Origin of the sequence: Corynebacterium faecium, assembly GCF_027257105.1 — a bacterium.
Classification (GTDB): Bacteria; Actinomycetota; Actinomycetes; order Mycobacteriales; family Mycobacteriaceae; genus Corynebacterium; species Corynebacterium lehmanniae.
Genome location: NZ_JAPYJX010000002.1, coordinates 230687 through 279226 on the forward strand (window position 1 = coordinate 230687; position 48540 = coordinate 279226).

The following is a 48540-nucleotide window of genomic DNA, read 5'->3' on the forward strand; positions in this document are numbered from 1 at the left end:
GTCGGTTTCGTCGTCGGACCAGCCGCCCTTGAACGGCACGGTCTCCAGCGTGCCTAGCCCGTAGGACTGGTCTTCGGCGATGTGGTGCATCTCCATGATCACCGGGTCGTCCTCGTCCTGCTGGCTTAAGTAGTAGGCGTAGCGCGCCTGCCCGGGGAAGGACCAGCTCGTGGTGCCGAAGGCTCCTTCCACCTTCACCTGGGAGCCGGACTTGGCAATCTCCTCGCGGACCATTTCCCCGGCCTTTTCGTCGCTGCCCATGCAGTCCCACAGGGCGCGGGCGGAGTCGTTGTCGGACCACTCGATGGAGGCTTCGGTCAGCTCCTCGACGTAGTCCGCGCCGTAGTCGCAGTGCTCCACCGCCGCGCGGGCGATGGGGATCTTGATGGTGGACCAGGCCGGCAGCGCGTAGAGGGAGCCGGATTGCGTCATCTCGGAGCCGTCGAAAAGCGCGACGCCCACCTCAGTGCCCGTTTCCTCCTCGATGGCGGCCACCGCCTCGTCCAGACCCTCGAAGGGGTCGGGCGCGGGCTGGGTGGTCACCTCGGTGTGCAACGGCTCGGCCTCCTCCTGGGCGGCGCAACCGGCCAGGAGCAGCACACAAGCCCAAGCGGCGCGCTTCATCTACGACCCCGCCACCTGGAGAGGCTCGCGCAGCACGTGGTCCAGGGCCACGGCGCGGGCGATGTCGCGCACCACCTCGCGGTGGGTGGGGATCAGGCGCAGCTCCGGGCTGCAGTTCGCCTCCGAGCGCACGGTGCGGGCGAACGGGGCGGAGGCCAGCGGATCGTCGATGAACGCGCTGCCCGCCACCACCACCGTGGCTGGGGAGTAGTTACTGCACAGCCCCGCCACCAACGCACCCAAGCCGCGGGCGCGGCGGTCCAGCGCGTAGCGGGTGTCCTCACGCGAATCGGTCACCGCGTCCTTGAGCGTGCGGATATTCTCCACGCCGATGGCGTTGATCAGGCCCTGGGTGGTCAGCTCGCCCTGCTCCACCTCGATCGGCTCCACCCCGTCCGGGTGGGAGATGGCGCAGGCGATGGAGTCGTCGGCAAACAGCGCCATCACCGACGGGTTGTTCAGCGAGGCGGCGGACTGCATCTCCGAGCCCACGATCGCGCTGGAGATGGAGGAGACCTCCACCGGCACAGAGAACTGCTCGCGCAGCTGGTCGCCGATGTCCACGCCGTCCCACCCCAGGTTCGGCGCGAAGACTTTGCCGCCCTCGCGCACCGTGCCGGAGGTGGTCACACCCACGGTGCGGATGGGGCGCTCCAGCTTGGTGGTCATCTGGTTCAGCTCCGCCATCATGGACTGGATGAAGTCGTCCTCGCTGACCTTTTTCACGGTGATGTCCATGTCGCGGCACAGTAGCGTACGGCCCTTCAGGTCGAACAGCGCCACGTAGGTGGATTCGGTGCCCACCGCGACGCCCGCGTGCACGCCGGGCATGTCCGCCAGTTCTAGCGGGATGGTGGGCCGCCCGCGCCCCTTGGACTGCGTCAGGTCGTTGCGCTCTGTGACGTAGCCGGCGTCCACCAGCGCGGAAATGGCGCGGGTGACGGTGGGTTGGGACAGCCCGGTTGCCTTCACAAGATCGCTTCTCGACGTCGTTTCTTGCAGCCGTATCAGGTGCAGACACTTGGCTGCCGGTGTGCGTGGACGCGAGAAGATCATATGAATATATTTACCTGGCCCTTGATAGAATTGTCCATTTGGCCAGGTCGGATACAATCGTTCGGCATGACCAACGAACGCTGGCGCGAGCCGTCCCTTTTGGACGCTACCTGTGAGGATTTCGTCTACGACCTCGCGGAGATCAGCCCCACCCTGGCCACCCAAATCGGCATTGACGGCCACGACGGGGAGCTGCAGGACTTTTCCCCGGACTACTGGGGGCGCCTGGCGGACAGGATGCGCGACCTGGTCGCTGACGTGGACGCGCTCAACGACTCCACGGACGCCTCCGACGACGAGGACGACTTCGACGACGTGGACAACCTCACCGCCGCGATCCTGCGCGACCGCATGAGCGCGGAGCTGGAGTTCCACCACCGCGGCGAGCTTCTGTGCCGGCTGAACAACATCGATTCGCCGGTGCAGACCATCCGCGACTCCTTCGCCCTGATGCCGAAGGTGACCGAAGAGGACTTCGACAACATCGCCTCGCGCATGTCCCGCATCCCGAGTGCGTTGGCGGGCTACCGGGAGTCGCTGAGCGAGGCGGCGTCGACAGGCGATGTTGCTTCCCACCGCCAGATCGACGCGGTGATCAACCAGTGCGAGCTGTTGGGCGACACCGAATCCCAGCTGGACCACCTGGGGCTGTCGCCCGATTCGCACGTGGTGGGGCACGCCAAGGAGGCGTTTTTGCAGATGGCGGACTGGCTGTCCACCGAGCTGTCGCCGCAGGCCTCCCACAACGACGGCGTGGGCCGCGAGCGCTACCAGCTGTTCGCGGAGTTCTTCCACGGCCGCGAGGTGGACTTGGACGCCAGCTACGAGTGGGCGCAGGAGGAACTGGCCACGACCGTCGAGGAGCAGCGCGCCATCGCGCACGAGCTCTACGGCGACGTCTCCGTGGCGGGCGCCTACCGCAACCTGAACCAGGACGAGCGCTACATCCTCCACGGCACCGACGCGCTGATCGAGTGGATGTCCGGCATCAACGACAAGGCCGCCGACGCGTTCCACGTGCCGGACGGCCTGCACAAAGTGGAGTGCGACATCGACCGCGCCGGCTCCGGCGGCATCTTCTACACCCCGCCCAGCGACGACATGATCCGCCCCGGCACCATGTGGTGGTCCGTGCCGGAGGGCCAGGAGACGTTCCACACCTGGCAGGAGCTGTCCACCGTCTTCCACGAGGGCATCCCCGGCCACCACCTGCAGCACGGCTACGCCCTGCTCAACCGCAGCGAGCTGAACCTGTGGCGCCGATCCGTGTGCTGGAACTCCGCCCACGGCGAGGGCTGGGCGCTCTACGCCGAGCACCTCATGGAGGACCACGGCTTCTTCGAAGATCCCGGCTACCGTATGGGCCTGCTCGACTCACGACGTCTCCGCCTCGCCCGCGTGATGGTGGACATCGGCGTCCACCTGGGCAAGACCACCCCGGAGGGCACCGGCACCTGGGACGCCCAATACGCCAAGGCCTTCCTGCGCGACAACACCGCCATGCCAGAGGCGAACCTCGCCTTCGAGCTGGACCGCTACATGGGCTGGCCGGGCCAGGCGCCGTCGTACGCCCTGGGCTACAAGGACTGGGTCGACCTGCGCCGCCAGGCGCTCGCCCAGGGAATGAGCGAGCACGAGTTCCACGTCAAGGCGCTCAAGCTCGGCTCCATGCCTATGGACATGCTCACCAACGAGGTGCTGCACCACTAGAGGCGCTTGAGGATTCTGGGCAGCCACCCGGCGAACAGGATCACCATGATCAGCCGGATCACCTGCAGCGCCACCACGGCCGGGCTGGTAGCCAGCACCAGCACGGTCTCCAGCGCGCCGGGGCTGGTGGCCAGGTAGCCCTCGTAGAAGCTCAAGCCCAGCCATTTGGCCATGAGCCACCCCATGCCGGCGCACGCGAGCATCAGCCCGGCGATGTAGGCCAGCGTGGCGGGCAGCAGGCGGGAGAACCGTCGCAGCGCGGGCACATTCAGCCCGCCGCCGCACATCCACCCGATGGCCAAAAAGCCCACGGTGGACAGCAGCGGCGGCGGCACGATGGTCACGTCCACCAGCGCGCCCACCAGCACCGTCAGCGCCATCGGGCCAAAGACCGACGGGTTGGGGAACTTCAACAGCTTGCCCGCGAACACCCCGGCGACGATCAGCGCCGGGACCAGCAGCCACATCCACCAGTAGGGCTCCAACTCAGTGCGGGTCACTGAAGTAAACTGCGACGCCACCAGCGGCAACGTCAACGACACGATGAGCAGCCGCAGGTACTGGCTGAGGCTGACGTAGCGGATGTCCGCGCCCACGTCGCGCGCGATCGCCGGCATCAGCGACGCCCCGCCGGGCAACAGCGACAGCACGCCCGTTTCCCGTGAAACGCCGTGGTTGGCCAAAACCAAGCCGCCGACAAACCCCATGCCGATCACCACCGCGCCCGCCACCACACCCGGCAGCAGGTAGGGCAGTGGGTTCATCCCCACCAGCGGTAACGCCGCAAACACGCCGACGGTGCCGCGGGCGAAGGTGAACAGGTGCTCGTTGACGGGCAGGTCTTCCTCCGTCACCAGCGCCACCGACCCGGCCCCCAGAATCCCGGCCAGGATCCACGCCGCCGGAACCCCCAGAAAAGAAAACAACAGCCCGAGCGCCACCGAGAGAGGTGCAGCGACAAGCCAACGGTTCATGTGGGGCATAGTAGTCCCGTGATCGTTTTCCTCCTCGCCGCGTCCGCGTTCGCCGGCTGGATCGACGCGGTGATCGGCGGCGGCGGGCTCGTGCTCATCCCGGTGCTGATGTCGGCCACGTCGATGCCGGCGGCGTCCGTGCTGGCGACGAACAAGGTCGCGGCGATTTCGGGCACCGCGTCCGCCGCCGCCACCCTCGTGCGCCGCGTCGGGGTGCCGCGCATCACGTGGGTCTACGCGTTCATCGCGGGGGTCGCGGCAGCGCTCGGCGCCAGGGCGGTCTCGCTTATCGACGACTCCGTGGCCACCCCCATCATCCTCATCCTGCTCGTCGGAGTTGGCATCTTCGTGGCGCTGAACCCGAAGTTTGGGCAGGAAGGCGCCGGGGTGTTTTCCGGCAATCGCCTCGCGCTCGCCGCGCTTGTTGTTGCCCTGATCGGCGGCTACGACGGCGTGTTCGGCCCCGGCACCGGCATGTTCCTCATCATGGCGTTCACCGCAGTGTTCACCCAGGGGTTCGTGCGTTCGGCGGCGATGGCGAAGGTGGTCAACACCACCACGAACTTAGGCGCGCTGTTCGTGTTCGGGCTCGGCGGCTTCATCAACTGGAAGCTCGCGCTCGCGCTCGCAGTCGCCAACGTCGTAGGTGCGCAGTTGGGTGCGCGGACGGTGCTCAAGGGTGGGTCGACGCTGGTGCGCGTGGCGCTCCTTGGGCTCGTCGTCACGCTATGTGCGAAGTTGGGCTGGGAGTTACTCCAAAGTTAGAGACCCGTTGAGCAACCCAAAGATGGCAATCACCGCCGCGACCAGCACCACCGTCACCACGACCCACTCGAAGGCGTTGAAGAGCTTGTCGCCGTGCTTGCGGCGCGTCCAGATGTAGGGCACCAGGCCCGGCACCACGGCAAGGGCGCCGAGCAGCACGTACACCGGGTCCGCGGCGTAGATCAGCCACAGCGAGTACACGGAGGCGATCAGGCCCACGAAGAGGTGCTTTCGGTTGTCGCGGCGGGAAACTTTGGGCCCGGAGTCGTCGAAACGCGTGCCGGCGTGCGGGTGGGTCAGGCCCTTGCCCCTGATTGCCAGCAGCACCAGGTAGATGGAGGAGAAGATGTAGGGCAGCAGGTACATGATGGTGGCCAGCTGCACCATGGCGTTGTAGGACGCGGAGGAGAGGAAGAACACCACCACGAAGAACTGGATCGCCAGCGTCGATAGAAGCTGCGCGCGCACTGGGGAACCGTTTTCGTTGTGGCTGCCCATGGAGTGCGGCAGCAGCCCGTCCTGCGCCATCAGCACGATCGGCTCGGCGCACAGCATCTGCCACGAGACGTACGCACCCAAAACAGACAAGCACAGGCCGACGGAGATCAGCACGCCGCCCCACGGACCCACAACCTGCTCCAGCACCGCGCCCATGGAGTTGTCCGGCAGCGCCGCCAGCTCCTCCTGACTGAGCACGCCGTAGGACAGGGTGGACACCGCCACCAGCAGGCCCAAAACAGAAAGGAAGCCGATGATCGTGGCCTTGCCCACGTCGCTACGCACTCGCGCCTGCTTCGAGTACACCGAGGCGCCCTCGATGCCGATGAACACCCAGACGGTGTAGAGCATGATGCCCTTGAGCTGGTCCGTGAAGGGGATGTGCGAACCCCAGAAATCCATGGTGAAGCGGTCCCAGGAGAAGCCGAGGAACGCCACCAACACAATGAACGCGAGGATGGGCAGCAGTTTTGCCACGGTCGTGACCGCGTTCATCACCGCCGCCTGCCTCAGGCCCCGCGTCAGGCCGAAGAAGATCAGCCAGCTCATCGCGGACACAGCAATGGCTAGCACCCAGCGGTTGGAAAAGGCCGGGAAGTAGTAGCCGAGGGTGTTGAAGAACAGTGTGGCGTACCCCACCTGGGCCATCACCGAGCCGAGCCAGTAGCCCATGCCGGAGGTAAACCCGATGAAGTCGCCCAGCCCCGCCCGGACGTAGGAGTAGACGCCGGAATCAAGATGCGGTTTCCTCACCGCCAGGATTTGGAAGACGAAGGCGACGGAGAGCATTCCCACGCCCGCGATGGCCCAGCCGGTGAGCATGGCGCCCGGGCTGGCCACAGATCCGATGTTTTGGGGCAGCGCGAAAATGCCGGACCCGATGGTGGATCCGATAATGAGTGAGACCAAGGTCCACACGGAGACAGTGCGCTTTGACATGGCGAGTAACACTACATCAGGAGTTGTCTACTACAATCATTCATTATTCAAAGCCATATAAACATCTACAACTGAGGGAACCGTAGAAATGCGCACCAAACTTATTGCACTCACGAGCGCGATCGCGCTCGCCTGCGCGTCCGTTTCCCCAGCTCAGGCCGAGGATGGGTACGAGCCCACCATCGTGGTTCCGGGGCTGACCGCCACCGTCGAACCCCCGCTGCCGCGCGGCGCGGCGTGGTACGAGGCGGACTCCATGCCTGGCTGGGCGATGATCACACCAGACGGCACCATCCGCCTCGAACCGGGGGAGGACATTACCCCCGGTGTGTACGAGTGGCCGGTGACCGCGACGTTTTCGGACGAGACCACCCAGGTCTTCCCCGTCCACGTCACCGTGGGAACTGAGACCGAGGATGAGGCGTCCCAGGAAGGCGCCGTCATCGACGCGTTTGTCCAGTACGCCCCGGAGGTCTCCCACCGCTGCTCCGCCACCGCCCTCGGCGTTGGCCTGCCGCTGCTGGTGCTGCTGCCGCTCGGGTTCGCGTCCCAGATGAGCATCCCGTTCGTGGCGCGCCAGAACCACCTGCAGCTGCAGGTGGACAACATGCCGTTCCTGCTGGACGTGAAGCTGCGCGACCTCAACTCCAAGGACGTGGACATGGGCATCGCCGGCATCCTCGCCGCCGCGGGCCTCGCCGGTGCCGGCGCCATCATTTCCCAGTGCCAGTAGGGTCCTCGGGCCACGCGTGCTTGGGGTAGCGCCCCCGCATTTCCTTGCGCACCTGCTGGTACGGCCCCTCCCAAAAGCTGTCCAGGTCGTCCGTCACCGCCAGCGGCCTCCCCGCGGGGGAGAGCAGGTGGTACAGCACCTTCACGCCCGAGACCGTCTGCCCCTTTTTGCCAAACATGTGCTGCAGCTTCACGCGCTTCACTGGCCTGCCACTGTCGTACTGGTACTCCTTCGGCGCCGCCGCATCCAGCTCCGCCACCTGCCGCCAATCCAGTTGGCGCAGCATCGCCTGCCTCATGTCGCAACTGCCTATCGACGCACCTTCGGCCACCCCACGCACCTCCGGCGAATAATCGCCCTGGCTGACATCCGGCCAACCCAGAGTCTCGTGCAGGAAATCGATCCGCTCCTTCAAGTGCTGCTCCTCCTTGGTCAGCGGGAAGCTGGAAAAGTCCACGTCTGTCAGCGCCTCCGCCGCCTCGTCCGGCGTGAGCTTCACCGGCGTGGAGCTCAGCTCGATCGCGCCGATCCTGGCCACCTTCCTGCCCCTGACCTTGCCGTCCTCCAGGTAGGCCACCTTTTCCTCCACCACGCGGTGCTCCGGGAACGCGATCGGCTCCGCCTCGCGGATGACCGCCCCGTTGTGCATCCGTTGCACCTCCGCGGCCGCGATCCACTCGGCGTTCGAGTTGAACTTCGCCCTTGTTCCGGACGCCAGCTGGTATTCCTCGCCCACCTTCTTGGCTATCCACTGCGGGAAAGCAGACGCGATCACCTCGCCCGGGTCCACCGGGCCCTTGTCTTCCACCAGCCTGCGCAGCCTTTTGGCGTCAGCTTCGCCCGCAAGCCTCGCGACGATCGGCGCCGCCTGGGCTCCCCACTCCAAAAGCGCCGCGCCGAGTCTTGGGTCCAGGGGCAGGCTCGCCAGTTTCTTGCCGAAGTCCGTGATCGTGCCGTTCTCGGTGGCCCCGAGCTGTTCGAGGTTGGTTTCGGCTTCGGTGAGGTCCTTTGGTTCGTCGATAAGCGGTAAGTCCGGCGACCCCCACGCCTTCATGGTTAAAAGCGCGCCGGTGAGGTCCGCGGTGAGGATTTCCGGGGTGATGTCCGGCTGCATTTTCGCGTACTCGTCACGGGTGAAGACGCGCACGACCTCGCCGGGGCCCTCGCGGCCCGCGCGGCCCGCCCGCTGGTCGGCGCTGGTTTTCGCCTCCGAGACCGTGACCAGGCCCGTCATGCCCCTGTTGTCGCGCTTGGGCACCCTGGACAACCCGGCGTCCACCACCTTGCGCACACCCGGCACAGTTATCGACGACTCCGCCACCGACGTCGCCACCACCACCCGGTTGTCGCCCCTCAAGGCTTCGTCCTGCTCCTTGCTGGTCTGGCGGCCGTGGAGCGGTCTCGCGTCATCCAGGAACCCGCACACCAGATCCACCTCGCGCACCCCGGGCACGAACACGAGCGTCCGGTGCTCGCTTGTGGTCTGCGCCGCGACGTGACGATAAAACTCCCTCGTCCCCTGGATCCTTTCCGCGTGAGGCGCGTACTGGATGTCCAGCGGGTGCGTCACCGCCTCCGTCGACAGGATCTGCGCGCCCATGTGGTCCGCGAACTTCTTAGCGTCGAGGGTGGCAGACATGGCGGTGAGGTACAGGTCATCGCGCAACAGGGCGACCTCCATGCACATCGCCAGCACCAGGTCAGTGTCCAGCTGGCGCTCATGCACCTCGTCGATGACCACCGCGTTGACGCCCTCGAGTCCCGGGTCCTTGAGCAAGCGGTTCAGCAGCACACCCGGCGTGACAAATTCAACCAGTTCGCCGTCCTTGTGCTCGCCGCGGATGCTGTAGCCGACCTTGGCGCTGTCGCTGAGCTGCGCAAGCCTGTGCGCCGCCGACCGCACCGCCACCCTCCTGGGGGCCGTGACCAGCGTTTTTCCCACCTTGTTCGCGATCGCCGGCGGCACCAGCGTGGTCTTGCCCGTGCCGGGCGGCGCCTCCACCACCAGCGGGCCTTTGTCCGGCAACTGGTCGATGACGCGCGACACGGGCAAATCCCGTCCGATTTTCGCGAGGTCAAACATGGCAATTAAGGGTAGCGTGTGGGCCATGAGACGCCTCTTCGCAGCGATCGTCCCTCCGGCCGATGTTCGCGAACACCTCATCACCGCCCTGCGGCCCATCCGCGACTTCTCGGGCACAGAAGTGCGCTGGGCCGACCCCGACAACTGGCACATCACGGTCGCCTTCTACGGGTCGCAGCCCAACGACGCCGCCGCGGTCACCGACCACCTGGCCCAAGCCACCGCCTTCACCCGGCCCCTGAGGTTGCACCTCCGAGGAGCCGGGTGTTTTGATCGGCGCACCATGTGGATCGGCGTCGGCGGCGACAAGGCACCGCTGAAAGACCTGATGGCGGACTGCCAGCTTGACCCGGACATGCGCCGCCGCCAGCGCGCGCACCTGACCGTCGCGCGGACCGGAACAAGAACCAGGGATCCATGGCTTCTCGACGACCACGCCCACGCCCTCGCCATCTACACCGGCCCCGAGTTCGCGGCCGATGAAGTGCTGCTGCTGGAATCGCACCTGGGCAGGGGCCGAAGTGGCGGCCCGAAGTACGAGGTGGTGGATAGGTTCTACCTGCGGTAGTGCTCCTCCTCTTCCGGGTCGGGGAATGGGGCGTCAACCGGTTCTTCGGGCAAGGGTTCCACGTACGGCATCTCTGGGGTGAACCCGAATTTCATGCCGTATTCCTGTTCCAGGTCCTTGATCGCAGCGGTGGCCTGTTCGAGGTCCAAGTCCTGGTCGAAGTTGTCCAGGATTGTGTGGCCTTTGGCGAAAAACTCCGCTGCGCGCGCCCGGTTTTTGCGCACGGCGGACATGCTGGACTGCCACCGCGGGTTAAACGGTGTGATCTGGTCGCGCAACAGGCCCTCTTCGGCGGTGACGACATAGGTGCCGTCGGCGAACAGCCAGATGATGTCGCCGGAGTAGGGGTCGGGGATGTAGAAAATCCGGCGGTCGGTCTTCATGTTGTGGTGGTGCTGGCACAGGGGGAACAGGTTGTCCACCTCGGTGCGGCCGCCCTCCTCGTAGGGGATGCGGTGGTCCAGCTGGCACTGCTCGGCGGGACGGTTGCACTCCGGGTAGATGCAGGTGCGGTTGCGGGCGTACACGGCGTGGCGCATGCCCTCGCCGGGGCCGTAGCCCTGCAGCACCTTTTCGCCCTCTTTCTCCAGATCGCGCGTGACGGGGAACGTTTTTGCCAACCAGTCTTCGAACGCGGAGGTGGCCTCCGGCGTCGTCCAACCGCTGCCGGGGAGGTAGACTGGGCCGCTGATCGCGCGGTTCTTCGGGGCGTAGATGTTCAGCACCGGAGTCACCTCGATGCCGATCGCCTCGCCGGACAGCAGCTTGATTGCCGCGTCGGCCGTGCTGATGCCGAGCTCGCGCGCGACTTCGGCGACGTTCGCCTGGATCCTCCGGCCGTCCAGGGAATTGGTGTCCAGCTGCACGATCGCCCGGTCGCGGTACTCGTGGACGCCGAACGTCTCCGCGTCGTCCTGTTCGCGGTCTTCGCGCTTCCGCTTGTCGTAGGCGCGGCTTTTGTCCGTGCGCTTGATCGCGGCACGAATGCGGTCTGTGACGGTTTTGCGCTGGGGAACAGCCTGGTCGTGGCGGGTGGGGGTGAACGTGTTCACCAAGATGCCGTCGATAAGCATGAGTGCTTCCTCGTCCACATCCTCCCCGAGCTCCTCGATCGCGGTGTAGACCGCGGTCAGGTGCCCCACGTCCATCACGCGCGTTTCCTGCTGTAGCTCGCGCAGGCGCGGGAGGTCCTGCAGCGCGGCGTGCCCGAGGATCGCGTTCTTGACAAACCCCTTGTTCCAGCCGGTGGCGAGCTGCAGTTGGGTCACCGTGGCGTCGAAATCATCGACGTCGAAACCGGGGTACGAGTAGTGCCCAAACATGGTCCAATACGTGTCCCGGATGGCCTGGGCGCATTCGCTATCCGGGTCGTGTTCTCGCTGGTTACGGAATTTTTTCGGTGCTGTGGTGGCGGTTCTCACTGTCGCCCCTCTCGTCGTGGTACGCTCCACAATATAGAACACACGAACGACTGTCAAGGGGTGTGCCAGGAAAAAGAAAACAAAAAACACTCACCCATTCGAACGCGTCGCCCGGATGCGCTACATTATTCCCGTGCTCGTCATTCCGCGGCCGCCCGCCCGCATCATCCCTGGTGCGGTCCATTTGCCTGCCTTTTTCACGCCGGCCGAGCAGGAGGAACTGGTCAACCAAGCGCGCGAGCTGGTCAGGAAGGCGGCAGGGACGCCTGTTGCTATGCGACGACCAAAGGTCGGCCACGGCCAAATGGATGCCTGGCTGCTCTCGCTGGGCTGGTTCTGGGCAACGAACCCATACCGCATGGTCAGGGAGGTCGACGGCCACCCGGTGCCGCAGATCCCGGAGAACTTCCAGGTCATCGCGGATAACGTCATGGCGAAGGCGCGGGAAATAGACCCGCTTGTCGGTCCGACCCCGAGGATCGAGACGGCGCTGGTGAACTTCTACCCGCCGGGTAAGGGCATGGGGCAGCACGTGGACGCGGAGGAAGATTCCGAAAACGCGGTGGTCAGCCTGTCATTCGGCCAGGACACGATCTTCCGCATTGCAGGGCGCGATACGCTGCTGCTGTCCGGCGACGTGGTAGTCTTTGGCGGTCCAGCCAGGAGGGCGAAACACGGCGTGCTCGGCGCAAGAAGAGGCACGTCCGACCTGCTCGAAGGCCGGCTGAACATCACCATGCGGCAAATGGAGGCGACATGATTGCGCTACTCGGCGTGTGGCTGGCGGCGATCGCGAGCCCCGGCCCGGACCTCGTGCAGATCATCCGCGTGGGGTCAAAGGACCGTAGAGCCGGCGTGATGTGCGCGCTAGGCATCATGCTCGGCAACACCATCTGGATTGTGGCGTCCCTGGCGGGGTTAAGCGCGCTGATCCAGGCGTTTCCGCAGGTCCTGTCAGTGCTGCAGATCGTGGGCGGCGCCTACCTGCTGTGGATGGGCATCGGCGCCATCCGCGCCTCCGACCCGGAAATCCCCGCCACGCAACAGGTGCCAAGGCCGCTGCTCACGGGCCTGCTCACCAACCTGTCCAACCCGAAGGCGATCCTCTTCTTCGGCGCCATCTTCGCCCAGTTCGCGCACCTCGGGTGGGTCGCAGCACCGGTCATGGTCGTCACCGGCACCATCTGGTTCGTGGGCTTTGCGCTGGCAGTCCAAGCGATGTCGCAGCTGATCGCCAAGTACAGCAAGCTTATCGACGTCATCACGGGCAGCATCTTCATCGCATTAGCCATCTGGATGCTGTGGGAGGGCCTACACTTCGGCTCATGAGCGAGCAGAAGGTAGCAGTAGTCACTGGCGGATCGGCAGGCATCGGGGAGGCTACCTGCAGGGCGCTGGCCAAGGACGGCTGGAAGGTCGTGGTGGCGGCGCGGCGCCTGGAGAAGTGTCAGCAAATCGCGGACGAAATCGGTGGGGTGGCGATGGAGTTGGACGTGGTGGACCGGGAGAGCGTCGAGAAGCTTGCGGCTCTTGAACGCGTGGACCTGCTGGTCAACAACGCCGGCGGCGCGAAGGAGCTGGACTTTCTGCGCGACGCGGACGACGCGGACTGGGAATGGATGTTCCAGACCAACGTGATGGGCACGATGCGCGTCACCCGCGCGCTGTACACGCAGCTCAAGGCGTCGAAAGGCCTGGTGGTCAACATCGGTTCGGTCGCTGGCACGGACGCGTACAAGGGCGGCTCCGGCTACAACGCGGCAAAGCACGGGCTCCGCGGCGTGACCAGGGCGTTTCGGCGCGAGGAGGCGGAGAACAACATCCGCGTGTGCGAGATCGACCCGGGCCGGGTGAAGACGGACTTCTCACTGAACAGATTCAAAGGCGATGAGGAGCGCGCGAGCAAGGTCTACGAGGGCAAACAGAACCTCACCGCGGACGACATCGCCGAAGCGGTGCGGTGGGTGGCAAGCCTGCCGGCGCACGTGAACATCGACACGATGAGCATCATGCCGGTGGACCAGGCGGAACGCTAGAGGTAGTCCACGACCTCGACGTTGAGGCGTTCGCGCAGGTCCGCCATCCATTTATGAACATCCAGGTAGTCGGCGGCCTCCACGAGCGGGATGACGTGGTGGTCGTAGCTGATCGGCGGGCCGACGGTGTAGGTGGGCATGAACCGGGCGCCGCTAAACGTGAACTCGCCGATTCCGCCGACCTTGGTCGGCTCCTCCCACTGGCCGTGCAGGAAGTTGCCGTGGGAGTACCAGACGGGCCCGGCAAACGGCTCCACCACGTGCGGGTGCCCGCCGAGCACCAGGTCAGCGCCGGCGTCCAAAGCAGTCGCGGCAGTCTCCTCCTGGAACTCATTGGGCAGGGGCGCATATTCGTCGCCCATGTGCAGCATCACCACCGCGACGTCGACCTGTGAATCGAGGGCGGCGACTTGGGCGGCCAGGGTGTCGTCGATAAGCGATGCAAAATGCTCCTGCTCAACCGGCAGGCCGTTGGTGCCGTAAGTGAAGCCGAGGAAGCCGACGGTGATGCCGTTGGCCTCGATGATGCGGGGGACGGATTTGTCCTGCTCAGAGGCGTAACTGCCGGTATACAGCATGCCGCGCTCGCGCATGTTGCCTGTCGACGCCACCACGCCCCCGTCACCCCTGTCCATCGAGTGGTTCGTAGCGTTGTTGACGATGTCCACGCCTGCTCCGGCGAGTGCATCGATGATCTCGGGCGGGGCGTTGAATTGGGGATACCCGGACAGCCCGAACTCCTCGCCGGCGACCGGGACCTCCATGTTGGCGGTGGTGATGTCCGCGTCCTGCATGTATTCGCTGACCGGCTCGAACATGCGCGAGAAGTCGAAGCCGGTGTCCGTGCGCGCGGTGGTGTACACGTCGGAGTGGACCAGGATGTCGCCGATGGAGCGGATGGTCACGGTGGACTCTTCTTCAACGACCTCGACTTCCTGTACACAGCCAACAAGCAGGAGGGGCAGGGTAAACGCCCAGATTCTTCGCATGCCTTAGACTAACCGCTATGCATATCGACGTGCCCATTTCCGGCGACACGATCAAACTCGGACAATTTCTCAAACTGGCCAACCTCGCCGAATCCGGCGGCCACGCCAAGGAGGCCATCAGCTCCGGCGAGGTCACCGTCAACAACGCGGTGGTCACCTCGCGGGGGCACTCGCTTATCGACGGCGATACCGTCGGCCTTGGCGCAGATTCAGCCACGGTAGTAGTCGACGGCGACGACGGCGACTACTTCGACGAACGCACCGCCAACGACGACTTCGACCCCGAGAAGTGGAGGAACCTGTAATGCCCGCATTCGAAGGCAGGGAAGGCATGCCGTTCTGGCAGGACCTGGTCACCCAGAACCAGCTCAAGTCCACCCACTTCTACTCCCAGCTTCTGGGCTGGGAGATCGTGGACGGCACTGCCCGCAAGGAGGGCCTGCCGGTGGCCGGCATCGTGCCGGCGCAGATGGACATGTGGGTGACGTCGTTCATCGGCAGCCCGGAGAACGTGGAGAAGCTGGGCGGCAAGGTGCTCAGCTCGGACGAGACCGTGACCCTGTGCCAGGACCCGGCCGGCGGCCTGTTCGGGCTGAAGGATCCGGAGGAGCGCTTCCTCGCCGCAGGTGAGCCGGGTGTGCCGGTGTGGTACGAGTACTCCGCGCCGAGCATGGACGCCATCGACTTCTACGGAGAACTCTTCGACTGGGAGATCCGCGAGGAAGACGGCTACTTCATCGCGGTGGAGGACGGCGCGCCGTTTTTGGGCATGTACGTCGGCGAGCACGCCCAGTGGTTCAGCTACTTCGGCGTGCGCGACGTGGACGCGGCCTGCACACAGGTGGAAAACCTCGGCGGCGGGGTCGAGTTCGGGCCTGAAAATGGGACTGCCGGCGTGCACGACGCCAACGGCGCCCAGTTCTTCCTCTCCGAGGTTGACGACCCCACCTTCGACGAGGTCGACGAAGCCGACTCCGTGCTGGGCTAGAGGGCGTCGGCGGCGTCCTTGACCCGGCGGCGGATCTCCGCCGGCGTGGAGATGAACCCGTCGGCGTGGTACTCGGTGCCCTCGAGGCCGGAGCCGGCCCTGAACTGGATCAACCCGTCCACTGAGGGCTGAGTGGTGGGGAAGGTGACGATGTAGCGGGGAGCTGACGGCAGCGAAACATCCCCAAGCGCCCACACCACCTCGGCGCCGGTTTCTGTCACTGCCTGAGCAGCATCTGCCACTGAGTCCACGTCCAAGATCGTGGTGCCGGACAGCTCCGCGGCGGCGGCGACGTCCGGGCGCCAGAGCATCTCCTTGGCGTTTGCGGGGCCGTCCCAAAGCGAGACTGCCCACCTGCCGTTCGGCTCAGACGGGCGGAACACGACGCCCAGCTCGTGGGACTCCACCGTGACCCCGTCGGCCCACTTTGTGGCTGGCAGGGCGTGGTCGACGGCGGTGCCGAGCATGAGCATCGCGGCGTGCGTGATGCGGTCCGGCAGCAGGGCCAGGTAGTTCGGCCCGTCCTCGTACGTGGCGTGCATGTAGGACGCCAGCTGCTCCAGCTGCAGCTCCGGCGGCATGTCGCGTTTGACGCCGCCGACGTTGAAGTTCGGGTCGCCCTGCTCGTTGATGTGCTCTACCAAATCGTCACCCTGTCCTCGGGGTCGATCCACATCGTGGAGCCCTGCTCCACCTCGAACGCCTCGTAGAACTCGGCGATGTTCGCGGCGATGACGTTGCAGCGGAACTCGTTCGGCGCGTGCGGGTCGATGGCGAGCAGCTGCGAGGCCATCTCCGGGCGAGCCTTGGAGCGCCACACCCGCGCCCACGCCAGGAACAGGCGCTGGAAGCCGGTGTACTCACCATCCAGGTCGCCGAACTTCTGGGGCTGCTCGTCGTCGATGCCGTTGTCCTCCAGGTACTTCTTGTATGCCACCACGGCGATGCCCAGGCCGCCCAGGTCGCCGATGTTCTCGCCGAGGGTGAACTCGCCGTTGACACCCTTGGTCTTCGTGCCCTCCAGCACCGACGGCACCAGGCCGTTGAACTGGCCGACCAGCTTGGCGGTCAGCTGCTCAAAGTTGGCGCGGTCCTCGTCGGTCCACCAGGAGTTCAGGTTGCCCAGCCCGTCGTAACGCGAGCCCTGGTCGTCGAAGCCGTGGCCGATCTCGTGCCCGATCACCGCGCCGATTGCGCCGAAGTTCTCGGCGGCGTCAGCGTCCGGATCGAAGAACGGCGGCTGCAGGATCGCGGCGGGGAAGGTGATGTCGTTGACCACCGGGTTGTAAAACGCGTTGACGGTCTGCGGGGAGGACACCCATTCTTGCCGGTCAGAGGCCTTGCCAATCTTGGACAGCTGGTAGTCGTGCTCGAACGCGGCGCCACGGCGGACATTCTCCACCAGGTCCTCGCCGAACTCCAGACCGTCGTAGCTGCGCCACTTCTCCGGGTAGCCGATCTTGGCGTTGAACTGCGCGAGCTTCTCCAGCGCGCGCTCCTTCGTCGGCTCGCTCATCCACTCCAGCTGCTGGATGCGGGAGCGGTAAGCGGCAATCAGGTACTCCACCAGCTCCAGCATCTTCTCCTTGGATGAGGGCGGGAAATGCTTCTCGACGTAGCTCCGCCCAATATCCTCGCCAACCAGGCTCTCCGCGAGCCCCACCCCACGCTTCCAGCGGTCGCGCTGCTCGGTGGCGCCGGAGAGATGCTTTCCATAAAACTCGAAGTTGGCTTTGCCGATCTCCTCGGAGAGCACGCCGGCGCGGGAGCGCAGGATGTTCCACGCGGCCCACAGCTGCCAGTCCGCCAGTGTTTCCCGGCGCAGCATGCCGTCCAGGTCCTCAGTAAACGACGGCATCATGTTGACGACCTTTCCGGAAAGACCGGAGGCGTCGAGAAGCGTGCGCACCAAAGGCGGCAACTCCTCAAGGTCGGTGGGGTTATAGGTGGCCACCGCGTCGCGCGCCTTGACCACGTCCCAGTGGCTCGCCGCCAGCTGGGTCTCCAGGTTGACGATGCGCTCGGCGGCGATCTCAGGAGTCAGGCCCTGCAGGTACTTCGGCTCGAGGAAGCCGAGCATCTTCGCCACGTGCGCCTTGTAGGCGGCGAGGGTCTCCGCGTGGTCCTCGTCGCGGTAGTAGGCCTCGTCCGGCAGCCCCAGGCCGGACTGGAAGATGTAGGCGACGGAGTTCTCGCCCTGCGAGTCCTTCTCCACCCAGTAGCTCACCGGCCCGCCGACGCCGACGCGCTCCAGCTCGCCCAGGCCGCGCACGAACTCGTCGACGTCCGCGACCTCGATCTTGGCCAGGTCCGGGTCAAGGGAGCTGATGTCGCCGGGGTTGTCCATGAAGGACCTAAACAGGGCGCCGCCCAAACCGGCACCGTCTTCCAAGATCGCCCGGACATCTTCTTCGGATTTGTCGCGCAGCATGTAGAACGCGCCGTCGATACCGCGGTCAGCGGGGATGTCGTGGGTCTTCGCCCACGTGCCGTTTACAAGCTCAAAGAGGTCATTCATGCCCCAACTCTACCGCCGGAACGGGAATTTGGATGGGGGCTTGGGACTGCTCGATGATCCAGTTGGAGGCCTCGCGCTGCTGCGCCAGGGTGTAGCCGCCGTGGGAGCCGATGTCGGAGAAAATGCCCAGCGACTTCAAACCCATCGCGCGAAACAGCACGTTGAACTCGGCGAGCGGCACTCGGCCGCCCGCCAGGTTGGTGCGCATGGCGGGGGCGACCAGGCCGCGGTGGGATTCCTGCATGGAGCACACCAGGTCGTCGACGCGGCAGATCTCCAGCACGCGCGGGCCGAGCACGCCGTAGCCGCCCGGCAGCGAGCCCAGCGAGCCGCGCGAGTTCGGGGACGTACCGGCGGAGAGCACCGCGCCGTTGCCGCCCTGGTGCGGGTTGGCAAACAGCGCCACGCCGGAGACGCGCTCCGGCTCGATCGGGCCGCGGCCTGCGGCGATGTCGCTGGTGATGGTGGCGGCGATGTCCGCGCCCAGCGAGTAGCCGGTGAAGCTGAACTTCGCGTCCGGGCAGGCGTTGGCCAGCTTTCTGACGGTGGCGCGTGCGCGCTTGAGCCCGCCCGCCTTGGACTTCTCGTACTCCGTGGTGGCGAACGGGGTGGACGGGTAGGACACCCACAGCGGGTGGATCTCCCCGCCGGTGCCCAGTCGGGTGAGCATGCCGGTCATGAACACGTTGCCGCCGTGCGGCACATAGTCCGGGATGCCCTCTGCCGTGTTGGCGCCGCCCGGCACCGCGACCAGGTAATGCGCGGCGCAGCTCTGCTGAGCCTGGGCCTGGGCGGGGGTGGCTACCAGGGACAACAGCAGGGCAGCGGCGGCGGCGATTTTCGGCAGTTTCATAGCGAGGGGATTGTACCTTCTATTCCTCCGGGTCGCGCACCTTCATCGGGCCGGGGGTGTACAGGCCCCACCTGGTGGTTTCGGCCAGGTCCACCTGCGCCAGCGCCGGCGCCTCGCCGGCGGAGTTGGTGCGGCGGTGGTACTTGGCCACGGAGCCCCAGTCGCGCTGCCAGTCGCCCTTGAGGTAGCCCGGCACCTCGTAGGAGGTGTTCACGGCCTCCACCGGGGCGAGCGAGCCGCCGCCGAGGAAGTCCATGAAGCCGGACAGCTTCGCCTTGCCCGGGGCGTCCGGCATGATGCGGTACTCCGGGATCTCGTCCACGCCCGCGTGGTGGTAGAAGGGGCGCTGGCAGGGGTACTGGAACGCCACGGTCCAGTCCAACAACCCCGGGGTTTCGGAGTCGAACATGGTGTTCAGCTCCACCAGCTTCGGGTTGCGCAGCGGGGTCACCGCCACCCAGTCCTTCTCCGCCAGGGAGGTGTCCTTGGCCACCAGGCGCACAACGTCTGCGTCTTCGGGCAGGTCAGCGATGGGGTAGCGCAGGTTGCGCCACTGCGGGGTCGGGCCCTGGTCCAGCATCTCCACAGCACCGAGCTTCTGCACGCCGCCAGAAGTCTTGCGGCCGTACTGCAGCTCCAGCTCGCTGCCCTCCTGCTCGATGCCGTTGATGTCGTGGTGCTTGATGCGGCCGGCCACGGACGCCACCAGCAGCGGGCGCTCCTCGGAAACCTCAGGCAGGTCGAACCAGGAGGTCTCCAGCTCGGCGGACTGCGTCGGCTCGTCCTCGAAGGTGCCCAGTACTGGCACGCGGGTGTAGTCCAGGCCGAACGGCAGGCGCACCGTCGAGCCGTTCACGCCGCGCATGGAGCGCGGGCGGTTGCCCTGCGTGTTCACACGCGAGGTGGACTGCGCCTCGTCGGAGCCCGGGTCCACGTCGGCGGTGTCGTCGTCCTGCACCTGCTGGTTGCTCGAATCAGACGTGTCTGCGTTTTCAGACGCGATGAAGGCCGGCACGCCGTCCGGGTGGAACCCGTAGTTGTCGCCGGAATCTAGGGAGCGGCCGAGCGGGACGCCGTCGATAGGCGAAAGGAATGCGTCGTTGGTGTCCTCCTCCAGCAGCACGTCCGCGCCCTGGGCGCAACGCTCGCCCGCGAAGGTGCGCACGTTGCCCATGCCCACGGAGTAGTCCGGCGCCTGGGAGACGAAAGATTTCACAAACGTCAGGCAGGACAGCGCCACTATCAGCGCCGCCGCCACGGCGATGGGGGCGGACATGACGCCGGCCCAGCGTGAGGCGTCCACAGGCTTCGGCGGGCGCATGGACTGCACCACGCCCACCACGAACACCACGAGCGCGATGGCCAGGACGATGGTGTTGAACTCCACGGCCTTCAGCTGCGGGGTGCGGTCCCACCACGGCACCGCGTAGGAGGACACGTACCACCAGCCGTTCCAGCCCGCCAGCGTCAGGGCCAGCAGGAACAGCACCGCGGCCGTGGCAAAGGAGCGGTTGCGCTTGGACTGCAGCGCGATCCGCGAGAGCACCACCGAGCCGTAGGCCGCGATCGCCGCGCCGAGGCCCGCGTAGATGCCGAAGTGGTGCGTCCACTTCGTCGGCGTGAACATGAGGAAGAAGGTGGACAGGCCGATGATCAGCATCATGCGCTGCGCGGTCTTGGTCCTTTCGCCGCCGCGGGCGAACCACCACAGGGTCAGGCCGATGCATAGCAAGAGCACGAACATGGGGAAGCGGCGCGCCAGCGAGCCGTCCACGGTCTGCTCGAACAGCACGGAGTAGCGGCTCCACTCCTCGAACCAGTGCATCGCCGGGCCCACCTCGGAGCGCACCGCGGTCGCCTCCAGCACGCTCGCCAGCGTCTGGTCCTTGAACACCGGCGCCATCACAGCCATGCCGGCGCCCATAAACGGCGCGATGGAAGCGAGCTTTGCCTCTCGACGCCCAATGGTGCCCAACACCCAGGGCAAAGAAATCAGGAACACGCCCACAGCCGCGAGGCCGGTCGGGCCGCACGCCAGGGTCAGCGCCGCCACGACGGTGCCCCACGCGGCGGGGACCAGGCGGTCGGTTTCCATGGCGCGCTCGAACAGCGCCCACGTGGCCATCAGGCCGAACGCGATGATCGGCTCCGGGCGGGTGCCGTTGTTGTACGGCAGCCAGAACGCCAGGAACACCAGCGCGGCGGTCCAGTGGGCGACCCGCCTGTTAGCGATGGCGGGGCCGAGCTTCGGCAGGATCTCGCGCGAGAGCAGCCACCACGTGCCCAGACCCGCGAGCAGCGCGGGCAGGCGCATCCACATCGACGCCGTGGTCACCTGCGACAGCAGCGCGAGCAGGTCGTAGAACGGGGAGCCGAACGGGGCCTCCGGCACGCCGTACCAGCGGTAGTAGTTGGCCATGTAGTCCGTGTTGGCGGCCACGCGGGCCATGGTGAGCAGGTAGCCGTCGTCGGACGTGTTGGCGCCGAAGACGTGCCAGAAGCCGAGGACGGCGGCCACCAGGCCGTCGAGAGGCTTGAGCCCCTGGCGGCGCAGACGCGGGGCTGGTCTATCTAGCTTCCGCAGCGCGGCCAGGGAGATCAGGGCGCTGATCAGGCCGAGCACCATCGCCAGCGTCTTGATCAGTGTCGGCTGGGAAGTGAAGCGGGAGTTGATGTCGACGTGGGCGGACAGGCCTGCGTCGATAAGCTTTCGCTCATCCTTGAGCTCGGTATAGATGCCGGTGAGCTGCGGGCGGTAATCCTCCTCGTCGTCCTCCTCGGCGTAATCGGTGCCCGGGATCTCCACGGTGGTTAAGTCGTGCGCGAGGTGGGCCTCGAGCTTCGCGTCGTCGGGCAGCTTCTTCACCTGCGCCGGGGTGAGCTGCAGCAGCACCTCGTTCAGGGAGCTGACCACCAGGCCGCCGTCGGGGGAAGTGACAAAGAAGCCGCGGTCGCTGGCCTTCGGGGAGCCCTCAGGCAGCGTGCCAAGGAGCAACGACTGGTCCTCGCGGAGCTCGTCGATAGCCGAAAGCGGCACGGTGACATCGAGCTGCTGCGGCGCGAGCGAAATCAGCGGCGCGTTCACGGACGCCACCGACCCGTTCTGCGGCCACGACACGGAGGATTCCGTCTGCTTGACCGGCAGGAACGGCACGAGCAACAGCAGGACAAACGCGATCAAACCCGCGACAGTCGCGGTGGTCTGGACTCTTTTCACAGCGGACACCTTACTTCCTCACCGCCACAGCGAACGGGCCGAACTGCTCGAGGTCCCAGTCCTGCTCGAAGGCCTCCGGGTTGAAGAACAAGCCCTCGTAGCGCACGTTCGGCTGGCTCGGGTAAATGTCGTGCGCGATGTGGGTCTTCAGCCCGTCCTTGCCGTTGTCACGGAACACGAACGCGACCGGCGGCTCCCACTGCGAATTGTCCACCGCCTCGGTGAACTTCTCCGGGTCCTCGTAGGAGAGCTCCGCCCACTGCTTCAGCTCGTCGTTGCGGTGCTCGAACTCGCCCAGCGGGTTGGCGTAGTGGCTGGTGTAGGCGTTGAACGCGTAGAAGGGCTGGAAAGCCATGAAGTTGATCTCGTCGGTGTAAATCACCGCGTCGTTCTTCATGTGGCCGTGCTCCTCGATGAAGTCGGCCATCTCCTGGTAGTAGCGGCCCGCGTCCGGCGGGAAGCGGTCCGCGCGCTCGCCGTTGCCGTCGGTGTCGGCGTAGGCCTGGTCGATGTAGTCCTCGTTTTCCACCGGGATGTTCTGCACCATCTGCAGCGCGCCCACCGCCAGGACCGCGGCGACGGCAGTGGTGTACTTGTTCAGCCCGAACTCGGCGATCGCGATCACGCCGAGGGTGGCAAACAGCGCCACAATCAGCACCTCGAGGCGGAAGCCCAAAAGGGAGGTGCCCAGCAGGGTGACCGCCATCGAGGCCAGGGCCCACAGGTAGCACACGCCTATCGACGCCCCAAGGGCCGCCAACTCCGGCTCCTTGATCCTGTAAATCAGGTAGATCAAGCCGATCATGGACAACAGCCCGATCAGCGAGAACGACAGGAACGGCAGCGGGAAGTACGTGCCCTCGATGGGCAGGAAGTGGTTCGCGGTGGACTCCAGCGGCTCGTCGCCAGTGACCACGCGCCAGACGTACGGCCCCCAGGAGATCGCGGCGATGGCGAGCGATCCCAGGCCGGTGACCAGCAGGTGCACCAGCGGTTGGACCGAGCGCTTGGTGAAGGTGTGGATGACGGCCAGCACCACCATGGTCAGCGCGGCAATGGCGGTGAACAAGGTGTAGAAGCTGGCGGAAATGCCCAGGTAGACGGCCAGCGCGATGGTGGACGCCCACGAGCCGTTGACCGCCCGGTACGACATCACGGCCGCCGCCGGCACGAACATGGCCACCACTGCCGCATACGGCTCCTCCGGCACCTCCGTGAGCACAACCGCGGTGGTCACGGTGGCGATGGCGAGCGCGGTCGGCAGCGAGCCGGTGAGCCTGCGCCACACCGGGGTGAGCATCGCCGCTGCCGCCGCCAACGTGGCGATCGCGAACGGCTGGTACACCTCCCAGCCCGGCATGCCCAGCACGTTTGCGGTGCGCCCGCCCAACCAGAACCAACCCATGGGGTAGAAGGTGGGCAGGCCCTTGTACGCCATGTCGGCGTGGCCGAGGTTCTCCGTCATGCGCGACAGGAACTGGGTGCGGAAGCCCTGGTCCACCTGGATGCCGTCCAGGTAGAGCCGGGTCGCGCCCAGCGGGATGCCGATGGAGGACACCACCAGCCCCGCCGGCACCAACGTCATCACGGCCGCGGAGATCCAGGGCTTCTTGCCCTTGGTCCACAGCACGGCCAAAACGACGCCGACGCCGATGCAGACGAAGGACGCGGCGGTGGCCAAAGACCTGGTCACCATCGACGTGTTAAACGCCGGCAGCGAGATCTGGTGCAGCACGAACCAGGCGGCCAGGGCGATCACGCCGCCGGCGAGCCCGGCCGCGACAGTCCGGGCAGCGGTTTGCCCAACCGACTGCTCGTCGGGGTGGTAAGCGGTAGTCATAAGTAACAGTTTCGCATACGCTACCCAACTCCACGTTCTGCCAGGTACATCAGGATCGCGCGTACTCGACGGTTGTCCTCGTCGGGGGTGAGCCCCAGTTTGGAGAAGATGCTGGAAACGTGCTTCGCCACCGCAGCGCCGGAGAGGTAGAGCTTCTCGGCGATCTGCGCGTTGGACAGGCCCTCCGCCATGTGCTCGAGTACTTCCATCTCGCGCGGCGTGAGCGTGGTTAGCCAGCGCGAGCTCGCGGCCATGAGCGTGCTCGCCACGTCCGGGTCGATGACCACCCCGCCGGACGCCACGGTTTCGCACGCCTGGATGAAGTCTTTCACCTCGGCGACGCGGTCTTTCAGCAGGTAGCCGGTGCCGCCGTCGCCGCCGGAGAACAGTTCCCGCGCGTAGGCGGGCGCGACGTACTGCGACAACACCAGCACGTTGACCGGGCCCCGGTGGCGCAGCTCCAGTGCTGCTTGCAGGCCGTCGTCGCGCATGTTCGGCGGCATGCGCACGTCCGTGATCACCAGGTCGGGCGCATGCGTATCGACGACCCCCTGCACCCGATCCGCACTATCCACCTGCGCCACAACCTCGTGGCCGCGCCGGGTGAGTAGGCCGGCGACGCCTTCCCGCAGCAGTGCGGAGTCGTCCGCGATAACAATTCTCATGGCGCAATCCCACTTTCTCCCCGGAACAACAGCAACGGAATACGGGCGGTGACGGTGGTTGGCCCGCCGTCGGGCGAGTGGAGTTCCAGCTCGCCGCCGAACGCCGCGACTCGTTCCTGCATCCCGTCGAGCCCACCGCCGGGGGTGATGCGCGCGTTGCCGCCGCCCTGGTCGGTCACGGAGATGTTCAGGGTGTGGTCACAGGTCACGAGCACGCTGACAGGTTCTTGGGGTGCGTGCTTCGCGGCGTTGGTGAGCGCTTCGGCGGTGAAGAAGTAGGCGGCGGCGGTGACGGAGCCGTCGATACGCGGCAGCTCGTGCGGCGCACGGACCGTGACGTGCGGGCCGTACTGGGCGGCGGCCGTCTCGATTGCGGCGATGAGTCCGTGATCCGACAACTCCCGCGGGTGGATACCGCGCACGGTTCTCCTGAGTGCGTCGAGGCCGTTGTGGAGGTCGCGGGCGGCGTCGTCGAGAAGCGGCGAATCGACATCCAGCCTGGCCTCGCCAAGTTTCATCGCCGCGGCCACGAAGTACTGCTGCGCACCGTCGTGCAGGTCGCGCTCGATGCGCAGGCGTTCCACCTCGTAGGCCTCCGCAATCTTGCGCCGCGATGCGGTGAGCTGGTGAATTTTTGCCGCTGCCCGCTGCTCGTGGTTTATTCTTCGCCGCATGTCCGAAAGCGTAGCGGGGTAGAGCTAGCACTACCCATATTCGGGAGTCAGGACCATAGTGCTTAGCCGCGACCACCTGTGAAATAGAAACCATGCTTGAACTCAGAGACATCACAAAGTCATTCCCCCAGCAGCGGGTCCTTGAAGGCATCAGTCTGACGGTGAGCGACGGCGAATCCGTGGCCATCATGGGACCCTCGGGCTCCGGCAAATCGACGCTGCTGCACTGCATGTCCGGCGTGCTCGTACCCGACCAGGGCGAGGTGCTTTTCGACGGCCGCGATGTGGCCGCAATGAGCGACGCCGAACGCTCGCACCTGCGTCTCGAGCACTTCGGCTTCATCTTCCAAGACGGCCAGCTGCTGCCGGAACTGACCGCCACCGAAAACGTCGCGCTGCCGCAGATCATGCGCGGGGTGTCGCGATCTCAAGCGCACAAGGATGCGGTGGACATGCTCACACGTCTGGGTCTGGGTGCCTATGTGGACCGGTTCCCGGGGCAACTCTCCGGCGGTCAGGGGCAGCGCGTGGCTATCGCGCGTGCCTTGGCCGGGCCACCATCCGTCGTGTTTGCCGACGAACCGACCGCGGCACTGGACCAGGCCACCGGCCACGAAGTTATGCAGCAAATCGTGGCCGTGTGCCAGAAATTCGGAGTGGCACTCGTGGTGGTCACGCACGACCCGAAGATCGCCGACTGGTGCAGCCGCCGCGTTGAAATCCGCGACGGCCTGATCCACTCGGAGGTGGCGCTATGAGTTCGGTGACGTTGATGCGGTCGGCGGTGTCGCAGACAAGCGAAGGGCGCTCGCAGCGGCAGATCGGCGAGCGCTGGGTTCGTGCGCTGTCGCTGGTTGCGGTGACGGTGGCGAGCTGGATGATGTGCACCCTTATGGGCGGCACCTGGATGTTCGTGGCGCGCGACAGACACCCGCACGAGGCGCTCGTGGAAGTCTCGAAAGACCTGGGCGGGCCGATCTCCATCACGTATATCTTCCTCGCGCTATTCGCGTGCGTGCTGCTCGTGCCGAGCCTGTTGGGTCTGCTCACCCAGGCCGCGCGCGCGAACCTGGGCGGGCGCGAGGAGCACCTGGCGGTGCTTCGCCTCATCGGCGCGACCGCCGGCGAGGTACGCGGGATGATGATCCTGGAATCGCTGCGCCAGGCGCTTGTCGGGTTGGTGCTGGGCTCGGTGCTGTACATAGTTACGTGCCCGGCGTGGAGTTTGCTGACGTTCCAGGAAAAGCGCGTCGACACCTGGGAAATGCTCACCTGGTGGGTCATCCCCATCGCCTGGATCGTCGTGCTGGTGTTGGCTGCGTGCTCAGTGTGGCTTGCTTTGCGACGAGTCTCCGTCACCCCACTCGGCGTCACCAAGAAAATCCCACCAAAGGGACAGAACATGATCACGCTGGTGCTCTCACTGGTTGGTGCGGTGGTGCTGTACCGCTACCTAAGCTCGCTGAGCATCGCTCCGCAGGCAGACGCGTTGGAGTTCGTGGTGGTGCTGGTCGTAGCCGGCGGCATTCTCAACGTCAACGCACTGATCGCCGTCGGCGTGATCCAACTCCTCGCACGCCTGAGCTACCGGGTCCCCGGGGCCGCAAACTACGTTGCCACGCGTCGGGTCGGCCGAGGCGCGAAAACCACCTGGAAGCGAGTGACCGCCCTGTACTTCGTGGCGTTCATTGGCGGTATTGGCGCCTGGATCTCCGCAGTACCGGAAGTCGAGGAAGAGCCCGTCCTGAAGATGATCACGGGTGATACTCCCCCCGGTGTGGCTATCACCGCCGTCTTCGCGGCGGTCTTGCTGGTGTCATCCACCCTGCTCACTCAGGCACTGGCCGTGGTGGAGCAGAAGCAACTGACCAAATCGCTCTACTTCATTGGCGCGCCGGCCGCGTTCCACACCAAGGTGGCCGTGCGCGAGGTTGGGGTTCCAATGCTGGTGGTGGCCCTGCTGGGATTCGGCATGGGCAGCCTGATGGGCACCGCCATGGTCGTGGTCCACGTCAATGTGATGGACAAGTTGGTGCTGTTCGGCGGGCTTGTTGCGGTCGCGCTGGTTGGCTGTGTCCTGGCGGTGGTGGGGACCGGTCGGCTTCGCGAGCAGGTGCTGCTCGGGATGGGCCGGGCGAGCGACTAGGTGGTTCTGACACTTTCAGACAGAAAAGTCAGGGTCCTGGGGATATAGGGCCCGTCTGACAAATTCAGCCGCGATCCGTCAGCGGGGACGGATCGCGGCTGAATTATGCGGGCAGTACTAGAAGTTCAGCTTGCTCATGATCGGCGCCGGGATGGCCTTCAGCACCAGGGAGATGGGGCCGAAGAGCTTGTGCACGAACACGGAGGACTTGCCGGCCAGGGCGGCCTCGACGGCGGCCTCGGCGACATCTTCCTTGTTCACGGTGAGCGGGGCTTCATCCAAGCCGTCGGTCATCTTGGTGCGCACCTGGCCCGGGCGCACGACGGTGACGGTGACGCCGTCGTCCTTCAGGGCCTCGCCGAGCTGCAGGTAGAACCCGTCGATGCCGGCCTTGGAGGCGCCGTAGACGAAGTTGGAGCGGCGAACGCGCTGGCCCGCAACAGACGACAGGGCGATGATCTTGCCGTTGCCCTGGCGCTTCATGTGCTGGCCCAAAAGCACGCCGACGGACATCGGGGCGGTGAAGTTGGTCTGCGCGGACGTGACTGCCGCCGCCTGGTCCTGCCAGAGCTGCTCCTGGTCACCGAGAGTGCCGAACGCCACGACCGCGACATCGACCTCGCCGTCCTCAAACGCCGCGTCGATGACGGCCGGGTGGGCGGCGAAATCGAGCGCGTCGAAGTCGATCAGGCGCACGTGGCCTGCGCCGGCTTGTTGGACGGCCGAGATCGCGCCGTCGATACGCGGGGAGTCCTTGCGCGCACACAGGGTGACGGTGGGGTTGCCGCCGCGGGAGGCGAGCTCGGCGACGATGGCGAGGCCGATCTCGCTGGTGCCGCCAAGGAGCAGGATGTGCTGGGCTTGGCCTACTGCATTCAACATGGTCGGTTCTCCTTAGTTCAGCTCGAGTCGGCGGGACATGTCGGACGCGAACACGCCGGTCGGGTCGATGTCGCGGCGGGTCTTCAGCCAGCCGGGCAGCTCCGGGTACATCTTGTGGAACTTCTCGGCGGAGGTGCGGGACTCCTTAGCCAGGTAGAGGCGGCCGCCGAACTGCATGACCTGGTCGTCCAGGCGGTCCAGGAACTCGTTGAGGCCCGGGCGGATCGGGAAGTCCACGCACACGTTCCAGCCCTTCATCGGGTAGGACAGCGGCGCCTGGTTGCCCTCGCCGAACAGCTTGAACACGTTCAGGGCGGTGTAGTGGCCGGAAGACTGGATGTCGTAGATGATGTCCTTGAACGGCTCCACGGCGTCGGTGGGCACGACGAACTGGTACTGCAGGAAGCCGGCCTTGCCGTAGCCGCGGTTCCACTCGCCGATGAGATCCAGCGGCTGGTAGAACTGCGTGAGGTTTTTCACGTCGTTGCGGGAAGGCGAACCCATCAGGTAGTACGCCTCGCCGATGGCCATCAGCGACAGCTTGTTCATGGTCCAGGACGGGAAGATGTCCGGCACCGTCATCAGCTGCGGGGCCTTGAACTTCAGCGGGTCCTTGGCCAGCTTCGGCGCGTACTCCTTGAGCTGGTCCAGGGTGGCCAAAGAACCGCGGGAGATGGTGGAGCGGCCGGTCTTCGGCGGCGCGGAGATCGCGTCGAACCAGGCCGACGAGTAGGTGTAGTTCACCTCGGAGCCGTCGGAGTGGGCCGCGATCGTCTCGTCGAGCGTGTCGGTGCGGTCGGTGTCCGCGATGAAGTAGGCGGTTTCCGTGAACGTCATCTGGATGCGGGCGCGCAGGATGATGCCGGTTAGGCCCATGCCGCCGACGGTGGCCCAGAACAGCTCGGCTGTCTCGCCGGTCGGCTCCAGGTGCAGCACGCGGCCGTCCGCGACCAAAAGCTCCATAGAGAGCACGTGGTCGCCGAAGGAGCCTGCGGAGTGGTGGTTTTTGCCGTGGATGTCCGGGCCGATGGCGCCGCCGATGGTCACCTGGCGGGTGCCGGGCAGCACCGGGACCCACAGGCCGTAGGGCAGCGCGGCCTTCATCAGCTGGTCGAGGGTGACGCCGGCGTCCACGTCGACGATGCCGGTGTCCGGGTCGATGGAGTGGATGCGGTTCAGCGGGGTCATGTCGACGACGAGGCCGCCGCCGTTTTGGGCCGGGTCGCCGTAGGAACGGCCCATGCCGCGGGCGATGATGCCGCGGCGCTTGTGTTCTGGAAGCTCGGAGTTTTCGTCTGCCACCTGCTTGACAGCCTGGGCGATGGTGTCAACGTCGGCGGTGGAGAGGACCTGCGCGGTTGAGGGGGCGGTGCGGCCCCATCCGTAAAGGGATTGGGTTGTCAGTTCCATGCCCTCAACCATAGTCATACTAAAGGTCCATAATCGCGCGAATCTCCGCGGGCAACTCCTCCTGGCTGGAAATCACAGGTTTGCCGGCTGCCTTGTGCTCGCGCAGGATCTCGTAGATCCGGGTGCGGCCTTTGGAGTCCACGAAGGGCAGTTCCTCCGCCATGAGGCGGACCATGAAGTCGGACAACGGGGCGTCGATACGCTGTGCTGCCTCGTGGATCGCGTTGGGGTCGTCGCCTTTGTAATGCTTCCTCATGGAAAGAAAGCCTATATTGGGCGCCATGTCCAGCACCCTCTACCGCTCAGACCACCTCGCGCCGGTGATCCGCCTCACCGAGCGCCGGGCTGGTGCGACGCTGCTTGTGCGCGTCGGCCTGGTGTCGGATGAGGTTGTGTACCGGTGGGTGGGCATCGATGAGGACGCGACCATCGCGGACTGCTGCGAGATCGTGGGGGAGGTGTTCGGCGTCGAGGAGGTGGGTGCGGATGCGCCCCAGGAGCGTTTGCTTTGCGACGTCCTAAAGTCTCCCGGCGATTCCACCCACTTCTCACACGGTCTGTGGTCCTTCGAGATGCAGCTGGCCAACGTGTACCCGCGCGACGAGTCCACGCCGCCGTCCGTGTGCGTGGCGGGCTCCGGTTCGTTCGGGTCCCATTCCTTCGACATCGGCGCAGTCAACGCCCGGCTGATGGGGGAGGTCGAAGTGCCGGGGCTGCGCGCCGAGGTTCGCGAGTTCATGGCGCGGGCGCGCGGCCACGACTTCGCCCCGCTGCTGCAGGCCCTGGATGTGGGTGCGGGGGAGCGGATCGAGGCGTTGCCGGTGGAGACCGGGCGCGTGGAGAGGGACGCCTTTTGGTCCCTGGTGTTCGCCCTGACCTGCTGCGCGGGCGGGGAGACCGCGCACATCGCGGAGAGCATCTTCGCCTCCCTGGGGCACGGCGAGTTGCCGATCGGGGAGATCCGGGGGCTGTGCGCCAAGTCGCTCGCTGAGCTGGATGAAATCGGCGGCGAACGGAGCGCGGCGGCGATGCTGGATATCTACCGCCAGCTCATCCGCGGGTAGGGTATTCGCCCGTGGCCTCAAGTTCTACCCTGAAACAGCAGCTCATCCCGTTCCTTGTTATCGGCGTGAGCTGCGCAGTCATCGACTTCGGCATCACCCACAGCCTCATCGAGTTCATGGGGGTGCAGCGCGACCTGGCCAAGGCGGTGGGCTGGGTCTTCGGCACGCTCGCCGCGTACGTGCTCAACTCCAAGTTCTCCTTCGACGCCAAAATCAACGCGAAGAAGGCCGGCGCCGTGTTCGTTCTTTACGCCGTGACGTTTGCGGTGCAGATGGTGCTGTGGCGCATCACGGACTCGCCGCTGACCAACCTGGGGCTGGTCAACCCGTGGAAGAACCTGGTCTCGTTCGTGATTGCCCAGGGCGTGGCCACCGTGACCAACTTCGAGCTGCAGCGGCACCTGATCTTCCGCGAAGCCAAGAAGACTATGGCCGCCTAAAGTCCTCACGCGCGCCGCGGCGCAGCAGCTTCAGCCAATCGATGAACGCCTTCGGGTCTTTCTTCTCCAGCAGGAAGAACCAGCCGAAGCGCACCACCTCCTGCAGCTGCATCTTCTTCATGCCGCGCTGGTTAATGATGTAGCCGCGGTTCCGGTACGTGAAATACCGCTTGGTGGGGTTGTCCGGGAACTGGGCGTGGGCGCGTCCGCCCATGATCGGGTGGAACTCGCCCGAGCCGTCCGGGTGCAGGTAGAACGTGGTCAGCGCTGTGCCGTAGGGGAGTCCGGATTGTGCCAGACGACGGTGGTACTCCACCTCGTCGCCCCGGATAAACAGACGGTAATCCGGCACGCCGATGCGCTCCATCGCTTCCGCCGAGATCAGCGCGCCGTTGAACAGGCTGGCGTACTGGGGCAGGAAGTCGCCTTCGAGCTCATCGACGCGGCGGTGCCAGGTCGTGCCTTGTCTTAGTGGAAACGCGAGCTTCTCCGGGTCGTCGATGTTGGCCACCACCGGGGAAACCTCCGCCAGCTGGTGCTTTTGGGCGGTTCGGTACAGCTCTTTGAGGACGTGCTCATCCTTGGGGCGGCCGTCGTCGTCCGCGCACCAGATGGCGTCCGCGCCCAGGGCCAGGGCGTGCAGGAATCCGTAGGCGAACCCGCCCGCGCCGCCCAGGTTCGTTTTGGACGGGAGGTAGACGGCGCGGTCGGCCGCGAGGTCGTCGAGAAGCTCCTGCACCTCTTCTTGCGCCCCGTTGTCCACCACGATCACCCAATCCACCGGATGCGTCTGGTTGACCACCTGCTCCAACGAGTGTTTCAGCAGGTCAACGCGGCGGTGGGTGACAATCACGGCGGCGGTCGTGCCGTTCGGATTCAACGCAGTCATGCTTTTTATTGTGCCCGAGGGATCCAAACGCGCATTCTTCACGTCTAAGTAGGCATGGTGAATTTGTATGACGGGATGAATGTCGGTCCAGAGAACAGTCTGCTCCCCGCCGGGAACCTGCCTCAGGGGATGCAAACGATGCAGGTGAGCGCGCGATTCCACATGCTCGCGCGGGAGCAGAGATCCTACGAGTTAGCCAGGGCGGACTCGCTAAACCACCCGCGGGGAGTGATCTACCAAGTCCCTGCCGCGTATCGTGCCGTCGCCTTCGGCATAGAGAACCCCTCCACCGTGGTCCTCGCCCATGGCGCGCTCGCGCTGTACGGGCTCAGGTACCGGGTGGAGGGCAAGGACACTGTGCTCATGGACCCATCCGCGGAACGCAACTCACACGGCAACATCTACAAGCCGTCGATTGTGCGCCGGGGGTGCAAACCCGAGCACGTTTGGCAGGTCAGCCATTGTGGCTACGCGCTGCAGGTGGCCAGCCCTGCGGCGGCGACGGCGCAGGCGTTGAGGGAGATCCGGAGGACGTCGCAAGGCAATGACCGCACCTTCGCAGGCCACAGCCTGGACCTGGTGGAAGCGATCACGCTCCTCGACTGCGTGCGGCGCCACCTGGACATCGACCCAACGGACATCATGCAAGCGAGCTCAGGGACCGTGTGCCAGCGGTGGCTCACCCGCGCGCTTGCGAAGTCGAGCAAGCTGGCGGACTCGCCGAAGGAGACCGAAATGCGCCTGCTCGCCCAGATGGTGTGCGACAAGTTCGGATTGCGGCTGGAGGAACAGGTTGTCGTCCGGGACGGCGGTAAGATCGTGACCACGTTTGACCTGGCCATCCCAGAACTCGGGATCGGGATCATGTACGACGGTGCCCACCACGGTGAGGCGAAGCAGTGGCACAAAGACGCCGAGATCAACACCGATCTCACCATTTGCGGGTGGCGGGTGCTGCGCTTCACCTCGGCGTCGTTGCACAAGTTAGTGGAGAAGCTCGAGGCGCTGATCCGCAAGCTCCAGTCCTGACAGATTACGGCAGCGGTTTGTGCCGACCTGGGGGTTTAGGGCCGGTCTGACAGATTCGGCCGTGAAGTGTCAAGAGGGGTGGGGCAGTCCTGACAGATTACGCCGGCGGTTTGCGGCGACCTGGGGGTTTAGGGGCCGTCTGACAGATTCGGCCGCGAAGTGTCATCGCCGTGGAAGCGCTCGACCAGCTCCGCGACGTACTCGCCGGTCTCGGGGCCCTCGTACGCGCCCACGACATCGGCGACCAGGCCGGCTTCGCGGATCTCGCCTTTGTCCACCCACAGGGCGGTGTTGCACAGCTGGGCCAGGAAGTCGTTGGAGTGGGAGGCGAAGACCAGGATGCCGGACTTTTTCACCATCTCGGCGAGCCGGACGCGGGCTTTGGCCATGAAGGCGGCGTCGACGGCGCCGATGCCCTCGTCCAGCAGCAGGATCTCGGGCTCGATGGAGGTGACCACGCCCAGCGCCAGGCGGACGCGCATGCCGGTGGAGTAGGTGCGAAGGGGCATGTTGAGGTAGTCGCCGAGCTCGGAAAACTCGGCGATTTCGTCCATCTTCGCCTTCATCTGCTTGCGCGTCTGGCCCAGGAACAACCCGCGGATGATGATGTTTTCGTAGCCGGAGATCTCCGGGTCCATGCCCACGCCCAGGTCGAAGACGGGAGCGACGCGGCCGCGCACGTCGGCGACGCCGCGCGTCGGCTCGTAGATGCCCGAGAGCAGGCGCAGCAGGGTGGACTTGCCGGCGCCGTTGTGGCCGACCAGGCCGACGCGGTCGCCTTCCCTCAAATGCAGGTTGATGTCGCGCAGCGCCTCCACGACCACGGTGTTGGAGGCGTTCTGGCCGATCTTGCCGCCGGCGGAAGACATCACGGCCTTCTTCAGGGAGCGGGACTTGGCGTCGAAGATGGGGAAGTCGACGCAGGCGTTGTAGGTGTCGATGGAAACCATTTCCGAATCCTTTCTGTGGCGCGGCGGAGCCGTGTCACACCCAGTACGGCACGCGGAAGCGCCAGCGCTTCATGGCAAGCAGGGTGATCAGGACGCCGGCGACGGTGCAGGCAAGGACGATGCCCCAGTGGTAGGCGGCCAACGGTTCGTCGATAAGCGGGGCCCTCACGATCTCAAGATAGTGGTAGAGGGGGTTGACCTCGGCGAGCATGGCGCGTTGGGCGACTTCGCCGCTCTGGTCTTTGAGGGTGCGGGTGGTCCAGACGATCGGGGTGACGTAGAAGAGCAGCTGCACCAGGGCTTCCAGCAGCGGGGCGACGTCGCGGAAGCGGGTGGCCACCATGCCGAAGAACATGGCCACCCACACGCCGTTGACCACGAGCAGGGCCAGGCCAGGGATGAACAGCAGGGTGTGCAGGGTCAGCGGGATGCGGAAAATCAGTACCAAAAGCAGCCAGATCACCATGTTGTGGGCCAAAAACAGCAGCTGGCGCCACACCAGGCGGTACACGTGCACCGACAGGGCCGATGGGAGCTGCTTGATCAGGCCCTCGTTTTCGATGAAGACGTTCGCGCCGTCTTTGATGCAGCCGGAGATGAAGCCCCAGACGATGAATCCGACGGTGACGTGCGGGAGGAACTCCGCGACGTCGATTTGGAACAGCATGGAGTAGAGCAGACCCAGCGCCAGCGACATCACGCCGGTGGCGATGGTGATCCACAGCGGGCCGAGGGTGGACCTTTTATACCGCTGCTTGATGTCCTGCCATCCCAGTTGCAGCCAGAGCTCGTGTTGGCCCCAGCCGCGGATGAGGTCGTCGAACGCGCGCCGGAAGGTCTTGGACTTCGACGGCGGCGTGTCTTCGCCCGGAGGGCTGGTCATGCGGGCGACGTCTTGGCGCAGCTGTTCTTGGTTGTGCACGCAGATCACCCTAGTGCACTGTATTTGCGCACCCGAGCTGGCGGTGTGCGCCGTGTCGGACGGGCGTGCATAATTGGGACATTCTTGCCTGAAGGGAGGTCGGCCGTGGCGTATGACGTGTGGGGAGTGCGTGGACTCTACACATCGCTCGGTAGCGGCTGGACGTACCTGAACGCCCACACGCAGCCGCAGGTGCCGGAGAAGGTGGCCACGGCGGTTTCGCGAAGCTTCCGCAGCGCGGCGCTGGTGCCGCCGCCGGAGCCGGTGCTGGGATCGCACTCCAAGGAGGCACTGGGACAGCCGGAGGGCGTGCAGTACCCGGAGGCGGCGCGGGTGGCCATTGCGGACCTGACCGGCGTGATGGCGGATCAGGTGGTGCTCGGCCCGAGCGTGTCTGCGCTGTACTCGGCGCTGGTCAACGCGATGAAGCCGATGCTGCGCCGCAACTCCTCTGTGGTGCTGAACCCGCTGGACCGCCCGCACCTGACCAAGCGCCTGCAGCGCGCCGGGCTGGACGAGGTCTGGGCGCAGGCGGACCTGGCCACCGGCGACCTGCCGGCGTGGCAGTACAGCGAGATCGCGGACGGTTCCACCCGCCTGGTGTCCGTGCCGGCGGCGCACGCGGAGCTGGGCAACGTGGTGCGGGTGGCGGACATCGCGGAGGCTGTGCGCGCGAAGTCGAGGGCGTGGGTGCTTGTGGACGCCACCGCGTACGCCCCCTACCGCCCCCTCGACCTCGAGGCCTGGGGCGCGGACGTGGCCGCGGTGGACATCGCCCAGCTGGGCGGGCCGGATATCGCCGCGCTGATTTTCCGCGACTCCGCCATGTTCAAGCGCCTGGACATGGAGGCGCTGGACCTGGAGGTTTCCCAGGGGCTGGCCGGTGCGGTGCCGGCGGTGGTGGACCACTACGCCTCCCTGGTGGAGGGGTTCTCCGGCCGTGCGACCCGCCGCAACCGCCTGAAGCACTCCCTGGACGCGACCACCGCCTACCTCAACGGCCTGCGGGATGACCTGCACACGTTCTTGGGAACCCTGCCCGCCGTGCACATCGTTGGTGTGAGCGGCGAGGCGGCCGCGGACGCGCGCGTGGAGCGCATCCCGCGCCTGGCGTTCGGCGTGACGGGCGTGCCCAGCGAAACTGTGCTGCAGCGGCTGCTTGCCAACGGCATCGTGGCCACGAAGACGTGCGCCACACCGCTTCTCGACGACATGGGCGTCGCCGACATGGGCGGCGCCGTGACCATTGCCATGTCCCCGTTTAACACCCAGAACGACATCGAGCAGCTGGTGCGGACGGTGGCGTCCCTGGCCTAAACCGTCAGGATGATCTTCCCGGTGTTGTCGCCGGAATCCAGGTGCTGGTGGGCCAGCTTGGCGTCTGCGAGCGGGAAGCGCGCGGAGATGTTCGGGGAGATCTTGCCGGACTCGATCAGCGGCCACACATTTTCCACCGTGGAGGCGACAATCGCCGCTTTCATCGGGCGCGGCCGCGCGCGAAGGGTGGTCGCGGTGACGGACAGGCGGCGCGGCATCATCCGCCCCAGCGACAGCGTGCCCTTCGGCCCGCCCTGCACCGCGATGACGATGAGGTGCCCGTCCGTGTTCAGCGTCTTGATGTTCTGCTCCAGGTACGGCCCGCCGACCACGTCCAGGATCGCGTCGGCCCAGCCGGGCAGCTCCTCGGCGAAGTCCTGCTCCTTGTAGTTGATCAGGATGTCGGCGCCGAGTTCGCGGCAGTACTCGAGCTTCTCTTGGCTTCCGGCGGTCACCGCGACCTCGCAGCCGAGCGCCTTGCACATCTGGATGGCGAAGGAGCCGATGCCGCCCGCGCCGCCGTGGATGAGCACGCGGTCGCCCTCGGAGATCCCGGCGATCATGCCCAGGTTCGACCACACCGTGCACGCCACCTCGACCACGCCGGCGGTCTCCTCCACGGTCAGGCCCGAAGGGGTCGGCGTGAGCTGGCCTTCCGGCACCGCCACGTACTCCGCGTAGCCGCCGCCAGCGAGCAGGCAGCCGACCTCCTCGCCCTCCTTGCGGCCAGTCGTGCCCGGATCCACGATCACACCAGCGCACTCCAGCCCCATAATCTCGGACTCGCCCTTCGGTGGCGGGTACTTCCCGGCGGCCTGCATCAGGTCGCCGCGGTTCACGCCGGCGGCGACGACCTTGACCAGGACTTCGCCTTCGCGGAGGTCGGGCGTAGCGACGTCGATAAGCTTCAGTTCCTCATTGATTGCTTTCATGCGGCCAGGGTAGCTGGGCGGAGGGAGCTCCATGTGTGTGATGAAAAAATTTCTACGAACAGTCAGCGTACAGGTAACGGTTGGAATAAGCTAAGGGTGTTCCCTAACGTAAAGGAATTTTCATGATCACCACGATCCTCAGCCTCATGTCCTCCGCCGCTTTCATCTGGTCCATCCTCGAGGTGTTCACCGTCACTCAGCAGCGCCCGGGCATCTCCATTCCGGATGCAGCTCGAGTTGCAGCGGCTAAGCACGGTATCCACTTCTAACGAAGCCGTGCGTCAGCGGGTCTCGCCAGAAGGTGGGGCCCGTTTTCTCATGCTGTAAGGTAAACCCGTCGCTTTTCAGCGGCTTGGAGACGTGGCAGAGTGGCCGAATGCACCGGTCTTGAAAACCGGCGAGGTTAATCCCTCCAGGGGTTCAAATCCCCTCGTCTCCGCCAACTTCTTTTTGGGGGCATTTGCTTAACGACGCCTTCGGTTTCCCTCCCTTCCTTAAATCCCGGTGAATTTATTGGGGTTGCCTAGGAATTGCGTCGGATACAGGTGTAACCTCCAACACACGTCCGTCTCTGAGTTGTACGCCAATTGGTGTGATCAGAGCGGGGAAATGGACACAGTTGGAACGCTCACTGATGTGGAGGACAGGGATGAGCGAGAAGCAAAGGAAGAACCGATGGTGGCGTAGCGTCGCCGCGGTAGTAAGCACGGTGGTGCTGGGCATCGGTGGCGTGGCGGTGCCGGGGGGTGGGCTGGTGCCTAGCGCAACAGCTCAGAGTGGAGAAACCGGTCAAAACTGGGACTCCGTAGACGCGCCCACGTGGAACTTTGCGGTTGAAATCACGCCAGATAACGACGAGCCGACCGGTGACTTTAACTACCGGCTAACTTTTGACGCGCGACCACCTCAAACACCGGCGAGCGATACTCCAGGTTCTTCTAATCTGCAGAATTTTTATGCTTTCATTCGGTCGGAGGACGGAAAAACGGAGATTTCTCAGCCTTCGGCAGAAAATTTCAATTGGGCTTCGGGCACGACCCATGCCGTTACTGAAGCAACGCAGGTTGATGGTGGGTGGATCGTCCGGTTTGGGAATGAAATACCTAATGGAGATTATCCAATCTCTGCTGAAATCCCCGCGCGAGTTGTGCCTGGTCAAACGGGACCCTTTGAAGCATTCGCAGATGCTGGTGCCGAGCTCTCCCCCAAAGTCGGATGGGAAAAGATCGATGGAAAGCTAGAGTCTCTGCCCTCTAATGATCTGCATTTCCACTACACAGACAATGGTTGCGTCGGTGAGCAACACTCAACTCTTAAGTTGAACGGTGGCGGATACGGGGAACAGCTGGTTCAGCTCTTCTTGGGGACGGATGATTCCGATTTCTACTGGGCCCAAGGCAGCCCCAATCCCAACCGCTTGGAAGAGTGGAAACAAAAAGGCTTCATCTTTGGGGATGGCTATTCGCTCCGAATTACCGACCCAGATGGTAACGCCATCACACAAGAGGTTTTTGAAAAACGTCTGGACGACGTGGGTGCACCGCGCAAGCCCTATCAGTTCCCGGATGGCACTGCCCCACGGTGGCTAAATGCTTTTGAATGGCCAGCTAAGGATCCTGCAAACGTTGTAGAAAGCGACGAGGTTTGGCTGAGGGATGGAACCACTATTGAGTATCACCAACTTGTTGGAGATAACCAGTGTCGCTTCACTGCAGGTAAGCCCTTTGGACACGTGCACACACACTTGGTGACGGGGCGTGGTCCTGTGTCAGCTTATGACGACGCGAGCGTAACCTTTGCTGAGGTTGAACCTACGACGGTGACCACCGAGTCAGTAACTGCGACGACCACAGTTGCTACCACATCAGTGACGGCCAGGGTGACTCCGACGACGGTAACGACGACGCCGACCACAATCCCCACTACTGTGACTACGACGCCGACGGTGGGTGCAACGACAACGGTAACTACCACGCCCGTGGCTACCGCGTCGACGACTACGTTTACTCCTGTAAAAACAGCACCGGCCACCACCACGACACCTGTGGAAATCGCCGGTACGACCACGACTACTCCGACGTCGACGGCACCCACATTTGTGACTACGCCGACATCGACGGCGGGCACGGTGACCACGACGGTCGGGACGAAGAGTGTCACTGCAACCACGACCCCGACGACGGTTACCACCACTCCGACCGAGACTGCTTCGACTGTGACGGTCACTCCCACCTCCACCGAGGACTGCGGTTGCGAGCCGACGACCACCACCAAGACTGAGAAGGTCCCGGTACCCGTGCCAACGACGGTTCACACCACAACGACTGCTGAAGCTCCGAAGCGCGGCACCATTGGTGACCGGGTGTGGGAGGACACCAACGGTGATGGTGTTGAGGATCCGGGCGAGAAGACTGGTATTCCGAATGTGCCGGTGGTGATCGTCGATAAGGATGGCAACGAGGTCACCCGCACGGTTACCGATAAGGACGGTAACTGGAAGGTTGATGTTGAGCCGGGTGAGTACACCGTGCGTTACGAGCCGGGTGATCGCACTCCGAGTGATAAGGAGCAGGTCGAGCGCACCATCGTTATCGAGCCGGGCGAGGAAAACTTCGATGTGGACCTGGGCATCCTGCCGTCTGGTTCTGTCGGTGACCGTGTCTGGAATGATGCGAACGGCGACGGTAAGCAGGGCGAGGATGAGCAGGGCCTCGAGAATGTTGTGGTCCTGGTGTCGCGTGAGGGTGAGCCGACCCGTTCTGCAGTGACCGATGAGAACGGTGATTGGAAGATTGAGGGCCTGAACCCGGATGCTGAGTACGAGGTTCGCTTTATCAAGCCTGAGGGCTGGGAGGCCACCGGGAAGGTGCCGGGCTCGGATGAGTCTGGTCTGATCTCGAAGGTGACGGTGAAGCCGAACGAGTACAACGACTCCTACGATCTCGGTCTGAAGAAGATCGATCCGGACTGCGGCTGTGAGCCGGAGGAGCCGGGAACGATCGGCGACCGCGTGTGGATCGACGAGAACGGTGACGGCAAGGAAGACCCGAATGAGAAGACGGGTGTTCCGGGTGTGACCGTGATTGTGAAGGATCCGGATGGCAACGAGGTCACTCGTACCGTCACCGACGAGGACGGTAACTGGAAGGTTGATGTTGAGCCGGGTGAGTACACCGTTCGCTACGAGCCGGGTGATCGCACTCCGAGCGACAAGGAGCAGGTCGAGCGCACCATCACGATTAAGCCGGGCGAGGAAAACTTCGATGTGGACCTGGGCATCCTGCCGTCTGGTTCCGTCGGCGACCGTGTCTGGAATGACGAGGACGGCGACGGCGAGCAGAGCGAGGATGAGAAGGGCCTCGAGAACGTTGTGGTCCTGGTGTCGCGTGAGGGTGAGCCGACCCGCTCCGCAGTCACCGATGAGAACGGTGATTGGAAGATCGAGGGCCTGAATCCGGACGCTGAGTACGAGGTTCGCTTTATTAAGCCTGAGGGCTGGGAGGTCACCGGGAAGGTTCCGGGCTCTGACGAGTCTGGTTTGGTCTCCAAGGTGACGGTGAAGCCGAATGAGTACAACGACTCCTACGACCTGGGTCTGAAGAAGATTGATCCGGATTGCGACTGCGAGCCGGTGAAGCCGGGCACGATCGGTGATCGTGTGTGGATCGACCTCAATGGCAACGGCAAGCAGGACCCGAACGAGACTGAGGGCGTGCCTGACGTCACCGTGATCGTCCGTGACAAGGATGGCAATGAGGTCACCCGCACTGTCACCGACGAGGACGGCAACTGGAAGGTCAACGTCGAGCCGGGCGACTACGAGATTGAGTACCGTCCGCGCGACTGGAAGCCGACCGACCCGCAGCGCGTGACCCAGAAGGTCACTGTTGAGGAGGGCAAGGAGTACCTGGACCTCGACCTCGGCGTGCAGAAGCCGAAGCCGGGTGAGCCGACCCCGCCGACGGATACGCCGGATCCGGAGCAGGGCTCGTCGACTGAGAAGCTGGATCGTTGTGTGGCTAACGCGGTGCGCTCGCCGCTGCTGTACTTGGTGCCGGTGGCGCTGCTGGGTGCGTTCGGCGGCGAGATCGCCCGTCCGTACATGGGCGCGATCAACGAGCAGGTCAACCAGATCAACGCACAGTTCCAGGAGGCTATGCGCCGCAACACCCCGGACTGGGGTCAGGGCGGCCGTGGTGGTCGCGACAACGACCAGTTCGCTGAGCTGCGCGGCCAGATCGACGCGGCAAACCGCCGCATCGCGGAGCTCGGCCAGGACCCGAACGTCCAGCGCTTCGGCACCGTCGCCGCTGGCATCATCGGCCTGATCGCCGCGGGCGGCGTGCTCTACGACTGGTGCTCCAACGAGGAGGGCGAGGCGTTCACCGCCGTCGGCGGCTCGTCCAGCAAGGACGCGGCGTAACCGCTAGCTAATCGACGAAAACCGGCCAGGCTACCAACCTGGCCGGTTTTTCTATTGCTGGTGCTGTTTAAACGAGCTCGTCCGGGAACAGCTCAGGCATGGTGTGGAATTGGCGGGTGCCGGGGAAGTCCGAAGGTACGTCGATAAGCAAATCCTTTGCTCGCTTCGTATCCGGACGATTCTGGCCGGCGACGACCTGCACCTTCTCAATCGGGAACTCGCCGCGCAGCTGCACCACCGCGGCACCGTCGTTGCGGTACGCGAAATTCTCGCCGAGCAGACCGGCGACCTCCGAAATGGACTCGGCGGAGCTGCCGAGGTTGTCCGCGCGCCACGAACCCTCAAGATCGCCGAGAGGGACGCCAAGGAGGACAATGCCGTCCGCGGTCTCGGCCAGCGCAGAAGTCTTCGGGGTGAAATAGAACGGCACGGACGCGCTCTCGCCGATCAGCGGGCCAACAGAGAGCGAATCCAGCTTGGCTGGGAACCAAACTAGGTAATCAGACGGGTCATTTGAAGTATCGCGGGCGGCGAGGCCGGAGGTGAGCCAAGTGTGGATTTTCATGCGCCCGAGTATACGGATTTCGCGCAGGGCGATCCGGGGTGTATTTGGACGCGCGGGGCCGACAGAGTAATGTGGAGCAAGGTCTGGAGATGTGCCAGAGTGGCCGAATGGGGCTCCCTGCTAAGGAGTTGCCCCCTTGACGGGGGCCGCAGGTTCAAATCCTGTCATCTCCGCCACCGCGCCCGTAGCTCAACGGATAGAGCATCTGACTACGGATCAGAAGGTTGGGGGTTCGAATCCCTCCGGGCGCACTCGTGTCATGAGTCGCGTCATGCTTGACGCATGAGTCGCGACATGCTGGACGGACCGGCATCCCAGTTGTTTTTATTCTGGGGTGCCGGTTTTGTTCATTTGGGGCGAAGTGGTGGGTCACCGTGTTTCCAGTAGGCCTGTTGGTAGTCGTGGGTGTGAGGGGCACGCGATTTCGGTGCGATTGCCTCGGCGCCGCCTGCGTCGTAGGCGTTGAGGATCTGATGGACGCGTTGCCGTGAGATGCCAAAGCGCTTGGCGACGTTGGTGGGTGTGCCGCCTTGGTCTCTGACGGCTCTGTCGATGGCGAGGTTGCGGTTGGGACTGTTCATGGTGTCAAACATGTCCCGACTCATCAGTCAAGCGTCACCGACACGGCTGAGGTAACCCTAAGTGTCAACAATGACGCGACTCACCTGTCAAGGATCACAACGCCTTCCGCAGGCACACCCCGTCAAATATGTCGTGACCTCAGGCACCTCCGGGCGCACTCGTGTTTTTCGTGCGGAAACCCCTGCTTGGCGGGGGCTTTCGGCGTTTGTGGGTGTGTTTGGGGGCGAGTCCTGACAGATTACGGCGGGCGTTTGCGGCGACCTGGGGCGATGGGGGCGCTCTGACAGATTCCGCCGCGATGTGTCGGGGGATATAGCGAAAAAGCCCCGCCGGTGGGCGGGGCCGGGGTGCGACCGTGTTAGCTCTGGCGGGTCTCCACCACCGGGGCGGCGACGGTCTCTGCCGGCTTGTTGTTGCTGCTGCCGCCGATGGTGACATCGACGCCGTTGACGCTCGGGATGCAGGTGCGGACGGCTGCGGTCACGAGCAGGGCAGCGACGACGCCAACAGCAGCGCCACCAACGGCGGTGAGCTGCGCGGGTTCGACGTTGAACTGACGGGCAGCGTCGTTGAATGCGCGCTCAGCCCGCTTGGCAGCCTCGTCGAGGCCCGGGACGTTAACCTGGCCAGCCAGCGCGAGCGGGATCAGCGCGACCAGCGGAAGACCCAGGCCCACCAGGGACGCGATGCAGCGCGGGTCGGATGAGCCGCCGTCGATGCCGACGTTGGCGTCGATGAGGTGGTCGCCGTTCTCTTCCTGACCGTTGCGCTTGCGGGAGGAGCCGACGCCCACCAAGCCCCCGTTGGCATTGCCAGTGACGAGCACCTCCGGATTTGCGTTGCCGGTTGCGACCACGCTGTTGTTCGACCCGTTGTTGTTGCCGATGTTCGACGGGTTCGCATTGTCAGTGATGACCACGGTCGGGTTGGCGTTGTTGGTTGCGACCACGTTGTTGTTCGACCCGTTGTTGTTGCCGATGTTCGACGGGTTCGCATTGTTAGTGATGACCACGGACGGGTTGGCGTTGTTGGTCACCACTGCGGAGTTGTTCGAGCCAGCATCGCGCAGGTTGTCGTTTGCATTGCCCGTGATGACCGGGTTGGCATTGCCCGTGACCACTGCAGAGTTGTTCGAACCAGCGTCGCGCAGGTTGTCGTTTGCATTGCCGGTAATGACCGGGTTGGCGTTGTCGGTGATGACCACGGACGGGTTGGCGTTGTTGGTCACCACTGCAGAGTTGTTCGAACCAGCGTCGCGCAGGTTGTCGTTGGCGTTGCCCGTAATGACCGGGTTGGCGTTGCCCGTGACGACGGCGCTGTTATTGGATCCGTTGTCGTTTGCATTGCCGGTGATCACGGGGTTGGCATTGCCGGTAATGACCACGGTCGGGTTCGCGTTGCCCGTGATTACCGGATTGGCATTACCCGTGATTACGGGGTTCGCATTGCCGGTAATGACCGGGTTCGCATTGCCGGTGACCACCGGGTTCGCGTTGTCAGTCACTACAACGGAGTTGTTGGAACCGTTGTCGCGCAGGTTGTCGTTCACGTTGCCGGTGATGACCGGGTTGACGTTGTCGGTGATGACCACCGACGGGTTGCCGTTGTTGGACAGGTTGTCCTTGATTTCGACAGTCGGGTTCGCATTGTTCGTGATCACCACGGACGGGTTGCCGTTGTTGGACAGGTTGTCCCGCGGGTTGACGTTGTCGGTGATGATCACATTCGGGTTGGCATTGTCAGTGATGATCACGTTTGGGCTGCCGTTGTTGTTGCCGATGTTCGACGGGTTCGCGTTGTTGGTGATCACAACGTTGATCAAGCGGCCAGCACCGCCGCCGTTTCCACCCTCACCGCCGCCGCTTCCGCCCTCGCTACCGCCAGTGAGGCCGCCGATGATGTCGCCCAGGCCGCCGAGTAGGGCGCCACCGGTACCGGCACCGATCAGGCTGCCCAGGATCGGCCCGAGGATGCTAGCGACGGTGCCCGCCGTTTCTGCGGGTGTCTTTGACGGGTTCTTGGCCGCGATCTTCAGGGTGGTCTTGAACGTGTCAGTGCCGTCGTTCACCTCGATGGGAAGGTCGAAGTCGCCTTCCTTGAACGTGGTTGGTGGGGTGACGCGGATGGTGGCGCCGTCGTTGGAGACGGTCCAGCCAGTCGGCAGAGCGGCGCCGCTCTTAGACACGCTGACGCCCTCCGGCAGTGTGATTCCCTCGACGGACTGCGCGGACGTGGACTTCTCAAAGTCCAGCGAATGGCGGGAATCCAGCTGCTTTTCCCATTCGGCGCCCGGGCGCTCGTCGATGATGTTGACGCGCAGCGTCGTGTCAAAGGTTTCGCCGGCGGCGGTGGTCACACGCACCGGGATGTCCTTCTCACCTGCACCAAAGGCGGCGGTGGACTTCGGACGGATCAGGGTCAGCGTGCCGTCGTCGTTCTTGAAGCCCCAGTTGAAGATGGTGTTCGCGCGCGGGGCGACGGTGTCGCCGGGCTGAAGCTGCAGCCCTTCGACTACAGCTTCATCGGTGTTCCAAAAGTTCGCGGTGTCGAAGCGCGGCTCGAAGGTAGTGGCAGTGGTGCCTTCGCTTGTCGACGGCTGCTCCGCCGGTGCCGGTTCCGCGTCACTCGTCGGCGTGGTCGGGACCGCCTCAGTGGTGGTCGGCTCGGCAGTAGCCTCAGCAGTGGCCTCGGTGGTGGTCGGCGCAGTGGTGGCCTCAGTGGTCTCCTGGGCCTGGACCGGGGAGACGAACGGTGCCACGAGGGCGATCGACAGGGCACCCGCCGCGATGACGGTGCGGCGGGAACGAACGGACTTTGCCATGGTGGCTCCTCAACGACTACTCAGGGGAACGTCAGCGATACATGACACATATCGCAGATCACGCGTAGATTTTTACATACTCCAGTCCAGAATGGCCCTTTCGCGCGCAAAAAGTTTCAGACTGGGTACCCTCGCCGTGTGACTACGGCCAACGCGGCGGCGATCGCGCACCTGGAAAAACAACTGAACCGGCACCGGTTGGACTCCGGCGACCTAGACGGGCTCCACGAGGGGCTGGCGGAAATCCCGTTGCACGATGTGGTGCATGTGGTGGAGCGTCAGCCGTCGAAACGCGGTGCTGTGCTCATCCGCCTGCTGCCGCCGGAGCGTGCCGCGGCGGCCTTCGACGCGCTGGATCCCGCCCACCAGGCGGGGATTGTGGAGGCGCTCGGGCGCGAGGACGTCGCCGGGCTGTTCAGCTCGCTCGGCGCGGAGGACCGCGTGCGCATGCTGGACAACCTGCCCGCGGAGATCGCGGAGCGGTTCCTGGGGGATCTGGACGAGGAAGCCCGCGCGGACACCGACCTGATTCTGGGCTACGAGAAGGGCTCGGTCGGCCGCGCGATGAGCCCCAATGTGGCGGCGGTTGGTCCGGGTGAGGGGGTGCGGGAGGTCGTCGAGAAGCTGAGGGCGAACGCCGACGACCTGGAGACCGTCTACACCATTGCAGTGGTGGACCCGGAGCGCACGTTGTGCGGCGTGGTGGGGCTTCGCGACCTGTTCAAGGCGACGCCGGACGCGCGCGTGGTTGACGTGATGCGGGAGCTGCCCTCGGTGCAGGTCAGCGACGACGCTGAGGACGCCGCACGACGCCTGCTGTCCTCGGGGCTGCTCGCGTTTCCGGTTGTCGACGACGGCAACCGTGTGGTGGGCATCTTCACCCACGACGAAGCCGCCGACATTGTCGAGCACGCCGACAGCGAGGACACCGCGCGCCAGGGCGGCGCCGAGTCCCTGAAGCAGCCGTACCTGTCCACCCCGGTGCTGAAGCTGGTGCGCTCGCGAATCGTGTGGCTGCTCGTGCTGGCGCTCTCCGCGATCCTGACCGTGCAGGTCCTGGGCGTTTTCGAGGACACGCTCGCGCAGGTGACGGTGCTGTCGCTGTTCATCCCGCTGCTCACCGGCACCGGCGGCAACACCGGCAATCAGGCGGCAACCACGGTGACAAGGGCGCTCGCGCTTCACGACGTCACCAAAGGCGACATCCTCAAAGTCATGTGGCGCGAACTGCGCGTCGGCGCGACTCTCGGAGCAGTGCTCGGGGTGCTCGGATTGGCCATCGCGTGGGCCGTTTTCGGGCAGGATATCGGAATAGTGATAGGAAGCACACTATTTTGTGTCTGCGCCATGTCCGCGACCGTCGGCGGCATGATGCCGATCGTGGCGAAGACCGTCGGCGCGGACCCGGCGGTGTTTTCCAACCCGTTCATCTCCACCTTCTGCGACGCGACCGGTCTGGTGATCTACTTCGCCATTGCGAAGTCGGTGCTCGGCTTGTAGGTGGGGTGTTGTTTGCCCGTTTGGCCTGCGGTTTTGGCGGTGAGTTCACCTGGGTGTAATGTTCTTTTTCGTTGTCCGCACGGCAACGAACTGAATACGCGCCCGTAGCTCAACGGATAGAGCATCTGACTACGGATCAGAAGGTTGGGGGTTCGAATCCCTCCGGGCGCACCAAGTTTTTAACGCCCCGAGCGTACCGCTCGGGGCGTTTTGTGTTTCTCTCAGGATTAGGTGGCGCCTGAGCGCTCATTGTTAGGAACTTTAGAAAACCTTTTAAAACTGAAAAAGCCCTGATTAAAGGCGTTTTCAAAGTTTGCACTTGCTTGAAAGCAGCTGTCCAAATTGGTAGGTTTTACGGCAGTTCCGCGGGAGAAGTGTGTTCTATGTACTTCTTCCTCGAATTTCTCCCATTTGCAAAACAACCATTGGAGCCATCTTGAAGAACGCTTCCTCCCCGTTCGAGTTCAACTCGGACGCTGCCGCCCAGGGACCCTTGAACCCTGGGCGTTACAACGCAATGTCCTCCGCGGGCCGTTCAGTACGCCGCGGCTTCTCCGGCAAGCGCACCGCAGTGGCGGGCATGACCGCTGTGTCGCTGGCGCTGGGTGGTTTGACCGTGCCGAGCGTTGTTGGTGGGGGTGGATCCGGGTTTGCTGAAGCCCAAACGGCGGATCAATGCGCCCAAAAGCCCTTGCGACTAAGTCTCACTAAGGGCACTTACATCAACCCTGACAATTCAAAAGATCGAACTGCCGACAGCTGGCAGGCGGTTATTAACCCGCCCAACAATGACCGATGTAAGCACCCGCTAAGCCGAGTAGTGCTCTATATCGGGGAGTCGCAGAGTAATCAGGGGTCAATCCCGGCGACCGACGAATATATTGTGCATGCAACCCCAGGTACAGGAGCAAATCCCAAGGATTACTACGTCGGAACTGCTACTGGTAACGCCGGCACCGCAGAATACAATGGTAAGACATATCGCACCATTACGTTGGATCTCCCGGAACGGATGGTTCTCCTAGGCGACCAAGCTCAAAAACAGGAGTCAGACGTACGCCGTATTTCGATTTGGAAGCGTGGCGCCGCGGACTCTATGCCTTATTCGGGTGCTCAAGTCGGTCGAGACGATTTTGTTTTGCAGCAATCCTCAACTGCGTCGGTGTCGGGCAAGATTGAGGGTTTGCCGAAGGACAAGTCTGTCACGGTGACCATTGGTGATAAGTCGACGACGGTTGATGCCAATGGTGAGTACACGATTGAGGGTGTGCCGGCTGGTGAGCAGCAGGTTGTGGTTTCTGATCTGCCGGGGTATTCGATTGAGTACCCGGGCACGGTGACTGTCAGCCCGGAGGGCACGCCGTCGGTTGATGTGACGGTGTCGCCGAACCCGTCGTCGGTGTCGGGCAAGATTGAGGGTTTGCCGAAGGACAAGTCTGTCACGGTGACCATTGGTGATAAGTCGACGACGGTTGATGCCAATGGTGAGTACACGATTGAGGGTGTGCCGGCTGGTG

Annotated in this window: 43 protein-coding genes, 4 tRNA genes and 1 pseudogene (1 of these 48 running past the window's edge); 23 read left to right on the forward strand and 25 right to left on the reverse strand. The window is 64.6% G+C overall.

Translation table 11 applies throughout. From position 1 onward, the window contains the following. Nucleotides 1–624: the 5' portion of a serine hydrolase gene (locus O5O53_RS03025; RefSeq protein WP_269508916.1), read on the reverse strand. 165 nt of this gene lie to the left of the window's left edge; 624 of the gene's 789 nt are visible here — the first part of the coding sequence; its start codon is at nucleotides 622–624; its stop codon lies off the left edge, out of view. Beyond that, nucleotides 625–1680, reverse strand: a complete 1056-nt coding sequence (locus O5O53_RS03030; RefSeq protein ID WP_181889479.1) for an ROK family protein — start codon at nucleotides 1678–1680, stop codon at nucleotides 625–627. It lies immediately after the preceding gene. 66 nt (nucleotides 1681–1746) lie between these two features. Here O5O53_RS03030 and O5O53_RS03035 point away from each other — a divergent pair, with 66 nt between their 5' ends. Continuing rightward, complete coding sequence (locus O5O53_RS03035; protein ID WP_181889480.1) at nucleotides 1747–3390, forward strand: DUF885 domain-containing protein; 1644 nt, start codon at nucleotides 1747–1749, stop codon at nucleotides 3388–3390. On the opposite strand, the gene O5O53_RS03040 is transcribed toward O5O53_RS03035, so the two are convergent. Beyond that, a complete protein-coding gene (locus tag O5O53_RS03040; RefSeq protein ID WP_269508918.1) occupies nucleotides 3387–4364 on the reverse strand; it encodes an AbrB family transcriptional regulator in 978 nt (325 codons plus the stop codon). The genes O5O53_RS03035 and O5O53_RS03040 overlap by 4 nt on opposite strands. 18 nt (nucleotides 4365–4382) lie before the next feature. On the opposite strand from O5O53_RS03040, the gene O5O53_RS03045 reads away from it, so the two are divergent. Next, nucleotides 4383–5129 carry a TSUP family transporter gene (locus tag O5O53_RS03045; RefSeq protein ID WP_269508920.1) on the forward strand — a complete coding sequence of 249 codons (747 nt, stop codon included), beginning with the start codon at nucleotides 4383–4385 and terminating at the stop codon, nucleotides 5127–5129. On the opposite strand, the gene O5O53_RS03050 is transcribed toward O5O53_RS03045, so the two are convergent. Beyond that, complete coding sequence (locus tag O5O53_RS03050) at nucleotides 5115–6566, reverse strand: amino acid permease (protein WP_269508922.1); 1452 nt, start codon at nucleotides 6564–6566, stop codon at nucleotides 5115–5117. The genes O5O53_RS03045 and O5O53_RS03050 overlap by 15 nt on opposite strands. Nucleotides 6567–6654: 88 nt before the next feature. Between O5O53_RS03050 and O5O53_RS03055 the strand changes: the two genes are divergently transcribed. Next, the gene (locus O5O53_RS03055; RefSeq protein WP_269508924.1) at nucleotides 6655–7299 is read left to right on the forward strand and encodes a Rib/alpha-like domain-containing protein; all 645 of its coding nucleotides are present in this window, start codon (nucleotides 6655–6657) and stop codon (nucleotides 7297–7299) included. On the opposite strand, the gene O5O53_RS03060 is transcribed toward O5O53_RS03055, so the two are convergent. After that, nucleotides 7280–9382, reverse strand: coding sequence for an ATP-dependent RNA helicase (locus O5O53_RS03060; protein ID WP_269508926.1), 2103 nt, complete (start codon nucleotides 9380–9382; stop codon nucleotides 7280–7282). The genes O5O53_RS03055 and O5O53_RS03060 overlap by 20 nt on opposite strands. 25 nt (nucleotides 9383–9407) lie before the next feature. Here O5O53_RS03060 and thpR point away from each other — a divergent pair, with 25 nt between their 5' ends. Continuing rightward, nucleotides 9408–9950, forward strand: a complete 543-nt coding sequence (gene thpR, locus O5O53_RS03065; RefSeq protein ID WP_034996817.1) for an RNA 2',3'-cyclic phosphodiesterase — start codon at nucleotides 9408–9410, stop codon at nucleotides 9948–9950. On the opposite strand, the gene O5O53_RS03070 is transcribed toward thpR, so the two are convergent. Then, complete coding sequence (locus O5O53_RS03070; protein WP_269508928.1) at nucleotides 9938–11272, reverse strand: HNH endonuclease signature motif containing protein; 1335 nt, start codon at nucleotides 11270–11272, stop codon at nucleotides 9938–9940. The two genes, thpR and O5O53_RS03070, sit on opposite strands and share 13 nt — an antisense overlap. 214 nt (nucleotides 11273–11486) lie before the next feature. Between O5O53_RS03070 and O5O53_RS03075 the strand changes: the two genes are divergently transcribed. From O5O53_RS03075 to O5O53_RS03085, 3 genes are read left to right on the forward strand one after another with little or no spacing between them, the layout of a single operon-like run. Continuing rightward, nucleotides 11487–12131, forward strand: a complete 645-nt coding sequence (locus O5O53_RS03075; RefSeq protein WP_269508930.1) for an alpha-ketoglutarate-dependent dioxygenase AlkB — start codon at nucleotides 11487–11489, stop codon at nucleotides 12129–12131. Further along, nucleotides 12128–12700: a LysE family translocator gene (locus O5O53_RS03080; RefSeq protein WP_269508932.1), complete on the forward strand. Its 573-nt coding sequence runs from the start codon at nucleotides 12128–12130 to the stop codon at nucleotides 12698–12700. Before O5O53_RS03075 ends, O5O53_RS03080 begins: the two co-directional genes overlap by 4 nt. Continuing rightward, nucleotides 12697–13407: an SDR family oxidoreductase gene (locus tag O5O53_RS03085; RefSeq protein ID WP_269508934.1), complete on the forward strand. Its 711-nt coding sequence runs from the start codon at nucleotides 12697–12699 to the stop codon at nucleotides 13405–13407. Before O5O53_RS03080 ends, O5O53_RS03085 begins: the two co-directional genes overlap by 4 nt. Here the strand turns inward: O5O53_RS03085 and O5O53_RS03090 are convergent. Beyond that, nucleotides 13404–14396 carry a CapA family protein gene (locus O5O53_RS03090; RefSeq protein ID WP_239306475.1) on the reverse strand — a complete coding sequence of 331 codons (993 nt, stop codon included), beginning with the start codon at nucleotides 14394–14396 and terminating at the stop codon, nucleotides 13404–13406. The genes O5O53_RS03085 and O5O53_RS03090 overlap by 4 nt on opposite strands. A gap of 17 nt (nucleotides 14397–14413) precedes the next feature. Here O5O53_RS03090 and O5O53_RS03095 point away from each other — a divergent pair, with 17 nt between their 5' ends. Further along, nucleotides 14414–14701 (forward strand): RNA-binding S4 domain-containing protein, encoded by a 288-nt coding sequence (locus tag O5O53_RS03095; RefSeq protein ID WP_202032108.1) that lies wholly within the window; start codon nucleotides 14414–14416, stop codon nucleotides 14699–14701. Next, a complete protein-coding gene (locus O5O53_RS03100) occupies nucleotides 14701–15384 on the forward strand; it encodes a VOC family protein (protein WP_239306474.1) in 684 nt (227 codons plus the stop codon). Before O5O53_RS03095 ends, O5O53_RS03100 begins: the two co-directional genes overlap by 1 nt. Here the strand turns inward: O5O53_RS03100 and O5O53_RS03105 are convergent. Genes O5O53_RS03105 through O5O53_RS03135 form a run of 7 tightly spaced genes read right to left on the reverse strand, consistent with a single transcriptional unit; the run spans nucleotide 15381 to nucleotide 25151 of the window. Further along, entirely contained in the window at nucleotides 15381–16028 is a 648-nt protein-coding gene (locus tag O5O53_RS03105) for a hypothetical protein (RefSeq protein ID WP_437177836.1), read from the reverse strand. The genes O5O53_RS03100 and O5O53_RS03105 overlap by 4 nt on opposite strands. After that, the gene (locus tag O5O53_RS03110) at nucleotides 16022–17902 is read right to left on the reverse strand and encodes a M13 family metallopeptidase (RefSeq protein WP_269508936.1); all 1881 of its coding nucleotides are present in this window, start codon (nucleotides 17900–17902) and stop codon (nucleotides 16022–16024) included. Before O5O53_RS03110 ends, O5O53_RS03105 begins: the two co-directional genes overlap by 7 nt. After that, entirely contained in the window at nucleotides 17895–18755 is an 861-nt protein-coding gene (locus tag O5O53_RS03115; RefSeq protein ID WP_269508938.1) for a cutinase family protein, read from the reverse strand. The genes O5O53_RS03110 and O5O53_RS03115 overlap by 8 nt, the downstream gene beginning before the upstream one ends. A 19-nt stretch (nucleotides 18756–18774) precedes the next feature. Further along, nucleotides 18775–21972: an arabinosyltransferase domain-containing protein gene (locus O5O53_RS03120; RefSeq protein WP_269508940.1), complete on the reverse strand. Its 3198-nt coding sequence runs from the start codon at nucleotides 21970–21972 to the stop codon at nucleotides 18775–18777. A 10-nt stretch (nucleotides 21973–21982) separates the two neighbouring features. After that, the gene (locus O5O53_RS03125) at nucleotides 21983–23812 is read right to left on the reverse strand and encodes an arabinofuranosyltransferase (RefSeq protein ID WP_269508942.1); all 1830 of its coding nucleotides are present in this window, start codon (nucleotides 23810–23812) and stop codon (nucleotides 21983–21985) included. Between the two features lie 20 nt (nucleotides 23813–23832). Next, nucleotides 23833–24477 (reverse strand): response regulator transcription factor, encoded by a 645-nt coding sequence (locus tag O5O53_RS03130; RefSeq protein WP_269508944.1) that lies wholly within the window; start codon nucleotides 24475–24477, stop codon nucleotides 23833–23835. Continuing rightward, nucleotides 24474–25151, reverse strand: a complete 678-nt coding sequence (locus tag O5O53_RS03135; RefSeq protein WP_269508946.1) for a sensor histidine kinase — start codon at nucleotides 25149–25151, stop codon at nucleotides 24474–24476. Before O5O53_RS03135 ends, O5O53_RS03130 begins: the two co-directional genes overlap by 4 nt. Nucleotides 25152–25243: 92 nt before the next feature. On the opposite strand from O5O53_RS03135, the gene O5O53_RS03140 reads away from it, so the two are divergent. Continuing rightward, complete coding sequence (locus O5O53_RS03140; RefSeq protein ID WP_269508948.1) at nucleotides 25244–25909, forward strand: ABC transporter ATP-binding protein; 666 nt, start codon at nucleotides 25244–25246, stop codon at nucleotides 25907–25909. Further along, a complete protein-coding gene (locus tag O5O53_RS03145; protein WP_269508950.1) occupies nucleotides 25906–27297 on the forward strand; it encodes an FtsX-like permease family protein in 1392 nt (463 codons plus the stop codon). Before O5O53_RS03140 ends, O5O53_RS03145 begins: the two co-directional genes overlap by 4 nt. A gap of 117 nt (nucleotides 27298–27414) precedes the next feature. Here the strand turns inward: O5O53_RS03145 and dprE2 are convergent, their stop codons facing one another. Genes dprE2 through O5O53_RS03160 form a run of 3 tightly spaced genes read right to left on the reverse strand, consistent with a single transcriptional unit; the run spans nucleotide 27415 to nucleotide 29845 of the window. Continuing rightward, a complete protein-coding gene (gene dprE2 / locus O5O53_RS03150) occupies nucleotides 27415–28179 on the reverse strand; it encodes a decaprenylphospho-beta-D-erythro-pentofuranosid-2-ulose 2-reductase (protein WP_269508952.1) in 765 nt (254 codons plus the stop codon). A 12-nt stretch (nucleotides 28180–28191) separates the two neighbouring features. Then, nucleotides 28192–29589, reverse strand: coding sequence for a decaprenylphosphoryl-beta-D-ribose oxidase (gene dprE1 / locus O5O53_RS03155; RefSeq protein WP_269508954.1), 1398 nt, complete (start codon nucleotides 29587–29589; stop codon nucleotides 28192–28194). A gap of 19 nt (nucleotides 29590–29608) precedes the next feature. Beyond that, a complete protein-coding gene (locus O5O53_RS03160) occupies nucleotides 29609–29845 on the reverse strand; it encodes a hypothetical protein (protein WP_181889505.1) in 237 nt (78 codons plus the stop codon). A gap of 25 nt (nucleotides 29846–29870) precedes the next feature. On the opposite strand from O5O53_RS03160, the gene O5O53_RS03165 reads away from it, so the two are divergent. Continuing rightward, nucleotides 29871–30653, forward strand: a complete 783-nt coding sequence (locus tag O5O53_RS03165; protein ID WP_269508956.1) for a hypothetical protein — start codon at nucleotides 29871–29873, stop codon at nucleotides 30651–30653. Nucleotides 30654–30664: 11 nt separating this feature from the next. Continuing rightward, nucleotides 30665–31093 (forward strand): GtrA family protein, encoded by a 429-nt coding sequence (locus O5O53_RS03170; protein WP_269508958.1) that lies wholly within the window; start codon nucleotides 30665–30667, stop codon nucleotides 31091–31093. On the opposite strand, the gene glfT1 is transcribed toward O5O53_RS03170, so the two are convergent. Next, entirely contained in the window at nucleotides 31080–31982 is a 903-nt protein-coding gene (glfT1, locus tag O5O53_RS03175; RefSeq protein WP_269508960.1) for a galactofuranosyltransferase GlfT1, read from the reverse strand. The two genes, O5O53_RS03170 and glfT1, sit on opposite strands and share 14 nt — an antisense overlap. 228 nt (nucleotides 31983–32210) lie before the next feature. Here glfT1 and O5O53_RS03180 point away from each other — a divergent pair, with 228 nt between their 5' ends. Continuing rightward, nucleotides 32211–33011 carry an endonuclease domain-containing protein gene (locus tag O5O53_RS03180; RefSeq protein WP_269508962.1) on the forward strand — a complete coding sequence of 267 codons (801 nt, stop codon included), beginning with the start codon at nucleotides 32211–32213 and terminating at the stop codon, nucleotides 33009–33011. Nucleotides 33012–33139: 128 nt separating this feature from the next. Here O5O53_RS03180 and wzt read toward each other — a convergent pair whose 3' ends face one another. After that, on the reverse strand, nucleotides 33140–33961 hold the full coding sequence (wzt, locus tag O5O53_RS03185; RefSeq protein ID WP_269508965.1) for a galactan export ABC transporter ATP-binding subunit Wzt/RfbE: 822 nt from the start codon (nucleotides 33959–33961) through the stop codon (nucleotides 33140–33142). Nucleotides 33962–33995: 34 nt separating this feature from the next. Next, on the reverse strand, nucleotides 33996–34844 hold the full coding sequence (wzm, locus tag O5O53_RS03190; protein ID WP_269509061.1) for a galactan export ABC transporter permease subunit Wzm/RfbD: 849 nt from the start codon (nucleotides 34842–34844) through the stop codon (nucleotides 33996–33998). A 144-nt stretch (nucleotides 34845–34988) separates the two neighbouring features. On the opposite strand from wzm, the gene O5O53_RS03195 reads away from it, so the two are divergent. Then, the gene (locus O5O53_RS03195) at nucleotides 34989–36200 is read left to right on the forward strand and encodes an aminotransferase class V-fold PLP-dependent enzyme (protein WP_269508967.1); all 1212 of its coding nucleotides are present in this window, start codon (nucleotides 34989–34991) and stop codon (nucleotides 36198–36200) included. Here the strand turns inward: O5O53_RS03195 and O5O53_RS03200 are convergent. Then, complete coding sequence (locus tag O5O53_RS03200; RefSeq protein ID WP_269508970.1) at nucleotides 36197–37132, reverse strand: NAD(P)H-quinone oxidoreductase; 936 nt, start codon at nucleotides 37130–37132, stop codon at nucleotides 36197–36199. The genes O5O53_RS03195 and O5O53_RS03200 overlap by 4 nt on opposite strands. A gap of 122 nt (nucleotides 37133–37254) precedes the next feature. Between O5O53_RS03200 and O5O53_RS03205 the strand changes: the two genes are divergently transcribed. Together O5O53_RS03205 and O5O53_RS03210 are read left to right on the forward strand one after the other, a co-directional pair. Further along, nucleotides 37255–37401 carry a hypothetical protein gene (locus O5O53_RS03205; RefSeq protein WP_269508972.1) on the forward strand — a complete coding sequence of 49 codons (147 nt, stop codon included), beginning with the start codon at nucleotides 37255–37257 and terminating at the stop codon, nucleotides 37399–37401. 85 nt (nucleotides 37402–37486) lie between these two features. Next, nucleotides 37487–37574, forward strand: a tRNA-Ser gene (locus O5O53_RS03210). A 1331-nt stretch (nucleotides 37575–38905) separates the two neighbouring features. Here the strand turns inward: O5O53_RS03210 and O5O53_RS11680 are convergent. Continuing rightward, a complete protein-coding gene (locus O5O53_RS11680; protein WP_269508973.1) occupies nucleotides 38906–39358 on the reverse strand; it encodes a hypothetical protein in 453 nt (150 codons plus the stop codon). Between O5O53_RS11680 and O5O53_RS11685 the strand changes: the two genes are divergently transcribed. Beyond that, nucleotides 39348–41555: an SdrD B-like domain-containing protein gene (locus O5O53_RS11685; RefSeq protein WP_269508975.1), complete on the forward strand. Its 2208-nt coding sequence runs from the start codon at nucleotides 39348–39350 to the stop codon at nucleotides 41553–41555. The genes O5O53_RS11680 and O5O53_RS11685 overlap by 11 nt on opposite strands. Before the next feature lie 67 nt (nucleotides 41556–41622). Here O5O53_RS11685 and O5O53_RS03225 read toward each other — a convergent pair whose 3' ends face one another. After that, on the reverse strand, nucleotides 41623–42120 hold the full coding sequence (locus O5O53_RS03225; RefSeq protein WP_269508977.1) for a hypothetical protein: 498 nt from the start codon (nucleotides 42118–42120) through the stop codon (nucleotides 41623–41625). An 85-nt stretch (nucleotides 42121–42205) separates the two neighbouring features. Between O5O53_RS03225 and O5O53_RS03230 the strand changes: the two genes are divergently transcribed. After that, nucleotides 42206–42296, forward strand: a tRNA-Ser gene (locus O5O53_RS03230). A gap of 2 nt (nucleotides 42297–42298) precedes the next feature. Next, nucleotides 42299–42371, forward strand: a tRNA-Arg gene (locus O5O53_RS03235). 150 nt (nucleotides 42372–42521) lie between these two features. Here O5O53_RS03235 and O5O53_RS03240 read toward each other — a convergent pair. Both O5O53_RS03240 and O5O53_RS03245 read right to left on the reverse strand, forming a co-directional pair. Continuing rightward, nucleotides 42522–42701: pseudogene (locus O5O53_RS03240) on the reverse strand (helix-turn-helix domain-containing protein); the annotation flags it as partial. A gap of 359 nt (nucleotides 42702–43060) precedes the next feature. Continuing rightward, nucleotides 43061–45523 (reverse strand): hypothetical protein, encoded by a 2463-nt coding sequence (locus O5O53_RS03245; RefSeq protein WP_269508979.1) that lies wholly within the window; start codon nucleotides 45521–45523, stop codon nucleotides 43061–43063. A 183-nt stretch (nucleotides 45524–45706) separates the two neighbouring features. Between O5O53_RS03245 and mgtE the strand changes: the two genes are divergently transcribed. The 3 genes from mgtE to O5O53_RS03260 form a co-directional block, all read left to right on the forward strand. Beyond that, on the forward strand, nucleotides 45707–47023 hold the full coding sequence (mgtE, locus tag O5O53_RS03250) for a magnesium transporter (protein WP_269509064.1): 1317 nt from the start codon (nucleotides 45707–45709) through the stop codon (nucleotides 47021–47023). Between the two features lie 98 nt (nucleotides 47024–47121). Further along, nucleotides 47122–47197, forward strand: a tRNA-Arg gene (locus O5O53_RS03255). Nucleotides 47198–47459: 262 nt separating this feature from the next. Beyond that, the coding region (locus O5O53_RS03260) for a carboxypeptidase-like regulatory domain-containing protein (protein ID WP_269508981.1) at nucleotides 47460–48540 on the forward strand (1081 nt) is incomplete at its 3' end.

Excerpts from the sequence above, each read along its gene's own strand:
- O5O53_RS03060 (WP_269508926.1), bottom strand. The coding sequence starts at position 9,382 with ATGTTTGACCTCGCGAAAATCGGACGGGATTTGCCCGTGTCGCGCGTC.
- wzt (WP_269508965.1), bottom strand. The coding sequence starts at position 33,961 with ATGGTTTCCATCGACACCTACAACGCCTGCGTCGACTTCCCCATCTTC.
- O5O53_RS03080 (WP_269508932.1), top strand. The coding sequence starts at position 12,128 with ATGATTGCGCTACTCGGCGTGTGGCTGGCGGCGATCGCGAGCCCCGGC.
- glfT1 (WP_269508960.1), bottom strand. The coding sequence starts at position 31,982 with ATGACTGCGTTGAATCCGAACGGCACGACCGCCGCCGTGATTGTCACC.
- O5O53_RS03075 (WP_269508930.1), top strand. The coding sequence starts at position 11,487 with ATGCGCTACATTATTCCCGTGCTCGTCATTCCGCGGCCGCCCGCCCGC.
- O5O53_RS03135 (WP_269508946.1), bottom strand. The coding sequence starts at position 25,151 with ATGCGGCGAAGAATAAACCACGAGCAGCGGGCAGCGGCAAAAATTCAC.
- O5O53_RS03245 (WP_269508979.1), bottom strand. The coding sequence starts at position 45,523 with ATGGCAAAGTCCGTTCGTTCCCGCCGCACCGTCATCGCGGCGGGTGCC.
- O5O53_RS03030 (WP_181889479.1), bottom strand. The coding sequence starts at position 1,680 with ATGATCTTCTCGCGTCCACGCACACCGGCAGCCAAGTGTCTGCACCTG.
- O5O53_RS03090 (WP_239306475.1), bottom strand. The coding sequence starts at position 14,396 with ATGCGAAGAATCTGGGCGTTTACCCTGCCCCTCCTGCTTGTTGGCTGT.
- O5O53_RS03205 (WP_269508972.1), top strand. The coding sequence starts at position 37,255 with ATGATCACCACGATCCTCAGCCTCATGTCCTCCGCCGCTTTCATCTGG.
- thpR (WP_034996817.1), top strand. The coding sequence starts at position 9,408 with ATGAGACGCCTCTTCGCAGCGATCGTCCCTCCGGCCGATGTTCGCGAA.
- O5O53_RS03130 (WP_269508944.1), bottom strand. The coding sequence starts at position 24,477 with ATGAGAATTGTTATCGCGGACGACTCCGCACTGCTGCGGGAAGGCGTC.
- O5O53_RS03100 (WP_239306474.1), top strand. The coding sequence starts at position 14,701 with ATGCCCGCATTCGAAGGCAGGGAAGGCATGCCGTTCTGGCAGGACCTG.
- O5O53_RS03070 (WP_269508928.1), bottom strand. The coding sequence starts at position 11,272 with ATGTTTGGGCACTACTCGTACCCCGGTTTCGACGTCGATGATTTCGAC.
- dprE2 (WP_269508952.1), bottom strand. The coding sequence starts at position 28,179 with ATGTTGAATGCAGTAGGCCAAGCCCAGCACATCCTGCTCCTTGGCGGC.
- wzm (WP_269509061.1), bottom strand. The coding sequence starts at position 34,844 with ATGACCAGCCCTCCGGGCGAAGACACGCCGCCGTCGAAGTCCAAGACC.
- O5O53_RS03200 (WP_269508970.1), bottom strand. The coding sequence starts at position 37,132 with ATGAAAGCAATCAATGAGGAACTGAAGCTTATCGACGTCGCTACGCCC.
- O5O53_RS03050 (WP_269508922.1), bottom strand. The coding sequence starts at position 6,566 with ATGTCAAAGCGCACTGTCTCCGTGTGGACCTTGGTCTCACTCATTATC.
- dprE1 (WP_269508954.1), bottom strand. The coding sequence starts at position 29,589 with ATGGAACTGACAACCCAATCCCTTTACGGATGGGGCCGCACCGCCCCC.
- O5O53_RS03125 (WP_269508942.1), bottom strand. The coding sequence starts at position 23,812 with ATGACTACCGCTTACCACCCCGACGAGCAGTCGGTTGGGCAAACCGCT.
- O5O53_RS03095 (WP_202032108.1), top strand. The coding sequence starts at position 14,414 with ATGCATATCGACGTGCCCATTTCCGGCGACACGATCAAACTCGGACAA.
- O5O53_RS03110 (WP_269508936.1), bottom strand. The coding sequence starts at position 17,902 with ATGAATGACCTCTTTGAGCTTGTAAACGGCACGTGGGCGAAGACCCAC.
- O5O53_RS03055 (WP_269508924.1), top strand. The coding sequence starts at position 6,655 with ATGCGCACCAAACTTATTGCACTCACGAGCGCGATCGCGCTCGCCTGC.
- O5O53_RS03085 (WP_269508934.1), top strand. The coding sequence starts at position 12,697 with ATGAGCGAGCAGAAGGTAGCAGTAGTCACTGGCGGATCGGCAGGCATC.
- O5O53_RS03145 (WP_269508950.1), top strand. The coding sequence starts at position 25,906 with ATGAGTTCGGTGACGTTGATGCGGTCGGCGGTGTCGCAGACAAGCGAA.
- O5O53_RS03225 (WP_269508977.1), bottom strand. The coding sequence starts at position 42,120 with ATGAAAATCCACACTTGGCTCACCTCCGGCCTCGCCGCCCGCGATACT.
- O5O53_RS03165 (WP_269508956.1), top strand. The coding sequence starts at position 29,871 with ATGTCCAGCACCCTCTACCGCTCAGACCACCTCGCGCCGGTGATCCGC.
- O5O53_RS03160 (WP_181889505.1), bottom strand. The coding sequence starts at position 29,845 with ATGAGGAAGCATTACAAAGGCGACGACCCCAACGCGATCCACGAGGCA.
- O5O53_RS03040 (WP_269508918.1), bottom strand. The coding sequence starts at position 4,364 with ATGAACCGTTGGCTTGTCGCTGCACCTCTCTCGGTGGCGCTCGGGCTG.
- O5O53_RS03140 (WP_269508948.1), top strand. The coding sequence starts at position 25,244 with ATGCTTGAACTCAGAGACATCACAAAGTCATTCCCCCAGCAGCGGGTC.
- O5O53_RS03035 (WP_181889480.1), top strand. The coding sequence starts at position 1,747 with ATGACCAACGAACGCTGGCGCGAGCCGTCCCTTTTGGACGCTACCTGT.
- O5O53_RS03115 (WP_269508938.1), bottom strand. The coding sequence starts at position 18,755 with ATGAAACTGCCGAAAATCGCCGCCGCCGCTGCCCTGCTGTTGTCCCTG.